This window comes from Aeromonas sp. 604176 (assembly GCF_049170755.1).
Lineage (GTDB): Bacteria > Pseudomonadota > Gammaproteobacteria > Enterobacterales > Aeromonadaceae > Aeromonas > Aeromonas veronii_A.
Map to the genome: position 1 here is coordinate 1 of NZ_JAAKNE010000021.1, position 46707 is coordinate 46707.

Genomic DNA, 46707 nt, shown 5'->3' on the forward strand with positions numbered 1-46707 from the left:
AAAGCCCGTCCGGTGATGATCGAGGCGATTGCCCGCCAGTACATCACCGGCTCCATGTGGCGTGCCTACAAGGATGGCGAGCGCGAGTTCTGCGGCATCACCTTGCCGGAAGGGCTGAAAAAGGATCAGAAGCTGCCGGAGATCCTCATCACTCCGTCCACCAAGGGCGTGCTGAAAGGGCTGGATGGCGTGCCGGAAGCCGATGACGTCAACGTCTCCCGTGCCGATATCGAGCGCCATTATAAGGGCTTCAACTTCAGCAAGCCGGCCGACATCGACCGCTACGAAGTGCTGCTCAAAGAGGGCTTCAACGTCATCAGCGACGCGCTGGTCGGGCTGGATCAGATCTTCGTCGATACCAAGTTCGAGTTTGGTTATGTCCACGATGCGGCAGGCAACGAGAAGCTGATCTACATGGACGAAGTGGGCACCCCCGACAGCTCCCGTATCTGGGATGGCGCCGCCCTGCGCGACGGCCAGATCGTCGAGAAGTCTAAAGAGGGTTTCCGTCAGTGGCTGCTCAACCACTTCCCGGATCCGGACATCCTGCTCAACAAGAACCGCATGCCGGAACGTTTTGCCCTGGCCCGCGACAACAAGCTGCCGACCGAAGTGATGATGGATATCTCCAACACCTACGTCGGGATCGCCGAGAAGATTATCGGCCACAAGCTGGCGCGTTCTGCCAATCCCAAGCAGGAGATCATCGAGGTGCTGCGCGATCAGTACGGTCTGATCGACTAAGGGTTGCGCTCTTTTTTTGTCGCCAACAAACAAACGTTTGCTGATGGTGAAGGAGAGAGGCAGATAAACAGACGGGCCCCGCTATGGGGCCCATTTTTATTGCTGGTCTGGCGGCAAGCGAGCGGCGATTAGCCGTTGACCCTGAACACCTGGCCGGTCTGGATGCCCAGCACCGACTTCTTGTAGGCCTGCGCTACCTTGGCGGCGGGTACCGGTACGAAGCCCGGGAAGAAGTCAGCGTATTTGTCCATCGACTCCGCCAGCACGGTGGGGCTCACCACATTGATGCGCAGGCCGCGGGGTAACTCGCAGGCGGCCGCTTTCACAAAGTGATCGATAGCGCCGTTGACTGTGCTGGCGCTCACGCCCCAGTTGATCGGCTCCTCGCTCAGAATACCGCTGATCAAAGTGATGGAGCCCTTGTCAGTCAGATAGGGAATGGCGGCGCGGGTCAGGTTGATCTGGCCCATCAGCTTGCTCTCCAGTCCCACCTGCCACTGTTCGTCGGTCATCTCGGTCAGGCCGTTGAAGGCCACGCTGCCGCTGGCGACAACCAGTGCATCAAACTGGCCCAGCTTGGCGAACAGCGCCTTGATGGAGGCGGGATCGCGCATGTCGACCGTGGCATCGCCACGACTGTGGCCGACCCGGATCACCTGATGATCTTTGGCAAGCAGTTCACTGACTGCGGAACCGACGGTGCCGGAGGCACCCACAATCACAATTTTCATCTGCATCACTCCTGGTTGGAATGTATCAATTCTAGCGCAACAGAAAATGTGAAAAAGCGCGTAAAATAAACCCATTGTTTCCATATTGGAGCTAATGATGGATATCGCCCATCTGGCCAGCTTTTATGAGGTGGTGCTGCGCGGCAGTTTCTCGGCTGCGGCCGATACGCTGGGGGTCAGCAAGGGGATGCTGAGCCGCCACGTCAGCGCGCTGGAGTCCTCCCTCAATGCGCAACTGTTGCAGCGCACCACCCGCCGCCTCAGTCTGACCGAGGCGGGCAAGACCCTCTACCAGCAGGCGGGGGAGATCTTCGCGCTGGTTCGGCAGGCGGAGCAGGATATTCAGGCGCTGACCGAAGAGGATAGCGGAAGACTGCGTTTTACCTGCCCGGTCAGTACCGGCGATCGCATGGTGAGTGAGCTGCTGACCAGTTTTGCCGCGCTCTGCCCGGGGGTGGAGGTGGAGCTCAATTTCACCAACCAGATGGTCGACATGAGCCAGGGGGAGAACGACATCGCCCTGCGCGCCATGAACGAGGTGCCGGACAATCTGGTCGCACTTCCTATTGGCCGACTTAAGGATGTAGTGGTGGCCAGCCCCGCACTTGTAGCGAGAGAGGGGCGTCCAGCCACTCCCTATGAGCTGAGCGGGCGCAGCTGCCTGTTGCAGGGGCACAATCCGGCCTGGGAGCAGTGGCACTTTATCCGTGAAGGGGAAGAGGCCCACATTCTGGTGCAGGGCAAGGTGCGGGCCAACCACTACAGCACAGTGTTGCAACTGGCGCGCGCTGGTATGGGCTATGCCAAGTGCCCGCTGATGCTGGTGGAATCGCTGCTGATGGCGGGGGAGCTGGTGACCGTGCTTGACGAGTGGCAGAGCGGTCTGCATCAGCTTCATGTGCTGCATGCCCAGCAGCGGCGGGTACCGCGCAAGATCCGGCTGTTCAAGCAAGTGCTGGCCCAGTGGTTTGCCGAGCGACCCAACTACCTGCTCTGAGCGGCGTTATTTTTCTGTCATCTTCGGCTGCTACCCTGCGCCCATCATCGGCATCAGGAAGATCAGCGGGAATGAAGAGCAATAGAGGGTTGACCGGGTTTGTGCTGCTCTGTGCAGGCTTGGGGGCTGGCAGTGCGCAGGCCATGGTGGAAGTGAAGGTGCCGGAGAATTTCCGCATCCTCGCGGTGAGCAACGGCACCTTGCAGGATGAGCAGCATGCCACCCTGGCGGATGGCGAACAGCAACTGTTGGTGCGCTTCGAGGGGGTGATCCCCAGTCGCAGCAGCAGCGAGAATGATCGGCAGGTACGCTCCGAGCCACAGGTGGTGCGCTATCAGGGCAGCAATCAGCATTTGCAGCTGACGGCCAGCGTACCGGCCGATGAGCGGGGGATGCAGGCGTATGCAAAGGCTCCTGTGGTGGCGTTGCAGGAGAATGGTCGCGCGCTGGCTATCCAGCAGGATGCGCTGGTGACCAGTGGTATGCTGCTTGGGGTGGATTGGAATGGCAAACTGGCTGAATACAACCGCAGCGGTGGCAAGGCGGCGCTGACGGCAGTCGCTGTTGCTGCGCCGCCAGTGGCTATGCCCGCCAGCGGGGCGCAACCCGGTGTGGCTGCCAGCGAGCTGGAAGGGCAGTTGCAGCAGTTGTTCCTCCGGGCCGATCCGGCTTTGCGCAAGCGCTTTATCGGTTGGGCCGTGCCACAGCTTTAAGTTTTTCGCCCGTTGCAGTAACGTGGGCCCTCCCTTTTGGATGCCCTCTTCATCTTACTCAACGAGGTGTTCATGTTTGAACTGCATTCACGCCTGCAGGCGGATACCTGCTGGCTTGGCGATCTACCGCTCTGTCGCGCCCTGCTGGCCAAAGACAGTCAATACCCCTGGCTGATTCTGGTGCCGCGAGTGGCCAACCTGCGCGAGATCCACCATCTGGCACCGGAGCAGCAGCAACAGCTGATGCAGGAGTCCTGCGCCGTCGCCGCCCTGATGGAGCAGGCCCTCAGTCCGGACAAGATCAACATAGGGGCGCTGGGCAATCTGGTGCCACAGCTGCACATTCACCATGTCGCACGTTTCGCCACCGATGCTGCCTGGCCCGGCCCCATCTGGGGGGCTCATCCGATCGTGCCTTATGAGCCACAGGTGCTGGCGCAGCAGGCCGACAGATGGCGTGACCGGCTCGCCAAGCTGAGCGGTTTTACCCCTGCGGCTGCTGATAACGGCGTCAACTGAGAGGCGTGTCGCTATTTCAGTCTTCGGGCCGCGCCATCTGTTAGAGTTATGGTATAGATAAGCCCATTCTCGATGTTCAGGAAGGTCCCATGATAGTGACAAGAGCCGATGATGACGTCGTGTTGACGACTGAGGATGTACTGCTCAGCCTGTGCAACTCGGTGACCGATGTGTTGAGTGCCGCGACCATGAGTCAGGTGCGGTTTTCCGGCATGGTGCAGCGGATCAGCAAGACCTGCCTCAAGCCGGATATCGGCTGCTTCGTGCTGTTCGATGGCGGTTTTTCCGGTCTGGTGGTGATCAACTTCTCCGCCGCTGCCGCCATGGAGTTGTACGAGAGCTACATGCTGAGCATGGGGCTCTCCAAGGAGGATCTCGCCATCTCCCATACCTCTGACGAGGTGAGCAACGTGATGGGCGAACTGATGAACCAGATCGTCGGTAGCTTTACCGTCAAGGTGGGCCGGGATTTGCAGACTCACATTACCCAGAACCAGCCGAAGATGCTGGCCCTCAACAAGCAGGTGATGCTGAGCGTCGATACCAATCTTGACAGTCCGGAGTCCCGCCGCGTCACTTTCTTCACCGCCCGTAACAACATCTTTTATCTGGAGCTGGCGATGGACAAGACCGAGTTCATCCGCATTCACAATGAGGGGATGCAGCACGAGGAGCTGGATCCTGACGCCCTGATCGCCCAAGCCAAGCAGGATGCCGCCAAGCCGGCCCCGGCAGCCGCTGCGCCAGCCAGTAATGATCACGATGATCTGCTCGACTCTTTGGGTATTTGAGGCAAATGCCGGATGGCAACAAGGCCACCTTCGGGTGGCCTTGTTGTATCGGTGCGCACAACCGTTATTAGAAGTTGTAGAGCAGGCCGGTGTTGAACATCACCGATTCAGAATCGTAGAAGTTGATGTCGGAATCGGACTTGGCGTAGCCAGCGGTAAAGGTTGCCGAGAGCGGTGCAATACCGAACAGGCGGTGCCAGAAGAAGGTACCGGTCAGGGCAAACTCGTCGGAGTCGGCTTTTTTGTTACCAAAGTCAGGGATTGGGTTGGCTTCATCATATTTGGTCTGACCCAGATAGAGGTTGCTGACGAAGGACCACTGGGATGCCCGCTTGCCGTAGGTCAACTGGAGGCCGTTGCTCTTGTAGCTCTGGGCGCTGCCGTCCAGGTCAGCCTGACGGTGGATGAAAGCCGGCTCCAGCACCTGACCGGCTGCCAGCTGCCATTTGTAGGAGAGGTCGAGGGCGTGGATCTTGCCGTTGCGATCCAGCTTGGCCGCCGTGTCGGCACCATACTGGCTGCCACTGCGCTCCTCATCCACCTCGATGTTGCGGGTGGTCAGGCTGCCATTGAAGTTGCTACCCCAGATGCTGTCCCAGGCGAAGCGCACCCCTTTTGACTTGATATCGGTCGACTGGCGATCGACGCTTACGGCGAAGGGATCGCTCCACTGCTCGGTTGGCATGGCATTGAAGACCACGGAGCCGGCCACTGTGCCCTTGTTGCTCATCTCCTGGCGGATACCGAGTTGCTGGGTGAAGTCGAAACGGATGGCATCCTGGATCAGGTTACCGAGGAAGACCTGGGTGCGGGTATCGGCAAAGGTGTAACGGATATCTGCGTTGAGCAGCGGGGCGACGGCGGAGCTGCTCTCTGCACTGCCCAGTCCGCTCAGTCGACGATTTTCGTCGTCACCGCTGTAAAAGTTGGATTCGTAATTGATGACGTTGACGCCGCCAAGCAGGAAACCGGACCAGCCCGATTCGTTGGGAATGGTTCCCAAATCCGCATATGCACTATTTGCGACCAGCAGGCCCAGACCAAGCAGGGTAGTGTTGCGCATCAGATAACTCCTAAATTAAACGCGTTTAAATTACCAGGTGGGCGATTATAGGGGGCCACCCTTAATGGCAACTGACAGAATTTCATCAAATATCCTAACTCACTCATTTCACTAGGCGAATCGTTAATTAATTGTGCGAGATAAGAAGAGTTCAATTCTCTGTGCTGGTATTCTGTTCGCGGATATGGGGGAGAAAATAACAAGATGAAGCAGATTAAATCCTGGGCACAATATTACGTCGATCTGATGACCAAGCTGGGACTGGTGCGCTTCAGCATGTTCCTGGCGGCGGGCATTATCGTGCTGGCGGTCGCCATCCAGATGGGGGTGACCCTGTTCCTGCGCGGCAATATCGATGTGATCGACTTCGTTCGCTCGGTCTTTTTTGGCCTGCTGGTGACCCCCTGGGCGGTCTATTTTCTCTCCATCGTGGTGGATCAGCTGGAGGATTCCCGTCAGCGACTGAGCCGGATGGTGCGCAAGCTGCAAGATATGCGCGAGCGGGATCTGGAGCTCAATACCCAACTGCAGGAGAACATCAGCCGCCTCAACGCCCAGATTGCCGAGACCAACCGGGCCGAGGCACTGCGTCTGCAGGCCATCGAGGATCTCGAGAACGAGGTGTTCCAGCGGGAGAAAGCCCAGCTTCATCTGGGGGAGCGTACCGCTCTGCTGCGCTCTTTTATCGACTGTTCCCCGGATCTGGTCTACTACCGCAATGAGGATGAGCAGTTCTCCGGTTGCAACCGCGCCATGGAGGAGCTGACCGGCAAGGCGGAGAGCGAGCTGATTGGCCTCACACCTTTCGATGTCTACAAGCAGGAGATTGCCAACAAGGTGGTGGAGACCGACAAGCAGGTCTTTGCCAGCAATGAGCCCCTCACCTATGAACAGTGGCTGGAGTATCCCGATGGCCGCAAGGCCTACTTCGAGCTGCGCAAAGTGCCCTTCTTCGATCGCTTCGGCAAGCGGCTGGGCCTGCTCGGCTTTGGCCGCGACATCACCGAGCGCAAGCAGTATCAGGACAAACTGGAGAAGGCGAGCCGCGACAAGACTACCTTTATCTCCACCATCAGCCACGAGCTGCGCACCCCGCTCAACGGCATCGTGGGCTTAAGCCGGATGCTGATGGATACCCCCCTCGATCCCAAGCAGCACCAGCAGCTCAAGACCATTCACCTGAGTGCGGTGACCCTTGGCAATATCTTCAACGACATCATCGATTTGGACAAACTCGATCGGCGTCGCCTCGAAATTGCGCCGACCCGCATCGATCTGCCTGCCTTCCTCGACGAGCTGGAGACCCTGTCGCGCATTCAGGCGGAGCAGAAGGGGCTATATCTGCATTTCGATCGCGATGGCGACATGCCGCAATTCGTGATAGCCGACGGTACCCGTCTGCGTCAGGTGCTGTGGAATCTGGTGGGCAATGCGGTCAAGTTTACCGACGAGGGGGGCGTCACCGTGCGCTGCCTCTCTCATCCTGCCGACGAGCCGGGCAAGCTGGCCCTGCACTTCGAGGTGGAGGATACCGGCATCGGCATCCCGCGCGCCCAGCAGGAGAAGATCTTCGCCATGTACTATCAGGTGCAGGGCAAGAAACACGCCACCGGCACCGGTATTGGCCTCGCGGTCTCCCGTCAGCTGGTGCAGGCGATGGGCGGCCAGCTCTATGTGGACAGTGAGCCGGGCGAAGGCTCCTGCTTCACCGCCGAGCTGGAGGTAGCTTGCGCCGAGCCAGTGCCGCAGGAGCAGGAGGAGGAGATGCCCTCCCTCGATATCCTGCTGGTGGAAGATGTGGAGCTCAACGTGACGGTGGCCTGCGCCCTGCTGGGCAAGCTGGGTCATCAGGTGCAGGTGGCACGGGATGGCACCCAGGCGCTGGCGATGGCCAATCCGGATGATTTCGACCTCATTCTGCTCGATATCCAGCTGCCGGACATGACCGGCTTCGATGTGGCGAAAACCCTGCTGGAGCGTTATGGCGACAGCCTGCCGCCCATGGTGGCACTAACGGCCAACTCTACCGGCGATCGCCAGTATTATCTGGAGCGCGGGATGCGGGATGTGATCAACAAACCGCTTGGCTCGAAGGCTGTGCGGGAGGTGATTGGCCATCTGTTTGCCGGTCTGGCCGAGGATGAAGCGGACGAGCAAGCTGATGCGGGCAATCAGGATGCCCTGCTGGATATTCCCTTCCTCACTGATTATGCCGATACGGTGGGCAAGCCGGTGCTGCTCTCCAGCGTCGAGCTGTTCGAGAAGATGATGCCGGACTACATGGCGGTGCTCGACTCCAACATGATCGCCCGGGATCAGGCGGGGGTGGTGGAGGAGGCGCACAAGATAAAAGGGGCGGCAGGCTCCATTGGCCTGCGTCGTTTGCAGCAGACGGCTCAGCTGATCCAGAGCCCGGATCATCCCGCCTGGTGGGAGAACGTGGAAGACTGGATTGAGACGTTGCGCCGGGAATATCCGGGCGATATCGCCCGGCTGCGGCGCTGGTTGCTGTCTTGAGGCTGGAGGTTGTCTTGAGTCTGATGGAAGTGGCTGGCAAGGAGCTGCAAGATGTATAGCCGTTTGATTACCCCTGCGCGCATCCACCCTTGGGGGGACGAGGATTTGCTGGAGGCGACCGAGCAGGATCGCGCCCGTATCGTGCAGGCGGCGCCAGTGCGCCGGTTGCAGCAGAAGACCCAGGTCTTTCCGCTCGATGTGAAGGCCTCGGTGCGCAGTCGCCTCACCCACTCGCTGGAGGTGCAGGAGACCGGTCGCCAGATCAGCCGCCGTATTCTGGCCGCCTTGCCAGCCGGGATGGTCTGCGAAGGGGCCTTTATCAATCTGGTGGAGATGTCCTGCCTGCTTCATGACGTGGGCAACCCGCCGTTTGGCCACTTTGGCGAGCAGGTGATGAGCCAGTGGCTCGGCGAGATGCTCGATCCCCTCTATCAGCAGGCGCTGGCGCAGCCCCCCTCGACCCAGTGGGCTGAGCTGCGTCAGGATCTGCAACTGTTTGATGGCAACGCCCAGAGCTTGCGGCTGGTGCACAGTCTGCACGAGCTCAATCTGACGCTCGGGCAACTGGCGGCGCTCTGCAAATACCCGCAGCAGCCTCAACCCGGGGTGAGCTATGGCCAACATCATGGCTGGAGCGGCAAACGGGGCATCTTCTTTAGCGAGCAGCCGCTCTACCGTGCCCTCGGCCAGAGTCTGGGATTGGCCCCAGGATGCCGTCATCCGCTGGTCTACATCATGGAGGCGGCCGATGATATCTCCTACTGCATCGCCGATCTGGAAGATGCGGTAGATCGGAGGATCCTGACTCTGGGTGAACTGCTGGCGGCACTGCGAGCTGCTGACCAGAGTGACTACATGGGCACCTTGCTGGATGACGCGCTTGCCAGTGGTCGGGGCTTTTTCCCCCATTTTCGCCAGCAACTTACCCGGGATCTGGTTGCGCTGGCGGCGCAGAGCTATGTCAGCGAACATCAGGCCATTTTGCAGGGCTCCTATCCGCAAGCACTGCTGCATGGTCAGGCGCCGGCGGCGCGGGTGCTCGATATCCTCAAGCAGGTGGCCCGCGAGCTGGTCTTTATGCGCCCCGAAGTGGAAGCGCTTGAGCTGGAGGGGTATGCGGCGCTGCGCGGGGTGCTGACCAGTTATGCCTGTCTATTGGCGCTGCCAGCGCCACAGTTTGCTCGCCTGCTGGCCGGGGAGGGGAGTCAGGCGCTGTTCTTTGCGCGCCGTCTCTATCACCGCCTCTCGGCCCGCCATCTCAAGGCCTATCGATTGGCGATCGCCACCCCGGATCAGCGTTTTGCCTGCCAGAACGAGCAGGAGTGGTATTACCGGGTGCGGTTGCTGCTCGATTATGTCAGCGGCATGACGGATACCTATGTACTGGAAGAGTTCCGGCTACTCTCGGGGATCTGATGTGCTGGCATCGTTGCCAGACGGACAGCATAAAATGCCGTAAAAACGTTTAAAAAGGAGCCGCAAGCGGCTTGTTTTAAATTCGGATATTTTTTAGACTTCTGCAACCTGTTCAACTTTTACTCGGTAAGGAGATGAAAATGCAACATCTGATGCTCAATTTTGCATTCTCTCGCGGCACTGCGTGCGGCGTGAAATCTCGTGCTCTTTTACCGCGTGGCGTAAACAGGTAACCCCTGTCTTTTTATCACCCGCGGTTCGTCCCGCAGGGTGATATCCACTTTCTCCGGGAGAACCGCATGTTCAACTGGAGAATGTCATGTCTATCGAACTGATTTTACTGCGTGGTGTCGAGTCTTTGGTTCAAAAACGGATCGCCCGGGTTGAGCGTCGCCTCGCCGTGGTCAGTCTGTCACCTGCCCTGCTGAAAGATATTGGTCTGGAAGGGTTTGAGGGACAGATCGCCCATATCCGCGAAAGCGAGTATCAAACCGGCTTTCGGCTCGGGAATCGAATAACCTGATCCATAGGGGAGGGTAAACGCTCTCCCCGTGGTGATGTGGCAGGCGTAATGCCTGCCATTTTTGTGTTTGCAGGTTGATTTTTTATTCACTTTTCTGTGCCCCGGCACTATCCTCTCTGCCCCGTTTGTGACAGATGCGTATGTTTTCTCGCCTTGTTCCGCCAGGATCGGCAAGATTAGATATGGTGGCCTATCTGTTTTACTCATCAGGACAAGACTTCATGTCACTCTTTCGTCAGCTTTTTCTCCCCCTGTTGCTGCTGTTTTCCGGCCTGCCTGCTGTTGCTGTTCCCCAGTTGGAAAAGGCAGTGGCGGACCACCAGAGTGCGGCTGATGAAGAGTTGGTGGTCGGGGTGCCCCGTGGTGGTTATCCTCCGTTCCTCTATGAACTGCCCAATCAGCGCTATGCCGGTCCGCTCAAGGAGCTGGCCTCGCGTATTGCGGCAGAAATGGGGGTCTCCCTGCGCTATGTCTCCTACAACTCCTATGTGGATGCCCGTGGTGCGCTGAACAGACGCCAAGTTGATGCCTTGATCGGGGTCGAGCTCGATGCGCTCGAGCTGGAGGGGATGAATCATATTGGCTATCTGGGCTCCTACGCCCGCGCCATCTTGATGCGCCATCCGGATCAACGTTTGACCCTGGAACAGGCGCGCAAGCTTCGCTGGGTCTGTATTCGCGGTTTTGGCAGTTGCAATGAGCTAGCGCGACTGGGGATGCCTCATGTGACCGAGCTGGAGAGCCGTGACGAGGCGACCTATATGGTCAAACTGGGGGCGGCCGATGCTTATCTGGCTCTGGGGCCGATCATTGCCATGGAGATGGAGCGGTTGCCTGAGTCGATGGGGATTGTGATCCCGGACTGGATCCCCGGTAGTGCATTGACCATTGCAACCAGTACCCATGATCCGGCGCTGACGGATCGCATCTGGCAGGCCTACCAGCGGATCCCGGTGGCTGATGCCCGGTTGCGGCTGAATCAGGAAGACAGCCGTTTCAAGGCGGGTTTGTTGCTGGAACCAGACGAGGTAGCCTGGTTAAAGAAGAAGAGCAAGGTGGTCAGGTTTGCCGTTGCGCCGTCGTTTGCCGGTATCAGCGAGATTGATGACGAAGGGGTGTTGCACGGCTATGCGGCAGATTTGATGAAGTTGTTGAGTCTGCGCTCGGGGATCCGCTTTGAACTTGAGCCGACCAGCACCTGGCAAGAGTCTCTGGCTCTGCTGAAACAGCACAAGGTGGATCTGATCCCCCTGATGACACCGCTCAGGGATCGCGAGGCATTTGCCTCCTTCAGCTCCTCCTACCTTAAATTCGACAGCTATGTGGTATCCCGGCGCGGCGCACGCCCGTTGAAGTCGCTGGCGGAGCTGAAAGGGCGCCTGATTGGTGGCGTGACCGGTTCTTATGAGGCTTCTCTTATCAGCGCCCATGGTGGCAACGTCATTGAAGTGGGCAAGGATACCGAGCTGCTTACCCTGCTTGATACGGGGAAAGCCGAGTATGTGCTGTTGACCATGACCAATCTGGGGCAGCAGGCCATGAAGGGCTTCAACGAAAAGTATCAGGTGGTGCTGAGCTCCCCCGAGTTTTCCGTGCCCATCAGCATGGCCGTTGATATCAGGCAGCCCGAGCTGCTGCGGATCATGGACAAGCTGTTGCTGACCATCACGGATGAGGAGTGGCAACTGCTGGAGCGGCGCTGGCTCAATGTTTCGGTAAATGTCGAATCCGATTACAGCCAGTTCTACAAGTGGCTGGCGCTGGGCGGAGTGGCCTTGTTGACCTGCGGTCTGCTGGTGATGTTCTGGGCCCGCAGCCTGCGTCGCCAGATTGCGCAGCGGAAAATCGCAGAGAGCAAACTCAACGAACAGTTGCTGTTTGTACAGACCCTGCTCAACTCATTGCCGACCATGGTGGCATTGCGCGACAGCGAGCAGCGTATAACCCTCTGCAACCGGGCTTATCGCGATGCCTTTCTCGTTGATGTCAATGGCGAGGCGCTTGACGACCTGCAAAGCATCCCCGAGCCCCTGCGTGCGAGCGTGCTGGAAGAGGAGCGCAGGATATGGCAAAGCGGCCAGGAGCTGGAGGGGGCCGGCAATAGCTTGCGTGCCGATGGCACCCCTTTTCATGTTATCTATGCCAAGCGCCCTTACCGGGACCCCGATGGCAACATGCGGGGTGTGCTGACAGTGCTGACCGATGTCAGCCGTATCAAGGAAGCCGAGGAGCGTGCTCGTCAGGCTGAAACTCGCCTGACCCAGATCACCGACAGCATGCCCGGCGTAGTCTACCAGTATCTGTGGCTGGGGCCGGGCAAGGGACGCTTTCTTTATGCCTCTCAGGGGGCCAACGAGATCCTGGGGGTATCTCATCAGGATTTATTTAACGCTGAATCGGGTGGTGAGGTATTTGGCTTTACCGAACAGGCCCTGCAGGAGTTTGTCAGCAAGGTGGCCAACCATGCCGAGACCCTGGCCCCCCTCGATCTGGAGGTCAAGGTGGAGCGCCCTGACGGGGATCGCTATCTGCAGGTACGCGGCAATTTTGTCCGTCAGGAGCAGCAGGCGCTGATCCTCAACGGGGTGATTCAGGACATCACGGCCCTCAAGCAGCAGGAGCATGAGCTGCGCGAGGCACGTGCTTATGCCGAGCAGGCGATGCAGGCGCGCAGCCGCTTTCTGGCCACCATGAGCCACGAGTTACGCACCCCCATCTCCGGCATGCACGGCATGCTCGAGTTGTTGCAAATGAGCGAGCTCAACGACGATCAACGTTACATGGTGCGTAATGTGGTCACCTCGACCAACAACCTGCTCTATCTGGTCAACGACATACTCGATTTCTCCAAGATCGAGGCGGGTCAGTTGCAACTGCATTGTCAGGTCAGCCGGTTGCAGACGGTGATCTGCGATGCGATCCGTGGCCACGCTACCCTGGCCCATAGCAAGGGGCTCAACGTGACGCTGGAGTGGGGCCAGCATGTACCTGATTGGGCCGATATCGACGGGGTACGGGTCGGTCAGGTGATCTCCAATCTGCTCAACAATGCGGTAAAGTTCACCGAACAGGGGGAGGTCTCCATCCGGGTCAGCTACCTGCGCGATCAGCTTGCTATCAGTATCCGCGATACCGGTATCGGGATTGCCGAGGAGAAACAGGCATTGTTGTTCACTCCGTTTGAGCAGGTGGAGTCCGACATCAATCGCCGCTTTGGTGGTACCGGGCTGGGGCTGGCAATCTGTGATCAGCTGGTGCGCAAAATGGGGGGCGAACTCACCCTGACCAGCAAGGCGGGAGAGGGATCCCGTTTCCGCTTTACCGTGCCGCTGACCAACCCTCAATGGGATGCGCCCCCGCTGGCTGGCACCGAATGGTGGTTTTTCAGCGCCGATGCCAGCCTCGAGGCGGCCATGCGGCGGTTGGGCGCCAAGCTAAGGCATCTGGATGCCAGCCAGCTCAACCGCTCACTGGAAGGGTTGCTGCTGGCTGATCAGCTGTGGTTGGAGCAGGCCCTCGGCGGTGAGTGGCAGGGATGGTTGCAGCATGTCTCATTGAGAGGGATCATAGCGTCACCGAACGAGGCTCTTCGCGGCCGGATCGGCGGTCAGTTGTGGTGGCGATTGGGGCTCTCTCCTCTCTACCCGGACCTGCTGCTGGAGAGTTGTCTCGAACTGCTGCAGGAATGGGTCGCCCCGGTTTTGCCTGCGCTGGCCGACAAGCTGGGAGGACGGGTGCTGGTGGCTGATGATCATCCGGTCAATCGCGCCCTGCTGGCACGACAACTGGCTATCCTCGGAATTGAATCCCAGGTAGTGGAAGATGGCGAAAAGGCGTTGCGGGCCTGGCAGGGGCAGCCATTCTCCCTGTTGCTGACCGATTGCCACATGCCGGTGATGGATGGCTATGCCCTGACCAAGGCGCTGCGGGCTGCGGGCGTGACGGCGCCCATTATCGGGGTGACGGCGGATACCTCGGAAGAGGCTCATGCCCGTATGGTGGAAGCGGGAATGAGTGACATGCTGTTCAAGCCCTACCCGCTGGATACCCTGCGCCAGCTGCTGGCACACTGGCTCGCTGAGTCGGTACCGGCGGGCGATACAGCGGTGATGGCGGTCGATGATGTGCTGGCCGTTCAGGCTGAACGCTGGTTGACCCTGTTTGGCGATGAGCCGACGGCGCGGGCGATGGCGGCGGAATATCTCGACTCCAATCGTCAGGATGGGGCTCATATGATGGCTGCGCTGGCTTGCCATGATTTCAGCGTACTGGTAGAAACTGCCCACCGGATCAAGGGGGCAGCCCGCATGGTCGGGCTGCAGGAGCTGGCCACACAGGCTGCCAGGCTGGAGTCGGCTGCCAGATTGAAGCAGCTTGAGGAACTGGATGAGCTGACCAGCAAGGTGCAGCTATTGATGACGGCGATCGCCCACGACATTGGATTATGGCTCGATGAAAAAAGCACAACATGAGTTGGTCATTATGGTCGTGGAAGACCATGGATTTCAGCGCAAGGCGCTGCTGCACCAGATCCGCAGCCTGGGTTACCAGAATCTGCTGGAGGCGGCCGATGGTGCCGAGGCGCTGGTACTGAGCCAGCAACACGCCGTCGATATCCTGTTTTGCGACCTGCGGATGCCGGGCATGGATGGCATGGCACTGCTGCGCCGCCTGTCACTGGGCGGTTTTCGCGGGGGGATTATCCTCTCCAGCGCCCTTGAAGACGATGTGGTGGAGGCCGTGTTGCGGATGAGTGCCGCCTATGGCTTGCAGGTGCTCGGCCGCATAGAGAAACCCTCTACCCAGCAGCAGCTCAAGCTGCTGATCGATGCTTGGTCACCCCGGGAGGAGCCTGCTAGGGAGGAGGAGGGGCACAGGATCGGCCTGGATGAGTTGTGCCGTGCACTCGAGCAGGATCAGTTGCTGCCCTGGTATCAGCCCAAGGTGAGCTTTGCCTCCGGCGAGTGGGTCGGGATGGAGGCGCTGGCCCGCTGGCAGCACCCGGAGTACGGCCTGATCTCTCCGGGGCGTTTTATTCCACTGGCGGAGCGCAACGGACTGATCGATCAGTTGACTGAAGTGATCATCGGCAAATCCCTTAGTGATGGTCACTTGTGGGAAGAGACCGGACTCTCGCTCAATCTGTCGATGAACCTCTCCACTACCTCGCTGATCGAGGGCGATCTGTGCAATTCCCTGATCAATCAGTGTCAACGCTGGAGCATCAACCCCGAGCTTATCACCCTGGAGGTGACCGAGAGCGCCTTTGTACAGGATCTGGGCAAGTCGCTGGAGGTGCTGACCCGGCTGCGGATGCACGGCTTTGGCCTCGCCATTGATGACTTCGGTACCGGCTACTCCTCCATGCAGCAACTGGCGCTGCTGCCCTTTACCGAACTGAAGCTGGATCGCTCCTTTGTCGACCGCTGTTTTGAAGACCCATCCCGTCTGGCCATTATCGAGTCCAGTATCGAGCTGGCGCGCAAGTTGGGCCTCAAGTCGGTGGCTGAAGGGGTAGAGGATGAGCAGACCTGGCGGTTGCTGGCAAAGTTGGGCTGCGATGTTTGTCAGGGGTTCTTCTCTGCCAGACCGATGCCACGCAGCGAGTTGCAAGAGTGGCACCGGGCTTGGCAAGATAGATTGCCTACACTGATATCTATCTGATTCTGTTGGCTGGATCCCTCCGTTTGAACAAGGATGTTCATGAAAATCTCAAGCAAGTTGCTGCTCAGCTTCGGTTTTATCAACCTGCTGATCCTGCTCTCCTCCGCGCTGGTCTATTACCGGCTGACCCAGATCAATCAGGCCCAACACACCCTGTTGGAGCAGGCGCTGCCCGCTCTGCAGCGGGATGAGGCGAGCCAGAAGGCTCTGGTTGCCACCGTTTCTGCCCTGCGTGGCTATCTGATCCTCGGCAAGGATCCGGCTCAGGCTTCCCGCCTCAAGCAGGAGTGGGAGTCGGCCTGGCAGGCCATTGCCCATCAGGCCTTCAGCCCGGCGCTCGCCAAGTCTCTCGAGACCTTCAAAAGCCATCAGGAGAAGGTGTGGACCATAGCCCAGAGTGAAGAGAATCTGCCCGCTCACACCCTGATGCTGCAGGAGGCGGGGCCGCTGGCGGAGGCTGCGCTCGATCAGCTGCAATCCTTTGCCAATGAGGAGGTGGCGACCTCGCAGGATCAGCTCGCGGGCGATCGCCGCATGCTGCTCAAGCAGGTGGGAGATGCCTACAACAGCCTCGCCAATTCCCTCTCTGCCCTGAGGGATTTTCTCATCTCAGGCGATCCCGAATACCGCAGCAAGTATCAGGATTACTACCAGTTTCACCAGCAGCGGGTGGCTGAGGTGAAGCAGCAAGCCGCGCTCTTTACCGATACCCAGCAGAGCCTCTGGCAGCTGTTTGAAGAGATGGCGACCCCCTTCTCCGAGCTGGTGGGGCAGGTGATCGAGAAGCGCCAGGCGCCGGATTGGGATCAGGCCAACTACCTGATGGCCACCGACATCGAGCCGATGCAGTCCAGCCTCAGCGAGCAGTTGGTCCAGCAGGTGAATAAAACCCGCGCCGAGGTGGATCAGATTTCGGCGCAGATGACCGGAGCCGGAAGGGCCATCAACCAGACACTAATGTTGGCCACCGGCAGTGCCATCGTGCTTGGCATGCTGGTCGCCTGGCTCTTTAGCCGTCGTCTGACCCGTGACATTGCCAGTCTGGTGATCCGGGCGGGGCTGGTTGCGGATGGTCGGTTGGCTGCCGAGCCCTTGCCGATAACGGGTCAGGATGAGCTGGGTGGATTGACCGGCTCCATCAACCGGATGTCTGCCCAGTTACGTGATCTGGTCGGCGAGTTGCAGGGCGCAGTGGGACAGGTCGAAGAGGCCTGTCTTGATGTGGGCAACACCACCAGAGCCATAGTGGCGGATCTGACGGAGCAGGATCAGCGGGTCGATGCGGTGGCGGCAGCTATCGATCAGATGTCAGTGAGTGCCCGTGATGTGGCTGGCAACATTGCCGGTGTGGCGGATAGTGCCCAGCAGGTGCAGCAGCAGACCCGTCAGGGAGAGGCTGCGCTGGCGCGAATGAGCGATACCATGCAGCAGATTGCCGCCATGATTGGGCAGGCCAACGAGGCCATGGGGCTGCTGGAGCATCAGAGTGAACAGGTGGGGCAGATCACCGAGGTGATCGCCACCATTGCGGAGCAGACCAATCTGCTGGCACTCAATGCGGCGATAGAAGCGGCACGGGCAGGCGAGCAGGGGCGCGGTTTTGCGGTGGTGGCCGACGAGGTGCGCCAGCTGGCGACCCGCACCCATCAATCAACCGCCGAGATCAGCCAGACTATTGCAGCCATCTCCCGGCAGACTCGCCAGACGGTGAGTACCGTCAGCAGCGGCACCCGGCTGGTGGAGCAGGGGCGGGATGCCGTTGGATTGGTGACCGATACCCTGAGTGCCATGAACGAGCTGGTGCACTCGCTGTCTGGCCAGCTGCAGGCCATTTCGGTGGCAACCGAGCAGCAGTCGCGGGTGGCCGCCGAGGTAGCCGGAACGGTCGATGACATTGCTGCGCTCAGTCGGCAATCCTGTCTGCGCAGTCAGCAGGGGGAGGAGATCGTAGCCAGACTGGCTGGCGATACCGGCAAGCTGAAGGCGGTCATCGCCCGCTTTGATCTTGATGCGTGAGATGGCGGGAGCATCCCGCCATTGCTATTGCCATTCACCAGGCCGTCTGGCCCGTGGGTTTAGTCCAGACGTCTGAAGGTGTGGTTGTCGAAGCTGCTGGTAGTCTCCCGGTTGAGCAGGCTGACCAGCAAAATTGCCCGTTTCTCTCCATCCGGCTCCATATAGATGGCTTCGAATCCAGCCAACGGCCCCTCTTCAATCAGCACCTTGTCACCCGAGCAGGGCAGGCTGGCGTAGCTGGCTCTCGCCTCGTCGCTGTCATCGCGGCTCATCAGCTGATAGACCAGCTTGCTGCTGATGGGGCTCCATTCACTGCCGAAGTGGATGATCCGGCTGATGCCGCGGGTCGACTTCAGGGTGACCGGGGTGACCTCTTCCAGATCCACATAGATGAACAGGTAGTTGGGGAACATGGGCTCCCGCACCGGGACACGCTTGCCCCGCCGCAGTTTTTCAATTTCCACCATGGGGTAGTAGGACTCGATCCCCTGGGCTTCGAGATGGGCGCGGGCGCGGGCCTCTTCTTTTGGCTTGCAGTAGGCCAGATACCATTTTTTCATGTGCTGAATATGTTCGTGTTGCCGTGCTCGCCGATATGATAACGGCAGCAAAAAAAAAGGCCACGCATTGCGTGGCCTTTTTTGCCGAGTGAGTGATTACCAACCTTTCACCAGGCCGCCCTTGAACAGTTCCAGCCCTTTCTTGTAGACGTCGTCGGTCTGGAAAGCCTGTACGAACTGTTTGACCTTCTCGTCGTCCTTGTTGTTGTCACGGGCAACGATCAGGTTGACGTAGGGGGACTCTTTGTCCTCAACAAACAGACCGTTCTCGGTCGGGGTCAGCCCGATCTGACCGGCGAAGGTGTTGTTGATGATGGCCAAGTCCACGTCTTCCAGCGAGCGCGGCAGCTGGGCAGCTTCCAGCTCTACGATCTTGAAGTTGCGCGGGTTGCTGGCGATATCCAGCACTGTCGCTTCCAGACCGGCACCCTCTTTGAGCTTCAGCAGACCTTGCTTCTCCAGCAGGATCAGGGAACGGCCCAAGTTGGTCGGATCGTTCGGCACCGCGATCTGGGCGCCATCTTTCAGCTCGCTCAGCGCCTTGATCTTCTTGGAGTAACCGGCGATCGGGTAGACGAAGGTGTTGCCGACCGGCACCAGCTTGAAGCCGCGATCACGGATCTGGGCATCCAGATAGGGCTTGTGCTGGAAGGCGTTGACGTCGATGCTGCCATCGTTCAGCGCCACGTTCGGGGTGACGTAGTCGGAGAAGTTGACCACCTCGACGGTCAGGCCGTATTTCTCCTTGGCCACTTTGGCGGCCACTTCAACCAGTTCGGTCTCGGGGCCGGCAATAGCGCCCACTTTCAGAACCTTGCTCTCTTCTTTTTGACCGCAACCGGCCAGTACCAGACCAGCCAGCAGAGCTGCCGCAACGGATTTGATGCCAAATTTCATAAAACCTCCTGTCAGAAATCGACGATTAACGATGATCACATTTGTTGACCAGGCGCTCACCCGCGCTCTGGATAAGTTGAACCAGTACTACCAGGATAACTACGGTCACCAGCATGACGGTCGGGTCAAAGCGCTGATAACCATAACGAATACCAACATCCCCCAGACCACCGCCCCCGATGGCACCGGCCATGGCGGAGTAGTTCACCAGCGTGACGAGGGTGATAGTGACGCTGTTGAGGATGCCGGGCAGGGCCTCGGGCAGCAGCACCTTGGTGATGATTTGCAGCGGCTTGGCGCCCATCGCCTTGGCCGCTTCCAGCAGGCCGTCCGGCACTTCCATCAGGGCCCCTTCCACCAGACGGGCAATGAAAGGGATGCAACCGACAGTCAGCGGCACTATGGCAGCGATGGTGCCGATACTGGTGCCGACAATCAGCCGGGTTAGCGGAATGATGGCGACCAGCAGGATGATAAAGGGCACCGAGCGACCCACGTTGACCACCATACCCAGAGTACGGTTGAGCAAGGGGTTGGCCAGGATCTGGCCCGCCTTGGTCACATGCAGCGCTACGCCGAGTGGCAGGCCCAGCAGGCAGCCGAACAGGGCGGAGGCAAACACCATGATCAGGGTGTCGCCCAGGGCCGTGATGAGCAGATTAATCATGGCTTCGGACATAACCCATTACCTCCAGCTGAATGTGGTTGTCGATAAGGAACTGCTGGGTCGCCTCGCACTGGGCTTCATCCCCGAACAGCTCGGCCAGCAGGAAACCGAATTTGACGCCACCGGCGTACTCGATGTCCGCGCTCAGAATACTGATGTCGATATTGAAACGGCGGCTCGCCTCGGAGATCAGCGGCGTATCGACCGTGCTGCCGGTAAAGCCAAGCTTCACCAGCGGGTAGCTGCCCGGCACCCGCTCCGCACTCATCCGATCCTGATACTCTTGGGGTACTTCCAGGTGGATGGTGGAGTGGATGAAATCCCGCGCCAGCTGGGTCTTGGCATTGCTGAAGAACCAGGCCACTTCGCCCTGTTCGATCAGACGGCCGTCGCTGATGATGGCCACTTCGTCACAGATCCCCTTCACCACATCCATCTCGTGGGTGATGAGCAGGATGGTGAGCCCCAGCTTGACGTTGATCTCCTTGAGCAGGGTCAGGATCGAGCGGGTGGTCTGCGGGTCGAGGGCCGAGGTGGCCTCGTCGCAGAGCAGTACCTTGGGGGCCGGTGCCAGTGCACGAGCAATGGCGACGCGCTGTTTCTGACCGCCGGAAAGCTCGGACGGATAGGCCTGGGCACGGGCTTCCAGCCCGACCAGTGCCAGCAGCTCGGCAACCCGTTGCTGGATCTTCTCTTTGCTCCAGCCTGCCAACTCCAGCGGAAAGGCGATGTTGGCAAACACGGTGCGGGAGGCAAGCAGGTTGAAGTGCTGGAAAATCATCCCGATCTGGCGGCGAGCCTGGGTCAGATCCCGTTCGCTCAGGGCGACCAGATCCTGGCCATCAACGATGACTTGGCCCTCTGTCGGGCGCTCCAGCAGGTTGACACAACGAATGAGGGTACTCTTGCCGGCACCGGAGGCACCGATCACCCCGAAAATTTTGCCTTGGGGTACATGCAGACTCACATCACGCAGGGCGTGCACGGCGTCACTGCCTGTACCGTAGACTTTGTTGAGACCGATCAACTTAATCATGGATTCTTCCGTGCTAACAGCCTTAAAGCACAGGGCGCTACAGGCGGGGAAATTGGGCAGAGGTTCCACTGGGTTACTCTGTCATCATGGAGGATGATGCTAAGATGTCTGGATGGCCATGTCAACGCATGTTTTTACGTCTAGACGTCTAAAAAAGTGATAAGGATTTCTGTCTGGTGGATAACGATCAGGGTGGATATGTTACGTATCCAGATCCTGTTTCGCTTGCGTGGCACATGGCCGAATTAAAGATGGTTTATATCGGGTAAATGCTGGTTTTATTAGTTCGTCAGCCCGTTTCTGTTCACATCTGCTGTCTAGCCTGATGCTCCTCCATCGTTACATAAATTGCTGCACAAATCGTTCCCTATTCGCGACCGGATCACCTGACCGTCACTTTGTCGGCGTCAACCTTGATGCAGCGCAAGAGGGGCTCGGATAGGGATTGGGTCGGTGGCGCCGGTTTTTTATACTGATGATGTCGACAAGCATGGAGGGCTGTGCGATGAGATTCCAACAGATCAAAGAGTTGCTGCACTATCTTGAGCAGGTTCATCACCAGCTCGGACTCTGTTACGGGCGTTTGACCAGTCAGGTGGACAGCGAGCGCAGCCGGATGTTGCTGGTCTATCTGCAAGGGCGTGAGGATGCGGCCAGTGCCCATCTGCACGAATATGCTGCTCAGCTGGGAGAGGCGGTCAGGGAGACCTGGCTGAACCAGAGTTTCAGCGAGGATATGCTGCCTGCCATTACCCGCTTCGAGCTGCCGGCATCAGTCCAGACCCAGGATATCGTCACTCAGGTATGCCGTTGGGAAGAGCAGCTGGTGGGCGAGCTGAGTCATCTGGCCCGGGAGTGCCCGACACCGGCCACCACCGCCTTGCTCGAGAATCTGGCCAGGCTGGAGCAGACCCGCCTGACCCGACTGGTGCACGGAGTACATCGACTCGACGACATGTAACGGGTGATAAGCGCCAAACACGCAAGATGATGGCCAAACAAAAGGGCCCGGCAGCAGTGCCGGGCCCTTTCCATTGGATATCTGCTGACTTGCAGTGAGCGTCGGTTAGCCCTGCTGCTCGGCCGCGTAGAGGGCGGCCCCGATAATGCCCGCCTGATTGAGGCTGGCCGCCGGAATAAGCGGCGCCCGGGTCTCGATGCGATCGATAAACTTATCCAGCTTGGCTGCGCTGCCGCCCCCCAGAATGAAGAGGTCGGGGGAGAAGAGAAACTCGAGGCGCGCCAGATATTTGTTGAAGCGCTTGCCCCAGCGGTTCCAGGAGAGATCTTCCCGTTTGCGCGCCGCATCGGAGCAGTAGTGCTCGGCGACCATTCCTTCCAGCATCAAATGGCCCAGCTCGGTGTTGGGCAGCAGATGGCCGTTGACGAAGATGGCGGTGCCGATGCCGGTGCCGACCGTGATGAGGATGATGACCCCCTTGCGATCCTTGCCAGCGCCAAAGCGCATCTCGGCCAGACCGGCGGCATCGGCATCATTCAGCACATAGCAGGGCTTGCCGGTGACATCGGCAAACAGATGCTCGGCATCGGTTTCGATCCAGCTTTTGTCGATGTTGGCGGCACTCTTGGCAACCCCGTTGTGGATGGTGGCGGGAAAGCCGCAGCCCACCGGCCCTTTCCAGTCGAAGTGTTCGACCAGCGCCTTGAGGGTATGGGCGATGGCGGCCGGGGTGGCCGGTTGCGGTGTGGCAATGCGATGGCGCTCGCCAATCAATTCGCCGGTTTTGGTATCGACCAGACAGCCCTTGATCCCCGAGCCTCCAATATCCACTCCCAACATATGCATCTGTGTTGTCCTTGTTGTGTGCCGACCAGTTTGCAGTGACCACGCTGTTATGGGCACTGCAGGTCGGCAGAGCATGAAAAAAGTGCTGCAATCCGGCAAGGGGCAGATCACTTATGCGTGATCCGACAGACCTTTTTCGATGCAGCGGATCAGCAAACGGGTCTTCTTGTTCTCTTCATCCTGACGCCGGGCAAGGGTGGTCAGCGCCCATTCGATATGTTCGGCCACCATGGGATCGGCGGTGGTCAGCCCCAGTTGCAGGGCCGCGATCACCTCGGGGGTCGCCGGGCCATTGCCAAGGGCGACCGCCAGATTGCGGCGCCAGCGTTGATAGCCGATGCGGCGGATCGGGCTCCCTTCGGTCTGCTTGAGAAAGTCGCTCTCGCTCCAGCGCCACAGCGCCAGCAGGGGCGGTCGGTGCAGGCTGGGGCGCGGGCTGAAGTCGGGTTCCGGGCTGGCATCGGCGTAGCGGTTCCAGGGGCAGATAAGCTGGCAGTCGTCGCAGCCGTAGATGCGGTTGCCCATCAAGGGCCTGAACTCTTCCGGAATAGGGCCGTCATTCTCGATGGTGAGATAGGAGATGCAGCGGCGGCCATCTACCACATAGGGGGCGACAATGGCGCCGGTCGGGCAGATGTTGATGCAGGCGACGCACTTGCCGCACTGCTCCTTCTCCACTGGCTGGTCGAGCGGTAGCGGCAGGTTGAGCAACAGCTCACCGAGAAAGAAGAAGGAGCCGGCCGATTCGTTGAGCAGCAGTGAGTGTTTGCCAACCCAGCCGAGGCCTGCCTTGGCCGCCAGTGGCCGCTCGAGGATGGGGGCGGAGTCAACGAAGGGGCGCCACTCACCCAAGGTCTCTTCAGTGCCTTGAAACAGCTCGGCGCAGCGCGCTTCGATGCGATCACCCAGCTGTTTGAGCCGGTTGCGCAGCACCTTGTGGTAGTCACGGCCGAGGGCATAGCGGCTGATATAGCCGAGGGTCGGATCGCGCAGGGTGGCAGCAAAGCCTGCCTCGAACGGCAGGTAGTTCATCCGCACCGACAACACCCGCACCGTGCCCGGCAGCAGCTCGTGGGCGCGCGCCCGCATCATGCCGTGGCGTGCCATGTAATCCATGCTGCCGTGATAGCCCGCATCCAGCCAGGCCTGCAATCTCGGCTCTTCGATACGCAGATCGGTGTCGGTGATGCCCGCCTGGTCAAAACCTAGCTCCCGTGCCCAGAGCTTGATATCGTGGGCCAGCTGGTGGAAGTCAGGTGCACTCATGCGGCTTGGCCTGGCCGGAGTTTGCTGGCGTGGGTCGATTGATAAGAGGCGGGAGCCGTCATGGTAGAGATCATCAGGGGCGCGTTGGGCACAAAAGAGGGAGGCAGTTTACCACAGGGGCTGTGGCAGACTGAACAGATCCGCGCACTGGAGCGCAACTGGGCCGCGCGTGAGGGGCAACCTCTCTATGCCCTGATGGAGCGAGCCGGTGCCGCGCTGCGCACCTATGCCACCCTGCATTGGCCCGACAGTCGCTGCTGGTGGATTTTCGTCGGCCCCGGTAATAACGGCGGTGATGGCTATGTTCTGGCCCGCCTTGCCCGCCAGATTGGCATCGAGGTGGTGGTGATTGCCGCCAGAGCACCCGACCAGCTGAAAGGGGATGCCAGACGGGCCGCCGATGAGTGGCTGGCGGCCGGTGGCCGGGTCTGGCTGGCCGAGCAGTTTGATGATACCCAACACTCCGCCCCGGAGCTGGTGGTCGATGCCCTGCTTGGCACCGGCGTCAACACGTCCCTCTCGCCACTACTGACAAAGATCGTCGCAACAATCAATGGCTTGGCCGTGCCCGTGCTGGCGGTGGATCTCCCCTCCGGCCTCAACGGCGATACCGGCCGTGCCATGGGGGCCGTGGTGCAGGCCACTCGCACCCTCACCTTTATCGGTATCAAGCAGGGGATGCTCACCGGCGACGGGGTGGATTGCGTCGGCCAGCTCGACTGTGATCCCCTTGGCGTCACGCCGGATGACACTATGCTGCCCGCCGTCTGGCGTATCGATTATCCGCTGCTCAGCACGCAGCTTACCCCGCGCCCGCGCGCTTCCCACAAGGGCTCTTATGGCAAGGTGCTGCTGGTGGGGGGCAATCGCGGCATGCAGGGGGCCATCGTGCTGGCGGCCCGCGCCTGCCTGCGGGCGGGAGCCGGGCTGGTGCGGGTGTGTCAGCATCCGGAGCATCCGCCGGTCAGCCTCTATCAACCGGAGCTGATGAGCCTCACCAGCGCTGATGACAAGGGGTGGGCGTCGGTGCGGGTCATCGGCCCCGGCCTCGGTCAGGATGAGTGGGGAGGCGCGCAAATCGCCCGTTATCTCACCGAACGGCTGCCACTGGTTTTGGACGCCGATGGATTGAATTGGCTGGCGCAATCTCCCCGCCATCAGGATAATTGGGTGCTCACGCCCCATCCCGGCGAAGCTGCGCGACTGCTGGGATGCACCATTGCCGACATTGAAACCGACCGGTTTTCCGCCGTGCAGGCGCTGCAGCGGCGCTATGGCGGTGTGGTGTTGTTAAAAGGGGCGGGGACACTTATTTATGACGGCGAGCGGGTCGCACTCTGTTGTGAAGGCAACCCAGGCATGGCAAGTGGCGGCATGGGCGATCTGTTATCTGGTATAATCGCCGCCCTTTTGGCCCAGGGCTGGTCTGCCACCATGGCAAGCTGGCTGGGCGCCGTGATCCACGGCGAGGCTGCAGATCAGGCCGCCGCTGACGGCGAACGGGGCATTCTGGCGTCAGATCTGCTGCCGCTGATCCGCAAACTGGTTAATCCCGACACCATTAAAAGTTAAAAAGAAGAACATGGCAAAACAGTTGATGATGACACTGCCGGACGAGGCAGCAACCGTGGCACTGGGTGGCCGTCTGGCACAGGCCTGCCAGCAGGCGACCACAGTGTTTTTGCATGGCACGCTTGGTGCTGGTAAAACCACTCTGACCCGCGGCTGGGTGCAGGGCCTTGGCCATCAGGGCAAGGTAAAAAGCCCGACCTATACCCTGGTTGAGCCCTACGAACTCGATGGCTGGCAGGTCTATCACTTCGATCTCTATCGTCTGGCTGATCCGGAAGAGCTGGAGTTCATGGGCATTCGGGACTATTTTGCCGCCAATACTCTCTGTCTGGTGGAGTGGTCCGAGAAGGGCGAGGGCTGGTTACCGGCTCCTGACCTTGAAATTACCCTTACTTATGTAGGCGAGCAGCGCGAGGCTCTGATAGAGGCCCGCACTGCTATTGGCGAAGCCATTCTGGAACGGTTGTCATCTACGTGCGCTTGATCCTTGTTATTGCTCTCTCCTTGATGGCGTTACCCTCCTGGGCGAATCAGCTCAAGAGTGTGCGAATCTGGCCATCACCGGATAACACCCGGGTGGTGCTCGATATGAGCAGTGCCCCCAACTACAACTACTTCACCCTGGCTGGCCCCGATAGATTGGTGATCGATCTGAAAGGGGCGAGCAATGCCACCAATCTGGCCCGGGTCGAGAACAACAGCGAGCTGGTGCGCAAGATACGTGAGAGCACTCCGCTGGAGAAGGGGGGCCTGCGGCTGGTGCTTGATCTCAGCTCCGCCATCAAGCCGGTGGTCTTTCCGCTGGCACCAGCCGGGCCCTATGGTCACCGTCTGGTGATCGATCTGCCTTATGAAGAGAAGCGCTCGGCGGCTGCGGTGCAATCCACGCCCGTCGGTGGCAAGGGCAGGGGGGTGGTGATTGCCATCGACCCGGGCCACGGTGGGGAAGACCCGGGCTCCATCGGTCCGCGTCGTACCTATGAGAAGCGAGTTACGCTGGCAGTCTCCCAGAAGCTGGCGGCGCTGATCGACCGCGAGCCGGGGATGCGCGCCGTGCTGACCCGTCGTGGCGACTATTTCGTCGACCTCAACAAGCGTTCCGAGATCGCCCGCAAGGCCAAGGCGGATCTGCTGGTGTCGGTCCATGCGGACAGCTTCCATAACTCCACTCCGCGCGGCGCCTCTGTCTGGGTCCTCTCGACCAACCGTGCCAACCGCGAGATGGGCAGCTGGCTGGAGAAGCAGGAGAAGCAGGGCGAGCTGCTGGGCGGGGTCGGCAAGGTGTTGGCGGAATCCGATCCCAATCCCTATCTGGCGCAAACTTTCTTAGACCTTTCCATGGACAAGTCCCGTGCCGAAGGCTACGACGTCAGCCGTCAGATCCTGCGCTCATTGGGCAAGGTTGCCCGACTGCACAAGAAGGCCCCGGAGCATGCCAGTCTGGCTGTGCTGAAGGCGCCGGATATTCCCTCGGTGCTGGTCGAAACCGGCTTTATCTCCAACCATGCGGAAGAGAAGCTGCTGGCTACCTCAAGCTATCAGGATCAGCTGGCCCGCGCCATTTTCGAGGGGATCCGCAACTACTACCGCGCCCACCCGACCAAGGGAGCCATGTTGACCGGCAAGGGACTGGCGAGCAGGCCTGCCGCGACCACTCGCTCTGCACCGGTAGCTTCGCAGCCGGTGAGCCAGCCCAAGCCAGTGCAGTCGCAGCCGGTGGTGACCAATAAGATGCCAGCGACAGTACGTGACGGCGCGGCTGCGACCGGTTCAGGTGCCGGGGTGATCAAGCCCTATTCGGAGGCTGCGCAAGATTCTGGTGCGCCGGTTAGCAATGTGGGCGACTATGACAAATCTCGGATGCTCCGCCATGTGGTCAAACGTGGCGAGAGTCTCTCTCGCCTTGCCGAGAAGCATGGAGTGAGTCAATCCACTTTGGTAGAGATCAACCAGCTGCGCAGCCGGGATATTCAGATTGGTCAGACCATCTATATTCCCCAGCAGGGGCAGAGCCGCGCTGCCGCCCCCGTTCGCAGTGATGACAAGTCGCAGATGATCCGCCATGTGGTCAAGCGGGGGGAGAGTCTCTCCCGCCTTGCCGAGAAGCATGGGGTGAGTCAGGCGCGACTGGTAGAGATCAACAAGCTCAAATCGCGGAATATTCAGGTAGGGCAGGTGCTCTACATTCCGCAAAACTGACGCGCGGGAGCGGGTGATACCGCTCTCGCTGTTAGCCAATACCATCAGCAAGATTGAAATTCAGGAGCAAGTGATGCCGATCCGTATATTACCCCCCGATTCTGGCCAACCAGATTCCGGTTGGTGGAGAGGTGGTGGAGCGGCTCTCTATCCGCAAGATTGAAATTCAGGAGTAAGTGATGCCGATCCGTATATTGCCCCCTATCCTGGCCAACCAGATTCCGGTTGGTGGAGAGGTGGTGGAACGGCTCTCTATCCGCAAGATTGAAATTCAGGAGTAAGTGATGCCGATCCGTATATTGCCCCCTATCTTGGCCAACCAGATTCCGGTTGGTGGAGAGGTGGTGGAACGGCTCTCTATCCGCAAGATTGAAATTCAGGAGTAAATGATGCCGATCCGTATTTTGCCACCCATTCTGGCCAACCAGATTGCAGCCGGAGAGGTGGTGGAGCGGCCCTCTTCTGTGGTGAAAGAGCTGGTGGAAAACAGCCTGGATGCGGGGGCCGACCGGGTCGAGATCGACATCGACAAGGGGGGCGCCAAGCTGATCCGCATCCGTGACAACGGCTGCGGTGTCGCCAAAGATGAGCTGGTACTTGCGCTGTCGCGTCATGCAACCTCCAAGGTGGCCACGCTGGATGATCTGGAAGGGATCAACAGCCTCGGTTTTCGTGGCGAGGCGCTCGCCTCCATCAGCTCTGTCTCCCGTCTCACCTTCACCTCCCGCACCGCCGAGCAGTCCGAAGCCTGGCAAGCCCAGGCGGAAGGGCGCGAGATGAGCGTCACCATCAAGCCTGCGGCCCATCCGGTGGGCACCACGGTGGAGGTCGTGGATCTCTTCTTTAATACACCCGCGCGGCGCAAATTCATGCGCAGCGAAAAGACCGAGTTTGCCCATATTGACGAGCTGGTGCGCCGCATCGCGCTCTCCCGCTTCGATGCCACCCTGATCCTGCGCCACAATGGCAAGGTGGTGCGCCAGTACAAGGCCGCCAATACCGTGCCGGAGCAGGAGCGACGTCTCGCCGCCGTTTGCGGCACCCCCTTCATGCACCATGCGCTGGCGGTGGAGAGCGAGCATAGCGACGTGCGGTTGTGGGGCTGGCTGGCGACCCCGGAGGGGGCAAGACCGCAGAACGACCTGCAATACACCTATGTCAACGGCCGGATGATGCGCGACAAGCTCATCAACCACGCCATCCGTCAGGCCTATGACGAGTTGCTGCCTCCCGATCGCTTCGCTGCTTATGTGCTCTATATCGAGCTGGATCCCCGTCAGGTGGATGTCAACGTTCATCCGGCCAAGCATGAGGTGCGCTTCCATCAGGCGCGGCTGATCCACGACTTTATCTTTCAGGCGCTGTTTACTGCGCTGCGCCGCGAAGGAGTCAGCGCCGCTCATCAGGACGCGCCGCTGGCCGAAACCCTGGTCGAGTTGCCGGTCAGTCCGCAGATTGAATATCCCGGTCAGGCGCCACGTCCCGAATGGTACGGTGCCGAGCACAGCTACCGGGCACCTGCACAGGTGCGGGAGGGGGGCGGTGGGGCTGGCCGAGCCAGCAATTATCAACCGCCCGAGCCCCCAAGCCGGGAGGCGATGCGCGGCATGGGCGCTCTGCTCACTACGCTGCCTATCGCAACTGCGGCTGAGGCTGCTCCCGCACAGTCCACCGACACAGTGCCGTCACCCAAACAGTGGGGATGTCGTGCCCTGACACTGGTGGCTCAGGCCTACCTGTTGATCGAGCGGGATAATCAGCTGGCGCTGCTCTCGCTGGTGCGCGCCGAGCGGGTGCTGCTGCGCCACTGGCTGCTGGAGACCTGGGGCCAGGGACTGGCGGCCCAGCCACTGTTGCTGCCGGTCTCCTTCAAATTGCCGAAGAATTTGATCGCGCTGGTGACCGAGCAGGAACGTTTGCTGAAACGGATGGGGCTGGAGTTGAAAAGCGGGGGGCGCGACACCATGATCCTGACTCGGGTGCCGGCTCTGCTGCGCCAGACTGATCTGGTGCGTCTGTTACCCGAATTGCTGCAAATTATCGAGGGCGGATCTGACAGTGATGCTGGTCAGCAGGCTGAAGTATTATGCCAATGGCTGGTGGAGCAGGGGATAAGCCGCGAGAAGATATACGATTTTTCAACTGCCAGTCGTCTGCTGACGGAGCTTGTGACTGATTTCAGTGACCAGCTTGGTGACATGCGTATGGTGCGCCCGCTTTCGCTGGCGACCGTGCTGGAGGAGTTTGAACATGGCGAGTGACTTGCCGACCGCAATTTTTCTGATGGGGCCGACGGCCTCCGGCAAGACGGATCTCGCCATTGAACTGTGTCAGGCACTGCCTTGCGACATCATCAGCGTCGATTCTGCGCTGATCTATCGCGGCATGGATATCGGTACGGCCAAGCCGACCGCCGATGAACTGGCGCGGGCCCCGCACCGGCTGATCGATATTCTTGATCCCGCTGTGAGCTATTCGGCAGCCGATTTTTGCAAGGATGCCCTGCGGGAGATGAAAGAGATCGCCGACCGTGGCCGCATTCCGCTGCTGGTGGGCGGCACCATGCTCTATTTCAAGGCGCTGCTGGAGGGATTGTCCCCGCTGCCCTCTGCCGATCCCGCCATTCGAGCCGGGATTGAGGAAGAGGCAGCCCGCCTCGGTTGGCAGGCGCTGCACGATGAGCTGGTACGCATCGACCCGGTGGCCGGGGCGCGAATTCACCCCAATGACCCGCAGCGACTCTCTCGGGCGCTGGAGGTCTACCGCATCAGCGGCAAGACCCTTACCGAGCTGACGCAGGTGCAGGGGGAGGGCTTACCCTATCGGGTGCTGCAGTTTGCCATCGCCCCGAGCGATCGCGCCGTGCTGCATCAGCGGATCGAACTGCGCTTTGACAAGATGCTGCAAGGCGGCTTTGAACAGGAGGTTCGTGCGCTGATGGCGCGCGGCGATCTGCACCCGGATCTTCCCTCCATTCGCTGTGTGGGTTATCGCCAAATGTGGGACTACCTGTGCGGTGAAGTGGGGTATGATGAGATGCGTTATCGTGGCATTGTTGCCACACGCCAATTGGCAAAACGACAGATGACCTGGTTGCGCGGCTGGCCCGATGTGGCCTGGTTGGAATCTGGTGAGTCTGGCAATCTCGACCGCGTGCTTGCTCGCGCTGGTGCGGCTTGACACTCCCTGTATAATCAGGTTGTTATATTGATATTCGGTGTTTAAAAACAACAAACTATAAGGAAAAGAAAAATGGCTAAGGGGCAATCTCTCCAAGACCCGTTTTTGAATGCGCTGCGCCGTGAGCGGATTCCTGTTTCTATCTATTTGGTGAACGGCATCAAACTGCAAGGTCAGATCGAGTCTTTTGACCAGTTTGTTATCCTGCTGAAAAACACCGTGAGTCAGATGGTTTACAAGCACGCCATCTCGACTGTCGTACCGGCCCGTGCCGTCAATCATCACCAGCCCACTCCGGGTGGCGCGGCTGATGAACAGGGTGATGCCGAGGCGTGATATCCCTGGGCGAGTCGACTCGCCAACTCAGATTCATCATGATTCCTGTTAAGGAGCAAGCGCTTGTTTGACCGTTATGAAGCTGGCGAACAGGCCGTTCTGGTGCATGTCAACTTCAGTGATGAGGGTGAGCGGGAGGATCTGGAAGAGCTCAAGATGTTGGTGAGTTCTGCCGGTGTAAATGCGCTGGCGGTCATCACCACCAGTCGTAGTGCGCCCAGTGCCAAATTTTTTGTCGGCAGCGGCAAGGCTGAAGAGATCGCGTCCCAGGTCCAGATGCTGGATGCGGATGTGGTGATCTTCAACCATGCCCTGACTCCTGCCCAGGAACGAAATCTGGAACGTCTGTTCCAGTGCCGGGTGGTGGACAGAACCGGTCTGATCCTCGACATCTTCGCCCAGCGCGCCCGAACCCATGAAGGTAAACTGCAGGTCGAACTGGCCCAGTTACGCCACCTTTCCACTCGCCTGGTGCGAGGCTGGACCCACCTTGAGCGTCAAAAGGGCGGGATCGGTCTGCGTGGCCCGGGTGAAACCCAACTTGAAACTGACCGACGTCTGCTGCGGGAACGCATCAAGGCGATTTTGCGTCGGCTCGACAAGGTGGCCAAGCAGCGGGAGCAGGGACGCCGCGCCCGCAACCGCAACGAAGTGCCGACGGTGTCACTGGTTGGTTACACCAACGCCGGAAAGTCCACTTTGTTCAACCAACTTACAGCTGCCAGCGTGTATGCTGCCGACCAATTGTTCGCAACTCTGGATCCCACCCTGCGAAAACTGGTGATCCGGGATGTGGGTGATGTGATTTTGGCTGACACGGTTGGATTTATTCGGCACTTGCCTCATGATCTGGTCGCGGCTTTCAAAGCGACCCTGCAGGAGACCCGCGAAGCGGATCTGCTGCTGCATGTGGTGGACTGTGCCGATGAGCAGATGCAGGAGAATATCGACTCCGTGCAGCAGGTGCTGGCCGAAATTGAAGCTGACGACAGGCCTCAGCTGATGATCTGCAACAAGATCGACAAGCTGGCGGATCGTCCTGCTGGTCTGGAGCGAGATGACGAGGGGCGCCCATTGCGCGTCTGGCTGTCGGCTCAGACTGGTGAAGGTTGTGAGCATCTGTTTACGGCGCTGACTGAACTGCTGGCCGGCTCCATGGTGCACCACACCCTGCAGTTGCCACCCTCGGCAGCAAGATTGCGCAGTGCGCTTTATCAGTTGAAGGGCATTGAGCAGGAAGGCTTTAGCGAGGAGGGAGATTTCGTGCTGGAAGTCCGCTTGCAAGTGGCCGACTGGAACCGCCTCGTAAAGCAGGAAGGTGAGAGTTTACAACGCTTTATCAGACATTGATGTTCTGATAGAGGTGATATCCATCCGCAAGTATTAATGGAGACGCTGATGGCTTGGAATGAGCCTGGTAACAACGGCAAAGACCGTGACCCTTGGGGGAACAACGGCAAGAATCAGGGACCCCCTGATCTGGACGAAATGCTGCGCAAGATGAGCCGTCGCTTCGGGGGCCTGTTTGGTGGTGGCACATCCGGTGGTGATGTCGGTCGCTTTGGTATCTCCATCGCACTGGTGATCGCTGTGGTGGTGTGGGTTGTCAGCGGCTTCTACACCATTCGTGAAGCGGAACGTGGTGCAGTGCTGCGGTTTGGCAAGTTTTCCCATATTGTCGAGCCGGGTCTGCGCTGGAATCCCACCTTTATCGACAAGGTGATCCCTGTGGATGTCGAGTCCGTGCGCTCGCTGCCTGCTTCCGGTTTCATGCTGACTCAGGATGAAAACGTGGTGCGGGTCGAGATGGACGTGCAGTACCGTGTCGTCAACCCCGAGCAGTATCTGTTTAGCGTAACGAATGCTGACGAGAGCCTGAGTCAGGCCACCGACAGTGCCCTGCGTTATGTTGTGGGCCACACCAAGATGGACGACGTGCTGACCACCGGTCGTGAGAAGGTGCGTCAGGAGACCTGGCAGGTGATCGATGGCATCATCGAGCCTTACCAGATGGGTCTGCAGATCGTCGACGTCAACTTCTTGCCGGCTCGTCCGCCGGAAGAGGTGAAGGATGCGTTTGATGACGCCATTGCCGCTCAGGAAGATGAGCAACGCTTCATCCGCGAGGCCGAAGCCTATGCCCGTGAAGTCGAGCCGAAGGCCCGTGGTCAGGTCAAGCGTCTGGAGCAGGAGGCGGAAGCCTACAAGTCCCAGATTGTGCTGAAAGCCCAGGGTGAAGTGGCCCGCTTCAACGAGCTGCTGCCCCAGTATCAAGCTGCGCCCGATCTGACACGCAATCGTATCTACCTGGAGACCATGGAAGAGCTCTATCAGCAGGCCAATAAAGTGGTGGTCGACATGCCGGCTGGCAACAACAGCATGATCTATCTGCCGCTCGACAAGTTGGCTGGCAAGCAGGCGAGCGTCCAGCAGGGGCGTCCAGCTGCTGCGCCGACCATCGAGTCCACGCCAGCTTCCAACGAGGGCGCCAACTCCACTCCGACGCCGCTGCGTAGCGGTGACCGCTTCAGCTCAGGGAGAAACTGATAGATGAAAAAGCTAGCTATTGGTGTAATCGCTGTCGCGGCCATGGTCTGCTTCTCTTCTGTCTTTATCGTTGATGAAGGCCAGAAGGGGATTGTGGTGCAGTTCGGCAAGGTGAAGCGGATTGATTCCGGTGAGCCCCGTCTCTATGAACCGGGCCTGCACTTCAAGGTGCCGCTCATCGACCAAGTTCGCAAAATGGATGCACGGATCCAGACCATCGACAGCCAGGCCGACCGTTTTGTCACCTCCGAGAAGAAAGACCTGATCATCGATTCGTATGTGAAATGGAAGATCGAGGACTTCTCCAAGTACTACCTGGCAACCGGTGGTGGTAACAAGTTGCAGGCCGAGGATCTGCTCAAGCGCAAGATCAACAACGGTCTGCGCTCCGAGATTGGTAATCGTACTATCAAGGATATCGTCTCCGGTGAACGCAGTACCGTGATGGAAGATGCTCTGATGAAGATGGCGCGCTCCTCCGAGCTCGGCATCAAGGTGGTGGATGTGCGGATCAAGCAGATCAACCTGCCAGTGGAAGTGTCCAACTCCATTTACCAGCGGATGCGGGCCGAGCGTACTGCCGTGGCCCGTGAGCATCGCTCCCAGGGGCGTGAGCAGGCCGAGATCCTACGGGCCGATATCGATCGCAAAGTGACCGTGATGATCGCTGATGCAGAGAGTAACGCTCGTCAACTGCGCGGTGAAGGGGATGCGGAAGCCGCTAAAATCTATGCCGACAGCTACAAGAAAGACCCCGAGTTTTTCAGCTTCGTGCGCAGTATGGAGGCCTATCGCAAGAGCTTCGCCGGTGGCAACGACCTGATGGTGCTCAAGCCGGATAGCGAGTTTTTCCGTTACTTCAAGTCTCCTGAAGGCACCAAGCAGTAAGTGTCGGGAGTTGTTTTGCCAGGGGCCTGCTTTGTCAGGCCCTTTTATTTGTCTGCCAAACAAACGGGATCAATGGTTTTTGACGGGAGAGGGGCAGAATGATGACATCCATACTGACGGGGCTGGGTCTGCTGTTGCTGTTTGAAGGGCTCGGCCCGTTGTTGATGCCCAGGGCATGGCAGCAGATGTTACGGCTGCTGAGCGATCAGCCACCGGAGCAGTTGCGCCGTATCGGCGGCTCGTTAGTGGTTGCGGGTAGCGTGATCCTCTGGATGCTGAGTCGCTGAGTCTGGCGCAATGCACTGTCCAGCAGATAGCAGACAATAAAAAAGAGGCCGAAGGCCTCTTTTTTCATGCATGTCGTTTACTCAGGCACTGCGCTGCACCGCCATGTGGGCCAGTGTTTCCAGCGCCTGTTTGTGCGGGGAGTCAGGCAGGATGGCGAGAGCGGCAATGGCCTTGTCCGCCTCTTCCCTTGCGCGCATGCGGGAGTACTCCAGCGCACCGGTGCGGTCGAGAATGGCCAGGATCTGGTCGAGATGCTCCATGCCGTTGCGGTGTTCGATGGCATCACGCACCAGTTGGCGCTCTTCCGCACTACCCACTTCCATGGCGCGCAGCAGCGGCAGGGTCGGTTTGCCTTCGGCCAGATCGTCACCGACGTTCTTGCCCATCTCTTCGCTCTGGGAGCAGTAATCCATCACATCATCGATGATCTGGAAGGCGGTACCCAGATACTTGCCGTAGTCGGTCATGGCCTGCTCGACGGGCTCGGGCTGATGGGTCAGCACGGCGGCGAGACGGGTGGCGGCCTCGAACAGCTTGGCGGTCTTGCAATAGATGACCGTCATGTAGCTCTCTTCGGTGGTATCCGGATCGTTGCAGTTCATCAACTGCAGCACTTCCCCTTCGGCGATGGTGTTGGTTGCATCCGAGAGGATCTCCATCACCCGCAGGTTGGAGAGTTCGGCCATCATCTGGAAGGAGCGGCTATAGAGGTAGTCACCGACCAGCACGCTGGCAGCATTGCCAAACATGGCGTTGGCGGTCTCCCGGCCGCGGCGCAGGTCGGATTCGTCGACCACGTCGTCGTGCAGCAGGGTAGAGGTGTGAATGAATTCGATGATGGCGGCCAGTTTCAGGTGATCCTCACCTTCATAGCCCAGCGCACGCGCAGCCATCACGGTCAGCATGGGGCGCATCCGTTTCCCGCCGGCGCTGACAATGTAGAAACCCAGCTGATTAATCAGACTAACGTCGGACTGGAGTCGGGCCAGGATCAGTTCATTGACCGCCGTCATGTCGGCGGCACAGAGCGCACGGATAGTCTGTTGGTCCATAAGTCTCGTAACGTGACAGCAGCAATAACTGCGATTTTAGTAATGGCAGGGATTCTACACGATTTCACAATGGGTTACAGTTAGGCGTTTATCCACGGCGGCAGATATGCGCACAAAATAAACTTTTTGCTAAATTGGCCTTGCCTGAGCAGATCGATTTGCGTAGAATGCCCGCCCATTGTTATAGGTTTTTGCGCATGTCTAGCCTTGAGCAAAAGACATGCCTTTACGGAGTTAATCAAATGTACGCGGTATTCCAAAGCGGCGGAAAACAACACCGTGTGGCCGAAGGTCAAATCGTTCGTCTGGAAAAGCTGAACGTTGAGACTGGCGCTACCATCGACTTCAACGAAGTGCTGATGGTTGCTGCAGGCGACACTTTTAAAGTAGGTGCTCCTTTCGTTGAAGGTGGCAAGGTTGTAGCTGAAGTTGTGGCTCACGGCCGTGGCGAGAAAGTGACTATCGTCAAGTTCCGTCGTCGTAAGCACCACCGTAAGCAAGCGGGCCACCGTCAGTGGTTCACTGAAGTCAAAATCACTGGCATCAGCGCTTAATTAGAGGAGTCCGATAGATGGCACACAAAAAAGCTGGCGGTTCATCCCGCAACGGTCGCGATTCTGAAGCTAAACGCCTGGGCGTGAAGCGTTTCGGCGGCGAAACAGTTCTGGCTGGCAGCATCATCGTTCGTCAGCGCGGTACCAAGTTCCACGCTGGTGAGAACGTTGGTCTGGGCAAGGACCACACCCTGTTCGCTACCGCGAACGGCAAGGTGCAGTTCGAAGTTAAAGGTCCGCTGAATCGTAAGTACGTTAGCATCGTTGCTGAGTAATTACGGACCGCAAGGATCCGAAGCCCCGCCAACAGGCGGGGCTTTTGTTTTTCCGAAATAATGACGAAAAAACGGAACGCAGATGACCCGGGTACCGAGATTGCCCGGAGAGGCAAGATGCGTATCGCCCGCAGGGGTCTGTACCACTATAATTGCGTATCGGTTTTTCGAATTAAGGTGACGGTTACCTATGAAGTTTGTTGATGAAGTCCAGATTCGAGTCGATGCCGGTGACGGTGGTAACGGTTGTGTAAGTTTTCGCCGTGAAAAATATATTCCCAACGGTGGTCCGGATGGTGGTGACGGTGGTGACGGTGGTGACGTCTATCTGGTTGCCGATGAGAACCTCAACACCCTGATCGACTACCGTTTTGAGCGTTTCCATGCTGCCGAGCGTGGCGAGAATGGCCAGAGTGCCAACTGTACCGGTCGTCGTGGCAAGGACAAGATCCTGCGCGTGCCGGTCGGTACCCGTGCAACCGATGACGATACCGGCGAGTTGCTGGGCGACTTGACTCACCACGAGCAGAAGTTGCTGGTTGCCAAGGGCGGTTTCCACGGTTTGGGCAATACCCGCTTCAAGAGTTCGGTCAACCGGGCTCCACGCCAGAAGAGCAACGGCACACCGGGCGAAGTGCGTACCCTGAAGCTGGAGCTGCTGTTGCTGGCTGACGTCGGTATGCTGGGTCTGCCCAACGCCGGTAAATCTACCTTTATTCGCGCTGTTTCTGCCGCCCGCCCGAAAGTCGCTGATTATCCCTTTACCACCCTGGTGCCGAACCTCGGTGTGGTGCGTGGTGAGAACTCCCGCTCCTTCGTGATCGCCGATATTCCGGGCCTGATCGAAGGTGCTGCCGAAGGCGCAGGTCTGGGTATCCGTTTCCTCAAGCACCTCGAACGCTGCCGCGTGTTGATCCATCTGGTGGATATTTGCCCCATTGATGGCTCCGATCCGGCTGAAAATGCCGTGACCATCGTGCGTGAGCTGGAGAAGTACAGCCCGGAACTGGCTGGCAAGCCGCGCTGGCTGGTGTTCAACAAGATGGATCTGATCCTGGAAGAAGAGGCTCAGGAAGTGATGGATCGCGTGAAAGCCGCCCTCAACCACGAAGGGCCGGTCTACGCCATCACTGCCATCAGCAAGGAAGGGACCAAGAAGGTCTGCTACGACATCCTGGATCTGCTGGATACCATGCCCCGTCAGCTGGAGCAGGATGCCAAAGAGGCGATCGAGAAAGTGGAGTTCAAGTGGGACGACTACCACAAGAACCAGCTGGCTAAAGCCGAAGCGGAAGCGCTTGCCGCCTCCATGGCCTTTGACGAAAGTCTCGACGATGATGATTGGGATGACGAAGATGATGATGGTGTGGAAGTGATCTACGTCCGTGACTGATACCCTTGTCTGTCCATTTCATTGATAACCGGAGCCTGAACAGGCTCCGGTTTTTTTATGCCTGTCGAGTAGTGGCTCATTAGGTATGTTTGTGATGCCACTTATTGCCTGCCGTTGATAACTGTTTATACTGCCCATCAAAATTAACAGTAATGAAACAATCATCTGGCGATGTCGATTGAATCGATATGCGTTTCTGTATCTGATTGTTTTGATGGAAGGTTTACCTGTAAAAATTTTTATGCGCAGATTTATGCATTATGGGCTTGTTTGCGCATTTTTTTGGAGTATTCTTGCGCCCGTTTTGCCGGTTAATGCATGAATACGCAGGTAGGCCGGGCTATGGAAAAGTAACATTAGGGCAGTCTTATCATGCTGGAAAAGAGTCTTGAAGCATCTGCGGTTAATACCCGCCGTAACTTGTTGATGTTTCTAATACCGTCACTGATCGGTATCTTGCTGTTCATGACGCCGGTCGTCTATGACGGTAACGTCACCATCCCCGTCGCAGTGCTGGCCAAGCTGGTGCAGCGGGTTTTTGCCGATTATCTGGTTGCCATGGTCAGTGCGGTGATCACTACCACCATGCTGATGACTATCATCACCTGGTTGTTCAAACCGGCGATTCTGGTGCGTAGACCATTCCTCAACAGCCTGTTCAACGTCTCTCCTTTCTGGGCCTGCGTGCGGGTGGTGGGTGGTATCTTCGTGCTGCTGACCTTCTTCCAGGTGGGACCAGAGGTGCTTTATTCAGGCGCAACCGGCGGCCTGGTGCTCAACGATCTGCTGCCGGTGCTGTTTTCAGTCTTCATTTTTGCCGGCCTGCTGCTGCCGTTGCTGCTCGATTTCGGGCTGCTGGAGTTTGTCGGCACTATGATGACTCGCATCATGCGTCCGGTATTCCGGTTGCCGGGTCGCTCTGCCGTAGACTGCTTTGCCTCCTGGCTGGGGGATGGCAGTGTCGGCATCCTGCTGACCAGCAAGCAGTACGAAGGGAAGTTCTATACCCAGCGGGAAGCGGCCGTTATTGGCACCACCTTCTCCGCCGTCTCCATCACCTTCTGTCTGGTAGTGATCTCCCAGGTGAAGCTGGAACACATGTTCGTTCCCTTCTATCTGACTGTCTGTCTGGCTGGGGTGGTTGCCGCTATCGTGGTGCCACGTCTGCCGCCGCTATCCTGGAAGAAGGATATCTATATCGATGGCGCTCCCCTGTGTCGCAAGCAGGAGGCGGTGCCCCACCAGCACAGTGTGATGAGTTATGGTCTCGAACGTGCATTGACCAAGGCAGAGCAGATGACCGGTCTCGGTGCCGTCGCCCGGGAAGGGGTGAAAAATGCGCTCGACATGCTGTTTGGCGTGTTGCCTGTGGTCATGGCGATCGGTACCTGTGCCCTGATGCTGGCCGAACACACCCCCATCTTCAACTGGCTTGGCGCCCCCTTCGTCCCCTTGCTGGAACTGCTGCAACTGCCGGAGGCGGAAGCCGCATCCAAGACTATCATGGTCGGTTTTGCCGATATGTTTATTCCGGCTGTGCTGGCTTCGACCATCGATAGCGAGATGACCCGCTTCGTCATTGCCGCCATGTCGGTGACCCAGCTGATCTATATGTCCGAAGTGGGGGCCCTGCTGCTTGGCAGCAAGATCCCGGTCAAACTGTGGGAGTTGTTTGTGATCTTCCTGATGCGCACCCTGGTTACCCTGCCGGTGATTGCCGGTGTAGCGCATCTGCTGTTCTAAGGACTACGCCATAGTGAAAAACGGTCAACCTGGGTTGACCGTTTTCTTTTCCGCTGTAATGGGAGAGCATCGCCCTTAGGCTGGCTCAGCCTCTAGTGACGGGACACTGGATAGTCAGGGAGTGGACCGTGTTGGCGATGCTATAGGGCTTGGCAGCTTGGTAGATTTTCTTCTCCTTGTCATAGCTTCCCCCCAGATACTGGGTGCTGTAGAGCGTCTGCTGGTGACGATCGGTCTCCTTGTAACCTTGCGGGCAGGTCTGGTTGGCCTGCTGGAAGCAGGCTTTCATGCTGCTGCACTCGATGTAGAAGCCGCGCTGGCTGGGATCGGCAAGGTGCACCGGGGTGACGGTAGGTGCGGGGGGAGACAACAGGGCGCAACCGGAGAGCGTCAGTGCGCCCAGCAGAACGAGATGTTTTGACATAGATAACCTGAACAGTATGGTGTGACAAAGAGTGAGGGGGAGTCTATTGCTCCCCCTTCGCTATAGGGGCACCGTTATAACCAGCCCGGGGCGTTCAGGCCAGCCCGCAAATGTAAGAAGATATGACCCAGCTAGGCCTGTGCGGCCAGCAGTGCGGTTTCATCCACCTGATCCAGTTGGGCGGTCTCGAGGAAGCGTCTGGCGTAATCGCGCCAGATACCGCTGCTGACAAACAGAACGAACAGATCCGGGTCGATATGCTGTTCACGTACCATGCTCTGCATGATGGCAAGAGCCTGGGAGACCGTCTTGCCAGATTTGTAGGGGCGATCACTGGCGGTCAGAGCCTCGAAAATATCGGCGATAGCCATGATGCGGGCCGGTACGCTCATCTGTGATCCGGTCAGCTGGCGTGGGTAACCCTTGCCATCCATCCGCTCGTGATGGCCGCCGGCAATCTCCGGCACGCAGCGCAGATGACGGGGGAAGGGGAGGTGCTCCAGCATGCGTATGGTCTGGATGATGTGCTCGTTGATCTTGTAGCGCTCCTCCTCGGTGAGGGTTCCCCTGCTGATGGCAAGGTTGTATCTCTCCCCCCGGTTGTAGAGATGGTGCGGTACCTTGACCTTGAAGCCCCAGGGATTGTGCTCGTCGAACCGATCTCCATCCGGACGAGGCACAAGGTGCCAGCACTTGTCGGCCAGCAGTGGCTCGAGGCAGGGCAACTCGGGAGATGGTTCTTTCTGACGCAGCTTGATCTCCTCCCGGCTGATGCCGAGCCGATCGTCCAGGGTGCGCAGCCAGGTGCGGCTGGCGATGGCGTCGAGCCGTTCAATCTTCTCGGGGGCCATCCACTCGCCACCCAGATTGCACTCGGCGATGAAGGCAAACTCCTGATCCAGCTCGGCCCAGCGCGGGGCTGCCTCTTCCCGGCAGGCACTTCTGATCTCTGATGACAAGCGGGCAGCGAGGCTCTCGATATAGACATCCCGCTTGAGTACTTCAAAACGGGTGCGGATCTCGTGGATCCGGTCGTAGAGGGTCTCCAGTTTGGTGGCCTTGTCGACCACGAACTCCGGGGTGGTCACCTTGCCACAGTCATGTAGCCAGCTGGCGATATGGATGGCTTCCCACTCCTCCTCGTTGAGAGTGAAATCGGCAAAGGGGCCCTGTCGCTGGGCGCAGGCCGCCTCGGTCAGCATCCGGGTCAGCTCCGGCACCCGCTGGCAGTGACCGCCGGTGTAGGGGCTCTTGGCGTCGATGGCGCCGGCCATCAGCTCGATAAACGATTCGAGCAGCTGTTTCTGCTCTTCCAGCAAGCGCTGGTTCTCGATGGCGGAGGCGGAAGTGCCCGCCAGCGCTTCGATGAGGCTGATGCGCGATGCCAGCTCCTGTTCGCTGCAGCGTGGCAGGATCAGCAGGAGGTATCCGATCAGCTCCTGACGATGGTTGCAGAGCGGCTCAGCCACCAGCTGGCATGGGTCGGGAAAGGAACCCCAACTGTCCAGGTGTTGCCTCCATGTCGCCTCATCCAGGCTGAGGGAGATGCGCTGGGAAGTGGCCATGCCGGATAGCAATGGTTGTGGCCATGGAACCTGCCCAAGGGGCAGCTCGGTTTGCTGCCAGCGGGCCTGGACCGGCTGCATCTTTTGCTGTTGGGCCAGGTAGAGGCTCCCCCCTTTTGCCTGTACCGCGGCGATGGTTTCATGCAGGATGCGGCTTAGCAGGGAGTCGAAGCGGTGCTCTGCAGCCAGTGCTCTACCCATGTTCATGAAGTTGCCGAGGGTTTGGCGCATGCCGGACATGGTGCGGGCAAGGTCATCTATCTCCCGGATGGCCGATTCTGGAACCTGCCCCTCGCCAAAGTCGAAACGCTGGATCCGCTCGGCCTCGCGGGTCAGGGCCAGCAGCGGGGTAGCGGTACGGCGGGAGACCATCCAGATTACTGGCAGCAGCAACAACAGGCTGGTCAGCGCCCATGCCATATTGATCAGTGCTTCATTGCGTGCCTGCTGATAGAGCAGATCTGCCGAGACCAGCAGGGCGATGTAAAAAGGGGTGTCCTTGCCGAGGGGGGAGATATTGACCAGCCACTCTTGTTTTTCCCCTGTGGTCAGGGTCAGCTCCCGGGGAGAACCATCCAGCAGCACAGGCGTCCTCTCTAGCCTAGTTTTCAGCTCGGCCATGACTGGGCTGCCCAGAGCCGTGATCGCTGGCAGCTGGGTTAGCTGATCATAGGCTGGCAGATGTACAGGATCGGCCGCCAGTAGGGTCGCGGAGCGATCGAACAACACTACCTGGCTTTGGAGCGGCAACTGCAGCTCGCCAATCAAGGCCGAGAGCCCCTCGACACTGGCATCCAGCCCGATCACGGCTCGTTGGCTATGGCTGGTGACAGCCAGCGTCATGCCTGGCTCCCTGGTGGTAAAAAAGAGATAGGGGGTGGTGGCGACAATCTTTGATGAACCGCGAGCCAGCCGGTACCAGTCGCGGCTGCGGGGATCGAATCGATAATCCGCCATGGCTCGCCGTGCCAAAAGTTGCAGCTGCTCGTCAAAATAGAGGAACTCTCCCCGCCCGCTACTCAGGCTCTGAACCAGCAACTGGCTGCCTTCAGGCACAGCCTGCAACTGGACCCGGGCCCGTTCCGTGAGTTTTCGTACCAGAAAGAAATCGCCACTCTCATAGCCGATGTAGACGGCACCATAGCTGTCGCGATTGGCCAAGATCTCTGCCAACTGCGGCAGATACTCCAGTCGGCTTGCCAGATCACTCATGTCGGCCAGTCGGCTGCTGGCTAGCAGGCTGAGGGACATGCGGGCTGGCTGCTCGTTCAATTGCAGAGCGAGGGCCAGCTGTTCCCGGTACTGTTTGAAGTTGTGGCGCTCATGTTCCAGCATCTGGCGAGAGCCCTGCTGGAACTGCAGCAGAATCAGCAGCATGCCCAGCACACTGAACAGCAGGGTAAATAGGGTGGCAATGTGAACATAGAAGGGCTTGCGCCCGGATCTGGCAGTGATCATGGACATTTCCTTGTCACAGTGATGCTTGCGGAGACGATCTGTCAGCAGTGTGTCAATACGATAACAGAAATGACAATACTGGCCTGATATCTGTGCTTTTCCATGGTTGCCCACTGCCAGGCAGAGCTTGGCAGGAGATAGTGATTCATTCAGGTATCCCGTGCTACATTGCCTCACTTGTTACTGGTCTGTAAATCCATGGAGTGACTCATGCCTGCCATCCCCTATTCCGTGCTCGATCTGGTGCCTGTTGCCGAAGGTTCCGTACCTGCCGAGTCATTTCGCCGTTCGCGGGATCTAGCCCGCCATGCCGAGGGCTGGGGTTACCAGCGCTACTGGCTGGCCGAACACCACAACATGCCGGGCATTGCCAGTGCCGCCACCTCGGTGCTGATCGGTCATCTGGCCGAAGCCACCACCACTTTGCGGATCGGCGCGGGTGGCATCATGCTGCCGAACCACTCGCCGCTGGTGATTGCCGAGCAGTTTGGCACCTTGGCTTCTCTCTATCCCGACCGCATCGACCTTGGCCTTGGCCGCGCCCCCGGGACCGATCAGCGCACCATGCGGGCGCTGCGGCGTATGCGCAGTGGCGAGGTGGATGATTTTCCGGCCGATGTGCGCGAGCTGATGAGCTACTTTGGCGACGAGATCGGCGCGGTGCAGGCGGTGCCCGGTCAGGGGCTGCATCTGCCCATCTGGCTGCTGGGCTCCAGCCTCTACAGCGCGCAACTTGCAGCGGCGATGGGCTTGCCGTTCGGGTTTGCCTCCCATTTTGCTCCCGCCATGTTGCTGCAGGCGCTGGAGATCTACCGTAGCCAGTATCGCCCCTCCGCTCGCTGGCCCAAGCCCCATGCGGTGGTCTGCATCAACATGATTGCCGCCGACAGCGAGCGGGAGGCCCGCTTCCAGTTCACTACCGTGCAGCAGCAGTTCTTGCGCCTTCATCGCGGTGATGCGGGCAAGCTGCCCGCGCCGATCGTCCAGCTTGGCGATGAGTGGTCTCCCCGTGAGCTGATGGCGATGGAACAGACCCTTGCCCGCTCTCTGGTGGGAGACCCTGAGCAGGTTCGTCACGGCCTCAAGGCGCTGCTGGCGGAAACCCGTGCCGATGAGTTGATGTTCAATGGCCCCATCGTCGATCATCAGGCCCGACTGCGCTCCTTTGAAATTGCCGCCGAGCTGATGCAGAGCCTGTGATTACACATCCTGGCACATCTGCCTGTGTGCCAGAGCTTGACCTTATATCTCTTTATGTTTATTCAACTAATTGATTTTAAAGAGTTGTCAGGTTGATGTCGTCCATCTGTCGTGTCACCTTTCGCGGCGCAAGCCCTATGCTGGCCCTGTCAATTACCACAAGGAGTTCGAGATGATCGTCAGGAAGTTGAGATTGCAACGGGGTTGGTCTCAGGATCAGTTGGCAACGTTGACTGGTTTGAGTGTCCGCACTATCCAGCGGATCGAGCAGGGGCAGCAACCCGGACTGGAATCTCTCAAGGCCCTGGCCGCCGTCTTTGAACTCGATGTGGCTCAACTGGATGGATCAGAGCAACAGGAGCGCGAGATGAGAGGACGTGACACTATGGGTCAGGATGCGGTGCAGGTATCGGCAGAGGAGCGGGTGGCAATGCGCTATGTGGAGGAGCTCAAGGGCTTCTATCACCATGTCGCTAGCTACGTGGTGGTGATCTGCGGGCTGTTTGTCATCAATTGCCTGAGCAATCCGGAGTACATCTGGGCCTGGTGGCCAACCCTGGGCTGGGGATTGGGGCTTGCCTCCCATGCTGTTCGGGTGTTTCAGCCCTTCAAGCTGTTTGGCCCCGAGTGGGAGCGGCGCCAGATCGAGAAGCGGCTGGGGCGCAAGTTGTAACTTCGTTCGCCGGAAAACAGGGAGCCTAAAACAGCAAGCCCGGCAGATTACCGGGCTTTGTGATTGGAGCGGGTTGTGGCAATCCGTGCGGCAGCGACCGCCAGATTGCTGCGTCCCCCTAGCTGGCGTGAACCGGGCAAGGGGTGGCGATCAGGGCATCATCCTCGTAGCGCCACAGAGTGAGGCTGTTGCCCCAGACACAGCCGGTATCGAGCGCTTTGATGTCGCTCTTGCCGGTGTTGCCCATCAGGGCCGCCCAGTGGCCGAACACCAGAATGGGGTCATCCACGTGATGCTCGCGCTGCTCGAACCAGGGGCGTAGGCCCGGGGTCGACTCCTTGGGGCCCTTCTTGCATTTGAAGTCGAGCCGGCCATCGAAGTAGCAGAAGCGCATTCGGGTGAAGGTGTTGATGATGTAGCGGTAGCGGTCGATCCCGACCAGATCATCTTTCCAGCCATCCGGCTGATCGCCATACATATTGTGCAGTAGCCACAGGTACTGATCGCCACGCAGCAGGCTCTCTACCTCGCGGGCGCAGTTGCGGGCGGTGCGGGCATCCCACGCCGGAGAGATACCGGCATGCACCATCATGATGGGCAGGTCGGGGTGTTCGGCCAGCAGCGGGCGGTGGCGCAGCCACTCCAGCAGTTCGTCCCGATCCGGCGCATCCATCAGGCTCTGCAGCTTGTCTTTCTTCTTGAGCGGTGCAACGCCATTGGCCACCGCCAGCAGGTGCAGGTCGTGGTTGCCGAGCACGGTAACGGCACGGTTGCCCAGCCCTTTGACAAAACGCAGGGTATTGAGGGAGTCCGGGCCGCGGGCGACCAGATCGCCGCAGAGCCAGAGCACGTCATTCTCGGGATCGAACGCGGCAAGATCCAGCAGACGGCGCAAGTCGTCGTAACAGCCCTGGATGTCACCGACAAAACAGTTCGCCATGAAACCTCAGTTGATAATATTGGGGATGGCCAGCGTGAAGGGGGCGATGTGCGCCTCGAACTGCTGACCAGAGCCATCTTGCAGGGTATAGCTCCCTTCCATCACCCCAAGCGGGGTCGCCAGCGGCACGCCGCTCTGGTAGCGGTAGGTCTCACCTTCGGCAATGACGGGTTGTTCCCCGACCACGCCTGGGCCTGCCACTTCCAGCATCTTGCCATTGGCATCGGTGATGAGCCAGCGCCGATGAAGCAGTTGCACCGGGCCGGGCCCCAGATTCTCAATCTCGATCAGATAGTGAAACTGGTAAGGGTCTTTGGAGCCCGCCACATACAGGGGGTATGGGCGGATCTCGATGTGCGGGAGTGCCACAGGATCAGGCCTGTTGCTGATCCGCCAGCCAGTTGGCGATCATGACAAACTGCTCGAGGGAGAGATTCTCCGGGCGCAGGTTGCCATCGATACCAAGCTCGGTCAGCTGGGCGTCGGTGATGAA

Annotated in this window: 41 protein-coding genes and 1 pseudogene; 28 read left to right on the plus strand and 14 right to left on the minus strand. The window is 59.1% G+C overall.

Translation table 11 applies throughout. From position 1 onward, the window contains the following. A partial coding sequence (gene purC, locus G5358_RS05770) for a phosphoribosylaminoimidazolesuccinocarboxamide synthase (RefSeq protein WP_421323779.1) occupies nucleotides 1–744 on the plus strand: 744 nt, incomplete at its 5' end. Nucleotides 745–872: 128 nt separating this feature from the next. Here the strand turns inward: purC and G5358_RS05775 are convergent. Next, entirely contained in the window at nucleotides 873–1475 is a 603-nt protein-coding gene (locus G5358_RS05775) for a short chain dehydrogenase (RefSeq protein ID WP_064338734.1), read from the minus strand. 97 nt (nucleotides 1476–1572) lie between these two features. On the opposite strand from G5358_RS05775, the gene G5358_RS05780 reads away from it, so the two are divergent. From G5358_RS05780 to G5358_RS05795, 4 genes are all read left to right on the plus strand, one after another. Continuing rightward, on the plus strand, nucleotides 1573–2472 hold the full coding sequence (locus tag G5358_RS05780; RefSeq protein ID WP_216954537.1) for a LysR family transcriptional regulator: 900 nt from the start codon (nucleotides 1573–1575) through the stop codon (nucleotides 2470–2472). 71 nt (nucleotides 2473–2543) lie between these two features. Beyond that, entirely contained in the window at nucleotides 2544–3185 is a 642-nt protein-coding gene (locus tag G5358_RS05785) for a DUF2057 domain-containing protein (RefSeq protein WP_216952912.1), read from the plus strand. A gap of 72 nt (nucleotides 3186–3257) precedes the next feature. After that, nucleotides 3258–3704: an HIT domain-containing protein gene (locus G5358_RS05790; protein WP_216952913.1), complete on the plus strand. Its 447-nt coding sequence runs from the start codon at nucleotides 3258–3260 to the stop codon at nucleotides 3702–3704. 89 nt (nucleotides 3705–3793) lie between these two features. Continuing rightward, nucleotides 3794–4495, plus strand: a complete 702-nt coding sequence (locus G5358_RS05795) for a DUF3334 family protein (protein ID WP_216952914.1) — start codon at nucleotides 3794–3796, stop codon at nucleotides 4493–4495. Nucleotides 4496–4562: 67 nt separating this feature from the next. Here G5358_RS05795 and G5358_RS05800 read toward each other — a convergent pair whose 3' ends face one another. Continuing rightward, nucleotides 4563–5558 carry a DUF2860 family protein gene (locus tag G5358_RS05800; RefSeq protein WP_421323780.1) on the minus strand — a complete coding sequence of 332 codons (996 nt, stop codon included), beginning with the start codon at nucleotides 5556–5558 and terminating at the stop codon, nucleotides 4563–4565. Nucleotides 5559–5762: 204 nt separating this feature from the next. Between G5358_RS05800 and arcB the strand changes: the two genes are divergently transcribed. The 6 genes from arcB (at nucleotide 5763) to G5358_RS05830 (ending at nucleotide 17694) form a co-directional block, all read left to right on the plus strand. Beyond that, the gene (arcB, locus tag G5358_RS05805; RefSeq protein WP_421323781.1) at nucleotides 5763–8075 is read left to right on the plus strand and encodes an aerobic respiration two-component sensor histidine kinase ArcB; all 2313 of its coding nucleotides are present in this window, start codon (nucleotides 5763–5765) and stop codon (nucleotides 8073–8075) included. Nucleotides 8076–8126: 51 nt separating this feature from the next. Further along, a complete protein-coding gene (gene dgt, locus G5358_RS05810; RefSeq protein ID WP_421323782.1) occupies nucleotides 8127–9491 on the plus strand; it encodes a dGTPase in 1365 nt (454 codons plus the stop codon). A gap of 319 nt (nucleotides 9492–9810) precedes the next feature. Then, nucleotides 9811–10014, plus strand: a complete 204-nt coding sequence (locus G5358_RS05815; protein WP_216952918.1) for a hypothetical protein — start codon at nucleotides 9811–9813, stop codon at nucleotides 10012–10014. A 221-nt stretch (nucleotides 10015–10235) separates the two neighbouring features. After that, entirely contained in the window at nucleotides 10236–14486 is a 4251-nt protein-coding gene (locus tag G5358_RS05820) for an ATP-binding protein (protein WP_421323783.1), read from the plus strand. After that, nucleotides 14467–15678, plus strand: coding sequence for an EAL domain-containing response regulator (locus G5358_RS05825; RefSeq protein ID WP_421323784.1), 1212 nt, complete (start codon nucleotides 14467–14469; stop codon nucleotides 15676–15678). Before G5358_RS05820 ends, G5358_RS05825 begins: the two co-directional genes overlap by 20 nt. 39 nt (nucleotides 15679–15717) lie before the next feature. Next, nucleotides 15718–17694, plus strand: a complete 1977-nt coding sequence (locus tag G5358_RS05830; protein ID WP_216952921.1) for a HAMP domain-containing methyl-accepting chemotaxis protein — start codon at nucleotides 15718–15720, stop codon at nucleotides 17692–17694. Nucleotides 17695–17753: 59 nt separating this feature from the next. Here G5358_RS05830 and rfaH read toward each other — a convergent pair whose 3' ends face one another. From rfaH to metN, 4 genes are all read right to left on the minus strand, one after another. Further along, a complete protein-coding gene (rfaH, locus tag G5358_RS05835; RefSeq protein WP_421323785.1) occupies nucleotides 17754–18254 on the minus strand; it encodes a transcription/translation regulatory transformer protein RfaH in 501 nt (166 codons plus the stop codon). Between the two features lie 96 nt (nucleotides 18255–18350). After that, nucleotides 18351–19151, minus strand: coding sequence for a methionine ABC transporter substrate-binding lipoprotein MetQ (gene metQ / locus G5358_RS05840; protein ID WP_421323786.1), 801 nt, complete (start codon nucleotides 19149–19151; stop codon nucleotides 18351–18353). A 25-nt stretch (nucleotides 19152–19176) separates the two neighbouring features. Then, nucleotides 19177–19830, minus strand: coding sequence for a methionine ABC transporter permease (locus tag G5358_RS05845; RefSeq protein ID WP_005339070.1), 654 nt, complete (start codon nucleotides 19828–19830; stop codon nucleotides 19177–19179). Beyond that, nucleotides 19811–20854: a methionine ABC transporter ATP-binding protein MetN gene (gene metN, locus G5358_RS05850; protein WP_005341087.1), complete on the minus strand. Its 1044-nt coding sequence runs from the start codon at nucleotides 20852–20854 to the stop codon at nucleotides 19811–19813. Before metN ends, G5358_RS05845 begins: the two co-directional genes overlap by 20 nt. 505 nt (nucleotides 20855–21359) lie before the next feature. Here metN and G5358_RS05855 point away from each other — a divergent pair. Beyond that, nucleotides 21360–21815: a hypothetical protein gene (locus tag G5358_RS05855; protein ID WP_064338722.1), complete on the plus strand. Its 456-nt coding sequence runs from the start codon at nucleotides 21360–21362 to the stop codon at nucleotides 21813–21815. 105 nt (nucleotides 21816–21920) lie between these two features. On the opposite strand, the gene ppgK is transcribed toward G5358_RS05855, so the two are convergent. Both ppgK and queG read right to left on the minus strand, forming a co-directional pair. Next, complete coding sequence (gene ppgK / locus G5358_RS05860) at nucleotides 21921–22661, minus strand: polyphosphate--glucose phosphotransferase (RefSeq protein WP_139405609.1); 741 nt, start codon at nucleotides 22659–22661, stop codon at nucleotides 21921–21923. 111 nt (nucleotides 22662–22772) lie between these two features. Next, nucleotides 22773–23927: a tRNA epoxyqueuosine(34) reductase QueG gene (gene queG, locus G5358_RS05865; RefSeq protein ID WP_158111925.1), complete on the minus strand. Its 1155-nt coding sequence runs from the start codon at nucleotides 23925–23927 to the stop codon at nucleotides 22773–22775. Nucleotides 23928–23987: 60 nt separating this feature from the next. On the opposite strand from queG, the gene G5358_RS05870 reads away from it, so the two are divergent. From G5358_RS05870 to G5358_RS05915, 10 genes are all read left to right on the plus strand, one after another. Then, nucleotides 23988–25499 (plus strand): NAD(P)H-hydrate dehydratase, encoded by a 1512-nt coding sequence (locus G5358_RS05870; RefSeq protein ID WP_421323787.1) that lies wholly within the window; start codon nucleotides 23988–23990, stop codon nucleotides 25497–25499. A 10-nt stretch (nucleotides 25500–25509) separates the two neighbouring features. Next, a complete protein-coding gene (gene tsaE / locus G5358_RS05875; RefSeq protein ID WP_227341987.1) occupies nucleotides 25510–25983 on the plus strand; it encodes a tRNA (adenosine(37)-N6)-threonylcarbamoyltransferase complex ATPase subunit type 1 TsaE in 474 nt (157 codons plus the stop codon). Between the two features lie 23 nt (nucleotides 25984–26006). Continuing rightward, nucleotides 26007–27698 carry an N-acetylmuramoyl-L-alanine amidase gene (locus tag G5358_RS05880; protein ID WP_421323792.1) on the plus strand — a complete coding sequence of 564 codons (1692 nt, stop codon included), beginning with the start codon at nucleotides 26007–26009 and terminating at the stop codon, nucleotides 27696–27698. 389 nt (nucleotides 27699–28087) lie between these two features. After that, nucleotides 28088–29959: a DNA mismatch repair endonuclease MutL gene (gene mutL / locus G5358_RS05885; protein ID WP_421323793.1), complete on the plus strand. Its 1872-nt coding sequence runs from the start codon at nucleotides 28088–28090 to the stop codon at nucleotides 29957–29959. Beyond that, nucleotides 29949–30878 (plus strand): tRNA (adenosine(37)-N6)-dimethylallyltransferase MiaA, encoded by a 930-nt coding sequence (gene miaA / locus G5358_RS05890; protein WP_421323788.1) that lies wholly within the window; start codon nucleotides 29949–29951, stop codon nucleotides 30876–30878. The genes mutL and miaA overlap by 11 nt, the downstream gene beginning before the upstream one ends. Before the next feature lie 72 nt (nucleotides 30879–30950). Then, nucleotides 30951–31214, plus strand: coding sequence for an RNA chaperone Hfq (hfq, locus tag G5358_RS05895; protein WP_005339045.1), 264 nt, complete (start codon nucleotides 30951–30953; stop codon nucleotides 31212–31214). Nucleotides 31215–31277: 63 nt separating this feature from the next. Continuing rightward, nucleotides 31278–32564 carry a ribosome rescue GTPase HflX gene (gene hflX / locus G5358_RS05900; protein WP_421172861.1) on the plus strand — a complete coding sequence of 429 codons (1287 nt, stop codon included), beginning with the start codon at nucleotides 31278–31280 and terminating at the stop codon, nucleotides 32562–32564. Nucleotides 32565–32612: 48 nt separating this feature from the next. Continuing rightward, the gene (gene hflK, locus G5358_RS05905; protein WP_319919773.1) at nucleotides 32613–33761 is read left to right on the plus strand and encodes an FtsH protease activity modulator HflK; all 1149 of its coding nucleotides are present in this window, start codon (nucleotides 32613–32615) and stop codon (nucleotides 33759–33761) included. Between the two features lie 3 nt (nucleotides 33762–33764). Continuing rightward, nucleotides 33765–34649: a protease modulator HflC gene (gene hflC, locus G5358_RS05910; protein ID WP_216952925.1), complete on the plus strand. Its 885-nt coding sequence runs from the start codon at nucleotides 33765–33767 to the stop codon at nucleotides 34647–34649. 98 nt (nucleotides 34650–34747) lie between these two features. Beyond that, nucleotides 34748–34936, plus strand: a complete 189-nt coding sequence (locus tag G5358_RS05915) for a DUF2065 domain-containing protein (protein WP_216952926.1) — start codon at nucleotides 34748–34750, stop codon at nucleotides 34934–34936. 81 nt (nucleotides 34937–35017) lie between these two features. On the opposite strand, the gene ispB is transcribed toward G5358_RS05915, so the two are convergent. Then, complete coding sequence (ispB, locus tag G5358_RS05920) at nucleotides 35018–35989, minus strand: octaprenyl diphosphate synthase (RefSeq protein WP_421222476.1); 972 nt, start codon at nucleotides 35987–35989, stop codon at nucleotides 35018–35020. 242 nt (nucleotides 35990–36231) lie between these two features. On the opposite strand from ispB, the gene rplU reads away from it, so the two are divergent. From rplU to G5358_RS05940, 4 genes are all read left to right on the plus strand, one after another. Beyond that, the gene (gene rplU / locus G5358_RS05925; protein ID WP_005304210.1) at nucleotides 36232–36543 is read left to right on the plus strand and encodes a 50S ribosomal protein L21; all 312 of its coding nucleotides are present in this window, start codon (nucleotides 36232–36234) and stop codon (nucleotides 36541–36543) included. Between the two features lie 17 nt (nucleotides 36544–36560). Beyond that, the gene (rpmA, locus tag G5358_RS05930) at nucleotides 36561–36818 is read left to right on the plus strand and encodes a 50S ribosomal protein L27 (RefSeq protein WP_005304202.1); all 258 of its coding nucleotides are present in this window, start codon (nucleotides 36561–36563) and stop codon (nucleotides 36816–36818) included. 190 nt (nucleotides 36819–37008) lie between these two features. Next, nucleotides 37009–38211, plus strand: a complete 1203-nt coding sequence (gene cgtA, locus G5358_RS05935) for an Obg family GTPase CgtA (RefSeq protein WP_216952928.1) — start codon at nucleotides 37009–37011, stop codon at nucleotides 38209–38211. Between the two features lie 372 nt (nucleotides 38212–38583). Next, on the plus strand, nucleotides 38584–39954 hold the full coding sequence (locus tag G5358_RS05940) for a YjiH family protein (protein WP_216952929.1): 1371 nt from the start codon (nucleotides 38584–38586) through the stop codon (nucleotides 39952–39954). 85 nt (nucleotides 39955–40039) lie between these two features. Here G5358_RS05940 and G5358_RS05945 read toward each other — a convergent pair whose 3' ends face one another. Both G5358_RS05945 and G5358_RS05950 read right to left on the minus strand, forming a co-directional pair. Beyond that, nucleotides 40040–40378 (minus strand): hypothetical protein, encoded by a 339-nt coding sequence (locus tag G5358_RS05945; RefSeq protein WP_421323789.1) that lies wholly within the window; start codon nucleotides 40376–40378, stop codon nucleotides 40040–40042. Nucleotides 40379–40509: 131 nt separating this feature from the next. Further along, nucleotides 40510–43401 carry an HD domain-containing phosphohydrolase gene (locus G5358_RS05950; RefSeq protein WP_421323790.1) on the minus strand — a complete coding sequence of 964 codons (2892 nt, stop codon included), beginning with the start codon at nucleotides 43399–43401 and terminating at the stop codon, nucleotides 40510–40512. A 210-nt stretch (nucleotides 43402–43611) separates the two neighbouring features. Between G5358_RS05950 and G5358_RS05955 the strand changes: the two genes are divergently transcribed. Continuing rightward, a complete protein-coding gene (locus G5358_RS05955; RefSeq protein WP_421210012.1) occupies nucleotides 43612–44601 on the plus strand; it encodes a luciferase-like monooxygenase in 990 nt (329 codons plus the stop codon). 172 nt (nucleotides 44602–44773) lie between these two features. Next, on the plus strand, nucleotides 44774–45274 hold the full coding sequence (locus G5358_RS05960) for a 2TM domain-containing protein (protein WP_421210014.1): 501 nt from the start codon (nucleotides 44774–44776) through the stop codon (nucleotides 45272–45274). Nucleotides 45275–45392: 118 nt separating this feature from the next. On the opposite strand, the gene G5358_RS05965 is transcribed toward G5358_RS05960, so the two are convergent. The 3 genes and pseudogenes from G5358_RS05965 to G5358_RS05975 all read right to left on the minus strand — a co-directional run. Beyond that, the gene (locus G5358_RS05965; protein ID WP_421323791.1) at nucleotides 45393–46214 is read right to left on the minus strand and encodes a symmetrical bis(5'-nucleosyl)-tetraphosphatase; all 822 of its coding nucleotides are present in this window, start codon (nucleotides 46212–46214) and stop codon (nucleotides 45393–45395) included. Between the two features lie 6 nt (nucleotides 46215–46220). Beyond that, a complete protein-coding gene (gene apaG, locus G5358_RS05970; RefSeq protein WP_216952934.1) occupies nucleotides 46221–46583 on the minus strand; it encodes a Co2+/Mg2+ efflux protein ApaG in 363 nt (120 codons plus the stop codon). 4 nt (nucleotides 46584–46587) lie between these two features. After that, nucleotides 46588–46707 (minus strand): annotated as a pseudogene (locus G5358_RS05975) (16S rRNA (adenine(1518)-N(6)/adenine(1519)-N(6))-dimethyltransferase); the annotation flags it as partial.

Bases quoted from the DNA above. Each gene is read 5' to 3' on its own strand.
- G5358_RS05800 (WP_421323780.1), bottom strand. From the start codon at position 5,558: ATGCGCAACACTACCCTGCTTGGTCTGGGCCTGCTGGTCGCAAATAGT.
- G5358_RS05790 (WP_216952913.1), top strand. From the start codon at position 3,258: ATGTTTGAACTGCATTCACGCCTGCAGGCGGATACCTGCTGGCTTGGC.
- G5358_RS05775 (WP_064338734.1), bottom strand. From the start codon at position 1,475: ATGAAAATTGTGATTGTGGGTGCCTCCGGCACCGTCGGTTCCGCAGTC.
- G5358_RS05795 (WP_216952914.1), top strand. From the start codon at position 3,794: ATGATAGTGACAAGAGCCGATGATGACGTCGTGTTGACGACTGAGGAT.
- G5358_RS05780 (WP_216954537.1), top strand. From the start codon at position 1,573: ATGGATATCGCCCATCTGGCCAGCTTTTATGAGGTGGTGCTGCGCGGC.
- rplU (WP_005304210.1), top strand. From the start codon at position 36,232: ATGTACGCGGTATTCCAAAGCGGCGGAAAACAACACCGTGTGGCCGAA.
- rfaH (WP_421323785.1), bottom strand. From the start codon at position 18,254: ATGAAAAAATGGTATCTGGCCTACTGCAAGCCAAAAGAAGAGGCCCGC.
- arcB (WP_421323781.1), top strand. From the start codon at position 5,763: ATGAAGCAGATTAAATCCTGGGCACAATATTACGTCGATCTGATGACC.
- G5358_RS05955 (WP_421210012.1), top strand. From the start codon at position 43,612: ATGCCTGCCATCCCCTATTCCGTGCTCGATCTGGTGCCTGTTGCCGAA.
- G5358_RS05845 (WP_005339070.1), bottom strand. From the start codon at position 19,830: ATGTCCGAAGCCATGATTAATCTGCTCATCACGGCCCTGGGCGACACC.
- G5358_RS05815 (WP_216952918.1), top strand. From the start codon at position 9,811: ATGTCTATCGAACTGATTTTACTGCGTGGTGTCGAGTCTTTGGTTCAA.
- G5358_RS05855 (WP_064338722.1), top strand. From the start codon at position 21,360: ATGAGATTCCAACAGATCAAAGAGTTGCTGCACTATCTTGAGCAGGTT.
- G5358_RS05785 (WP_216952912.1), top strand. From the start codon at position 2,544: ATGAAGAGCAATAGAGGGTTGACCGGGTTTGTGCTGCTCTGTGCAGGC.
- hflK (WP_319919773.1), top strand. From the start codon at position 32,613: ATGGCTTGGAATGAGCCTGGTAACAACGGCAAAGACCGTGACCCTTGG.
- tsaE (WP_227341987.1), top strand. From the start codon at position 25,510: ATGGCAAAACAGTTGATGATGACACTGCCGGACGAGGCAGCAACCGTG.
- G5358_RS05870 (WP_421323787.1), top strand. From the start codon at position 23,988: ATGGTAGAGATCATCAGGGGCGCGTTGGGCACAAAAGAGGGAGGCAGT.
- G5358_RS05830 (WP_216952921.1), top strand. From the start codon at position 15,718: ATGAAAATCTCAAGCAAGTTGCTGCTCAGCTTCGGTTTTATCAACCTG.
- rpmA (WP_005304202.1), top strand. From the start codon at position 36,561: ATGGCACACAAAAAAGCTGGCGGTTCATCCCGCAACGGTCGCGATTCT.
- G5358_RS05825 (WP_421323784.1), top strand. From the start codon at position 14,467: ATGAAAAAAGCACAACATGAGTTGGTCATTATGGTCGTGGAAGACCAT.
- metQ (WP_421323786.1), bottom strand. From the start codon at position 19,151: ATGAAATTTGGCATCAAATCCGTTGCGGCAGCTCTGCTGGCTGGTCTG.
- dgt (WP_421323782.1), top strand. From the start codon at position 8,127: ATGTATAGCCGTTTGATTACCCCTGCGCGCATCCACCCTTGGGGGGAC.
- hfq (WP_005339045.1), top strand. From the start codon at position 30,951: ATGGCTAAGGGGCAATCTCTCCAAGACCCGTTTTTGAATGCGCTGCGC.
- G5358_RS05960 (WP_421210014.1), top strand. From the start codon at position 44,774: ATGATCGTCAGGAAGTTGAGATTGCAACGGGGTTGGTCTCAGGATCAG.
- hflC (WP_216952925.1), top strand. From the start codon at position 33,765: ATGAAAAAGCTAGCTATTGGTGTAATCGCTGTCGCGGCCATGGTCTGC.
- G5358_RS05940 (WP_216952929.1), top strand. From the start codon at position 38,584: ATGCTGGAAAAGAGTCTTGAAGCATCTGCGGTTAATACCCGCCGTAAC.
- ppgK (WP_139405609.1), bottom strand. From the start codon at position 22,661: ATGCATATGTTGGGAGTGGATATTGGAGGCTCGGGGATCAAGGGCTGT.
- G5358_RS05945 (WP_421323789.1), bottom strand. From the start codon at position 40,378: ATGTCAAAACATCTCGTTCTGCTGGGCGCACTGACGCTCTCCGGTTGC.
- queG (WP_158111925.1), bottom strand. From the start codon at position 23,927: ATGAGTGCACCTGACTTCCACCAGCTGGCCCACGATATCAAGCTCTGG.
- miaA (WP_421323788.1), top strand. From the start codon at position 29,949: ATGGCGAGTGACTTGCCGACCGCAATTTTTCTGATGGGGCCGACGGCC.
- G5358_RS05880 (WP_421323792.1), top strand. From the start codon at position 26,007: ATGGCGTTACCCTCCTGGGCGAATCAGCTCAAGAGTGTGCGAATCTGG.
- G5358_RS05950 (WP_421323790.1), bottom strand. From the start codon at position 43,401: ATGATCACTGCCAGATCCGGGCGCAAGCCCTTCTATGTTCACATTGCC.
- metN (WP_005341087.1), bottom strand. From the start codon at position 20,854: ATGATTAAGTTGATCGGTCTCAACAAAGTCTACGGTACAGGCAGTGAC.
- mutL (WP_421323793.1), top strand. From the start codon at position 28,088: ATGCCGATCCGTATTTTGCCACCCATTCTGGCCAACCAGATTGCAGCC.
- G5358_RS05965 (WP_421323791.1), bottom strand. From the start codon at position 46,214: ATGGCGAACTGTTTTGTCGGTGACATCCAGGGCTGTTACGACGACTTG.
- G5358_RS05820 (WP_421323783.1), top strand. From the start codon at position 10,236: ATGTCACTCTTTCGTCAGCTTTTTCTCCCCCTGTTGCTGCTGTTTTCC.
- ispB (WP_421222476.1), bottom strand. From the start codon at position 35,989: ATGGACCAACAGACTATCCGTGCGCTCTGTGCCGCCGACATGACGGCG.
- cgtA (WP_216952928.1), top strand. From the start codon at position 37,009: ATGAAGTTTGTTGATGAAGTCCAGATTCGAGTCGATGCCGGTGACGGT.
- G5358_RS05915 (WP_216952926.1), top strand. From the start codon at position 34,748: ATGATGACATCCATACTGACGGGGCTGGGTCTGCTGTTGCTGTTTGAA.